This is a genomic window from Phytopseudomonas dryadis, from assembly GCF_004327355.1.
Classification (GTDB): Bacteria; Pseudomonadota; Gammaproteobacteria; order Pseudomonadales; family Pseudomonadaceae; genus Aquipseudomonas; species Aquipseudomonas dryadis.
In genome coordinates this window covers 1-57,035 of sequence record NZ_QJUM01000031.1, presented here as the reverse complement: position 1 = coordinate 57,035, position 57,035 = coordinate 1, and the positions used below count along the sequence as shown (strand labels likewise).

49 protein-coding genes and 1 pseudogene are annotated in these 57,035 nt (G+C 65.5%); 30 read left to right on the top strand and 20 right to left on the bottom strand.

Annotated elements, in window-relative coordinates:
• Positions 1-150 precede the first annotated feature (150 nt).
• From DNK34_RS21390 to DNK34_RS21345, 10 genes are all read left to right on the top strand, one after another.
• Complete coding sequence (locus tag DNK34_RS21390) at positions 151-579, top strand: hypothetical protein (RefSeq protein WP_131177207.1); 429 nt, start codon at positions 151-153, stop codon at positions 577-579.
• Positions 580-1,098: 519 nt separating this feature from the next.
• The gene (gene bcsQ, locus DNK34_RS21385; RefSeq protein WP_207390754.1) at positions 1,099-2,250 is read left to right on the top strand and encodes a cellulose biosynthesis protein BcsQ; all 1,152 of its coding nucleotides are present in this window, start codon (positions 1,099-1,101) and stop codon (positions 2,248-2,250) included.
• The gene (gene bcsA / locus DNK34_RS21380) at positions 2,247-4,433 is read left to right on the top strand and encodes a UDP-forming cellulose synthase catalytic subunit (RefSeq protein ID WP_131177206.1); all 2,187 of its coding nucleotides are present in this window, start codon (positions 2,247-2,249) and stop codon (positions 4,431-4,433) included. The genes bcsQ and bcsA overlap by 4 nt, the downstream gene beginning before the upstream one ends.
• Complete coding sequence (gene bcsB, locus DNK34_RS21375; RefSeq protein WP_131177205.1) at positions 4,430-6,712, top strand: cellulose biosynthesis cyclic di-GMP-binding regulatory protein BcsB; 2,283 nt, start codon at positions 4,430-4,432, stop codon at positions 6,710-6,712. The genes bcsA and bcsB overlap by 4 nt, the downstream gene beginning before the upstream one ends.
• Before the next feature lie 20 nt (positions 6,713-6,732).
• A complete protein-coding gene (gene bcsZ / locus DNK34_RS21370; RefSeq protein ID WP_131177222.1) occupies positions 6,733-7,953 on the top strand; it encodes a cellulose synthase complex periplasmic endoglucanase BcsZ in 1,221 nt (406 codons plus the stop codon).
• The gene (locus tag DNK34_RS21365; RefSeq protein ID WP_131177204.1) at positions 7,932-11,813 is read left to right on the top strand and encodes a cellulose synthase subunit BcsC-related outer membrane protein; all 3,882 of its coding nucleotides are present in this window, start codon (positions 7,932-7,934) and stop codon (positions 11,811-11,813) included. The genes bcsZ and DNK34_RS21365 overlap by 22 nt, the downstream gene beginning before the upstream one ends.
• 21 nt (positions 11,814-11,834) lie before the next feature.
• Positions 11,835-12,494, top strand: a complete 660-nt coding sequence (locus tag DNK34_RS21360; RefSeq protein ID WP_131177203.1) for an SGNH/GDSL hydrolase family protein — start codon at positions 11,835-11,837, stop codon at positions 12,492-12,494.
• A complete protein-coding gene (locus tag DNK34_RS21355) occupies positions 12,491-13,162 on the top strand; it encodes an alginate O-acetyltransferase AlgF (RefSeq protein ID WP_131177202.1) in 672 nt (223 codons plus the stop codon). Before DNK34_RS21360 ends, DNK34_RS21355 begins: the two co-directional genes overlap by 4 nt.
• A gap of 10 nt (positions 13,163-13,172) precedes the next feature.
• Positions 13,173-14,588: an MBOAT family O-acyltransferase gene (locus tag DNK34_RS21350; protein WP_131177201.1), complete on the top strand. Its 1,416-nt coding sequence runs from the start codon at positions 13,173-13,175 to the stop codon at positions 14,586-14,588.
• Positions 14,589-14,600: 12 nt separating this feature from the next.
• A complete protein-coding gene (locus DNK34_RS21345) occupies positions 14,601-15,749 on the top strand; it encodes an alginate O-acetyltransferase AlgX-related protein (protein ID WP_207401624.1) in 1,149 nt (382 codons plus the stop codon).
• A gap of 13 nt (positions 15,750-15,762) precedes the next feature.
• On the opposite strand, the gene DNK34_RS21340 is transcribed toward DNK34_RS21345, so the two are convergent.
• Both DNK34_RS21340 and DNK34_RS21335 read right to left on the bottom strand, forming a co-directional pair.
• The gene (locus tag DNK34_RS21340; RefSeq protein ID WP_131177200.1) at positions 15,763-16,866 is read right to left on the bottom strand and encodes an enoyl-CoA hydratase/isomerase family protein; all 1,104 of its coding nucleotides are present in this window, start codon (positions 16,864-16,866) and stop codon (positions 15,763-15,765) included.
• 82 nt (positions 16,867-16,948) lie between these two features.
• The gene (locus tag DNK34_RS21335; RefSeq protein ID WP_131177199.1) at positions 16,949-17,767 is read right to left on the bottom strand and encodes an enoyl-CoA hydratase; all 819 of its coding nucleotides are present in this window, start codon (positions 17,765-17,767) and stop codon (positions 16,949-16,951) included.
• Between the two features lie 183 nt (positions 17,768-17,950).
• Between DNK34_RS21335 and ung the strand changes: the two genes are divergently transcribed.
• Positions 17,951-18,643: a uracil-DNA glycosylase gene (gene ung, locus DNK34_RS21330; protein WP_131177198.1), complete on the top strand. Its 693-nt coding sequence runs from the start codon at positions 17,951-17,953 to the stop codon at positions 18,641-18,643.
• A gap of 186 nt (positions 18,644-18,829) precedes the next feature.
• Here ung and DNK34_RS21325 read toward each other — a convergent pair.
• The 6 genes and pseudogenes from DNK34_RS21325 to DNK34_RS21300 all read right to left on the bottom strand — a co-directional run.
• Positions 18,830-19,501: pseudogene (locus DNK34_RS21325) on the bottom strand (DUF6279 family lipoprotein); the annotation flags it as partial.
• A 130-nt stretch (positions 19,502-19,631) separates the two neighbouring features.
• The gene (locus tag DNK34_RS21320) at positions 19,632-20,672 is read right to left on the bottom strand and encodes an AbrB family transcriptional regulator (protein WP_131177197.1); all 1,041 of its coding nucleotides are present in this window, start codon (positions 20,670-20,672) and stop codon (positions 19,632-19,634) included.
• On the bottom strand, positions 20,665-22,179 hold the full coding sequence (locus DNK34_RS21315) for a tripartite tricarboxylate transporter permease (RefSeq protein WP_131177196.1): 1,515 nt from the start codon (positions 22,177-22,179) through the stop codon (positions 20,665-20,667). The genes DNK34_RS21320 and DNK34_RS21315 overlap by 8 nt, the downstream gene beginning before the upstream one ends.
• A 4-nt stretch (positions 22,180-22,183) precedes the next feature.
• Positions 22,184-22,642, bottom strand: a complete 459-nt coding sequence (locus DNK34_RS21310) for a tripartite tricarboxylate transporter TctB family protein (protein WP_131177195.1) — start codon at positions 22,640-22,642, stop codon at positions 22,184-22,186.
• Between the two features lie 94 nt (positions 22,643-22,736).
• Entirely contained in the window at positions 22,737-23,717 is a 981-nt protein-coding gene (locus DNK34_RS21305) for a Bug family tripartite tricarboxylate transporter substrate binding protein (RefSeq protein WP_131177194.1), read from the bottom strand.
• Positions 23,718-23,759: 42 nt separating this feature from the next.
• Positions 23,760-25,049 carry an OprD family porin gene (locus DNK34_RS21300; protein WP_131177193.1) on the bottom strand — a complete coding sequence of 430 codons (1,290 nt, stop codon included), beginning with the start codon at positions 25,047-25,049 and terminating at the stop codon, positions 23,760-23,762.
• A 232-nt stretch (positions 25,050-25,281) separates the two neighbouring features.
• Between DNK34_RS21300 and DNK34_RS21295 the strand changes: the two genes are divergently transcribed.
• Complete coding sequence (locus DNK34_RS21295) at positions 25,282-25,953, top strand: response regulator (protein ID WP_131177192.1); 672 nt, start codon at positions 25,282-25,284, stop codon at positions 25,951-25,953.
• A complete protein-coding gene (locus tag DNK34_RS21290; RefSeq protein ID WP_131177191.1) occupies positions 25,946-27,340 on the top strand; it encodes a sensor histidine kinase in 1,395 nt (464 codons plus the stop codon). Before DNK34_RS21295 ends, DNK34_RS21290 begins: the two co-directional genes overlap by 8 nt.
• 249 nt (positions 27,341-27,589) lie before the next feature.
• On the opposite strand, the gene DNK34_RS21285 is transcribed toward DNK34_RS21290, so the two are convergent.
• Positions 27,590-28,426 (bottom strand): HDOD domain-containing protein, encoded by an 837-nt coding sequence (locus DNK34_RS21285; RefSeq protein WP_131177190.1) that lies wholly within the window; start codon positions 28,424-28,426, stop codon positions 27,590-27,592.
• 46 nt (positions 28,427-28,472) lie between these two features.
• Positions 28,473-29,414, bottom strand: a complete 942-nt coding sequence (ygfZ, locus tag DNK34_RS21280) for a CAF17-like 4Fe-4S cluster assembly/insertion protein YgfZ (RefSeq protein ID WP_131177220.1) — start codon at positions 29,412-29,414, stop codon at positions 28,473-28,475.
• Between the two features lie 238 nt (positions 29,415-29,652).
• On the opposite strand from ygfZ, the gene DNK34_RS21275 reads away from it, so the two are divergent.
• Positions 29,653-29,907 (top strand): FAD assembly factor SdhE, encoded by a 255-nt coding sequence (locus tag DNK34_RS21275; RefSeq protein ID WP_131177189.1) that lies wholly within the window; start codon positions 29,653-29,655, stop codon positions 29,905-29,907.
• The gene (locus DNK34_RS21270; RefSeq protein ID WP_131177188.1) at positions 29,891-30,343 is read left to right on the top strand and encodes a protein YgfX; all 453 of its coding nucleotides are present in this window, start codon (positions 29,891-29,893) and stop codon (positions 30,341-30,343) included. Before DNK34_RS21275 ends, DNK34_RS21270 begins: the two co-directional genes overlap by 17 nt.
• Here the strand turns inward: DNK34_RS21270 and nadB are convergent.
• Positions 30,312-31,928: an L-aspartate oxidase gene (gene nadB, locus DNK34_RS21265; RefSeq protein ID WP_131177187.1), complete on the bottom strand. Its 1,617-nt coding sequence runs from the start codon at positions 31,926-31,928 to the stop codon at positions 30,312-30,314. The genes DNK34_RS21270 and nadB overlap by 32 nt on opposite strands.
• A 526-nt stretch (positions 31,929-32,454) precedes the next feature.
• Here nadB and rpoE point away from each other — a divergent pair.
• The 11 genes from rpoE (at position 32,455) to pdxJ (ending at position 42,667) form a co-directional block, all read left to right on the top strand.
• Positions 32,455-33,036, top strand: coding sequence for an RNA polymerase sigma factor RpoE/AlgU (rpoE, locus tag DNK34_RS21260; protein WP_013792331.1), 582 nt, complete (start codon positions 32,455-32,457; stop codon positions 33,034-33,036).
• 31 nt (positions 33,037-33,067) lie between these two features.
• Positions 33,068-33,661, top strand: a complete 594-nt coding sequence (locus tag DNK34_RS21255; RefSeq protein WP_131177186.1) for a sigma-E factor negative regulatory protein — start codon at positions 33,068-33,070, stop codon at positions 33,659-33,661.
• A gap of 8 nt (positions 33,662-33,669) precedes the next feature.
• A complete protein-coding gene (locus tag DNK34_RS21250) occupies positions 33,670-34,623 on the top strand; it encodes a MucB/RseB C-terminal domain-containing protein (protein ID WP_131177185.1) in 954 nt (317 codons plus the stop codon).
• 112 nt (positions 34,624-34,735) lie between these two features.
• A complete protein-coding gene (locus tag DNK34_RS21245; protein ID WP_131177184.1) occupies positions 34,736-36,163 on the top strand; it encodes a DegQ family serine endoprotease in 1,428 nt (475 codons plus the stop codon).
• Between the two features lie 301 nt (positions 36,164-36,464).
• Positions 36,465-38,264, top strand: a complete 1,800-nt coding sequence (lepA, locus tag DNK34_RS21240) for a translation elongation factor 4 (RefSeq protein ID WP_131177183.1) — start codon at positions 36,465-36,467, stop codon at positions 38,262-38,264.
• A gap of 5 nt (positions 38,265-38,269) precedes the next feature.
• Positions 38,270-39,124, top strand: a complete 855-nt coding sequence (gene lepB, locus DNK34_RS21235; RefSeq protein WP_131177182.1) for a signal peptidase I — start codon at positions 38,270-38,272, stop codon at positions 39,122-39,124.
• A 105-nt stretch (positions 39,125-39,229) separates the two neighbouring features.
• A complete protein-coding gene (locus DNK34_RS21230; protein WP_131177181.1) occupies positions 39,230-39,607 on the top strand; it encodes a DUF4845 domain-containing protein in 378 nt (125 codons plus the stop codon).
• Positions 39,604-40,293 (top strand): ribonuclease III, encoded by a 690-nt coding sequence (gene rnc / locus DNK34_RS21225; protein WP_131177180.1) that lies wholly within the window; start codon positions 39,604-39,606, stop codon positions 40,291-40,293. The genes DNK34_RS21230 and rnc overlap by 4 nt, the downstream gene beginning before the upstream one ends.
• Positions 40,286-41,188, top strand: coding sequence for a GTPase Era (era, locus tag DNK34_RS21220; RefSeq protein WP_131177179.1), 903 nt, complete (start codon positions 40,286-40,288; stop codon positions 41,186-41,188). Before rnc ends, era begins: the two co-directional genes overlap by 8 nt.
• Positions 41,189-41,235: 47 nt before the next feature.
• Positions 41,236-41,934 (top strand): DNA repair protein RecO, encoded by a 699-nt coding sequence (recO, locus tag DNK34_RS21215; RefSeq protein WP_131177178.1) that lies wholly within the window; start codon positions 41,236-41,238, stop codon positions 41,932-41,934.
• Positions 41,927-42,667 carry a pyridoxine 5'-phosphate synthase gene (gene pdxJ / locus DNK34_RS21210; RefSeq protein ID WP_131177177.1) on the top strand — a complete coding sequence of 247 codons (741 nt, stop codon included), beginning with the start codon at positions 41,927-41,929 and terminating at the stop codon, positions 42,665-42,667. The genes recO and pdxJ overlap by 8 nt, the downstream gene beginning before the upstream one ends.
• A 3-nt stretch (positions 42,668-42,670) precedes the next feature.
• Here the strand turns inward: pdxJ and DNK34_RS21205 are convergent, their stop codons facing one another.
• A complete protein-coding gene (locus DNK34_RS21205; protein WP_131177176.1) occupies positions 42,671-43,573 on the bottom strand; it encodes a LysR substrate-binding domain-containing protein in 903 nt (300 codons plus the stop codon).
• Positions 43,574-43,706: 133 nt separating this feature from the next.
• Between DNK34_RS21205 and DNK34_RS21200 the strand changes: the two genes are divergently transcribed.
• A complete protein-coding gene (locus tag DNK34_RS21200) occupies positions 43,707-43,976 on the top strand; it encodes a hypothetical protein (protein WP_131177175.1) in 270 nt (89 codons plus the stop codon).
• A gap of 606 nt (positions 43,977-44,582) precedes the next feature.
• On the opposite strand, the gene cmoB is transcribed toward DNK34_RS21200, so the two are convergent.
• The 5 genes from cmoB to DNK34_RS21170 all read right to left on the bottom strand — a co-directional run bounded on the left by cmoB (position 44,583) and on the right by DNK34_RS21170 (position 48,932).
• Positions 44,583-45,551 carry a tRNA 5-methoxyuridine(34)/uridine 5-oxyacetic acid(34) synthase CmoB gene (gene cmoB, locus DNK34_RS21195; protein ID WP_131177174.1) on the bottom strand — a complete coding sequence of 323 codons (969 nt, stop codon included), beginning with the start codon at positions 45,549-45,551 and terminating at the stop codon, positions 44,583-44,585.
• Complete coding sequence (gene cmoA, locus DNK34_RS21190; RefSeq protein WP_131177173.1) at positions 45,548-46,291, bottom strand: carboxy-S-adenosyl-L-methionine synthase CmoA; 744 nt, start codon at positions 46,289-46,291, stop codon at positions 45,548-45,550. The genes cmoB and cmoA overlap by 4 nt, the downstream gene beginning before the upstream one ends.
• A gap of 455 nt (positions 46,292-46,746) precedes the next feature.
• Positions 46,747-47,139 carry a protease inhibitor I42 family protein gene (locus DNK34_RS21180; RefSeq protein ID WP_131177171.1) on the bottom strand — a complete coding sequence of 131 codons (393 nt, stop codon included), beginning with the start codon at positions 47,137-47,139 and terminating at the stop codon, positions 46,747-46,749.
• A 110-nt stretch (positions 47,140-47,249) separates the two neighbouring features.
• Entirely contained in the window at positions 47,250-47,990 is a 741-nt protein-coding gene (locus DNK34_RS21175; RefSeq protein ID WP_207390753.1) for a glutathione S-transferase family protein, read from the bottom strand.
• 156 nt (positions 47,991-48,146) lie between these two features.
• A complete protein-coding gene (locus DNK34_RS21170) occupies positions 48,147-48,932 on the bottom strand; it encodes a helix-turn-helix transcriptional regulator (protein WP_131177169.1) in 786 nt (261 codons plus the stop codon).
• A 213-nt stretch (positions 48,933-49,145) separates the two neighbouring features.
• On the opposite strand from DNK34_RS21170, the gene DNK34_RS21165 reads away from it, so the two are divergent.
• Together DNK34_RS21165 and DNK34_RS21160 are read left to right on the top strand one after the other, a co-directional pair.
• Positions 49,146-49,964 carry a carbon-nitrogen hydrolase family protein gene (locus DNK34_RS21165; protein WP_131177168.1) on the top strand — a complete coding sequence of 273 codons (819 nt, stop codon included), beginning with the start codon at positions 49,146-49,148 and terminating at the stop codon, positions 49,962-49,964.
• A 236-nt stretch (positions 49,965-50,200) separates the two neighbouring features.
• On the top strand, positions 50,201-51,523 hold the full coding sequence (locus DNK34_RS21160) for an APC family permease (RefSeq protein ID WP_131177167.1): 1,323 nt from the start codon (positions 50,201-50,203) through the stop codon (positions 51,521-51,523).
• An 18-nt stretch (positions 51,524-51,541) separates the two neighbouring features.
• Here the strand turns inward: DNK34_RS21160 and metR are convergent, their stop codons facing one another.
• On the bottom strand, positions 51,542-52,462 hold the full coding sequence (gene metR, locus DNK34_RS21155) for a transcriptional regulator MetR (RefSeq protein ID WP_131177166.1): 921 nt from the start codon (positions 52,460-52,462) through the stop codon (positions 51,542-51,544).
• Positions 52,463-52,816: 354 nt separating this feature from the next.
• Between metR and DNK34_RS21150 the strand changes: the two genes are divergently transcribed.
• The gene (locus DNK34_RS21150; protein WP_242675372.1) at positions 52,817-53,767 is read left to right on the top strand and encodes an alpha/beta fold hydrolase; all 951 of its coding nucleotides are present in this window, start codon (positions 52,817-52,819) and stop codon (positions 53,765-53,767) included.
• A 2-nt stretch (positions 53,768-53,769) separates the two neighbouring features.
• On the opposite strand, the gene glpD is transcribed toward DNK34_RS21150, so the two are convergent.
• Together glpD and DNK34_RS21140 are read right to left on the bottom strand one after the other, a co-directional pair.
• Positions 53,770-55,320: a glycerol-3-phosphate dehydrogenase gene (glpD, locus tag DNK34_RS21145; protein WP_131177164.1), complete on the bottom strand. Its 1,551-nt coding sequence runs from the start codon at positions 55,318-55,320 to the stop codon at positions 53,770-53,772.
• Between the two features lie 263 nt (positions 55,321-55,583).
• A complete protein-coding gene (locus DNK34_RS21140) occupies positions 55,584-56,339 on the bottom strand; it encodes a DeoR/GlpR family transcriptional regulator (protein WP_131177163.1) in 756 nt (251 codons plus the stop codon).
• Between the last annotated feature and the right edge of the window lie 696 nt (positions 56,340-57,035).

Genomic DNA, 57,035 nt, shown 5'->3' with positions numbered 1-57,035 from the left:
TCATGCGCGCTTTCGGGGCGGTCGGAAATGATTTGTCATCGTCTCGCCGACCAGCGGAGCGCATTCGGCCAGGCGCTGTTGTCCTATGAACCGGGAGTGATCCCGCGCGCCGGCAAGGGTCGGCGCCTGACCAGCGGTCGGAGGCCGTCCATGATCCGTAAATCCATGCTCGTTGCGTTGTTGGGTTTGGCGATGACCGGTTGTGCCGTTTACGGCGACAGCTCCGGCAGCGGCTATCGCGGTTACGATCGTCAGTACTACCCCGGCGTCCAGGTGCAGCGCTATCCGCTGTACGCCGCGCCGCGCGTCTATGTCTATGAAGATCGCCGCTACCACGCGCCACCCCGGCACTACGCGCCGCCGCCGGTTCGCTATCTGCCCAAGGAACGTGGCTTCGATCCGCGTTATCACGGTCGCCACGACCGCAACAGTCGCGACTACCGTCCCGCGCCGCGGCCGGGCTGGGAAGGGCAGCGCCATCACTACCAGCAGCAACAGCGCCAGCGCGGTGCTGCCTTGCAGTGGCAGCCGCGCGAAACGCCGCAACGCTTCCAGCGAGGCTGGGAGCAGCGTCGCTGAGATGCCGCCGTGCCTGGAGCGGTTGTGCTTGCCCCAGGCCATTCATGAATGACCTATCACCCTGGACGCAGGCCTGCGCCCAGGGCTGGTTGCCTGCGCGATAAGCTCCAACGCATGGTCCGGTTGCCACGACGCTCGTCGGCAGGCGCCGCCGTGTCGGCGTTTCTTCCGGTTATCCGACATCGGCGGGTGCGATCCGGTTGTGCCTGGTTGGCCCTCGATAGGTAGTAGTGGCTATTGCCGCAGCGGCCAGTAGCGCCGGGGCGGGCAAAATACTCGTTCCCGGGGATTCCGGCGTTCTCGCCTATCCCGTCTAATTCGACGTTCATCGGCGAGACCGTGACGTACGAAGAAAGTTCGATAAAAATCCCTGCCGGGCAAGTGGAATCATATTGACATTATCTCAGCGATGCGCTGTAGAATTGACGGCATGTCAATTTGGCATACTTATTCGTTATTTTATTGACGATATAGCGTGACGTTATCTTGTCAGTGCTGTCACCACGCATCCGAGCAGATATGAGCACATCCAGCGATATATTGAGTTTGTTCAAGCAGTTTGGCGGGCGCTCTGACCAGTATCAGGAACTGACCCAGGCTGACGATAATCGCGAATCCCTCGATCGCTGGCCTGGCCTGGGCAAGGTCGAGAGGCCGGATCCCGTGGTGGCGAGCATGCCCAGGCCACTGGCTGAGGCAGACAGGGTCGAACCCGTGATCTCGACGCCTTTGCCCGAGCGCTACACGACCGAGGCCGCTCCCGTGGGGTGGGCAGGCGAGAGCCTGCAAAACCTGCTGGGCAAGCTGGCCCAGGAGTCCAGGGAACAGGCCCCCGTCGACTCGCCCAGGGCACCGGTTCGCAGCCGCCCACGGCTTGACAACATCAAGGTGATCGCCGTGGTCTCGGCCAAGGGCGGCGTGGGCAAGAGCACCCTGGCCGCCAACCTGGCGGCGGCCCTGCACCAGCAGGGGCGCATGCTGCTGACGATCGATCTCGATCCGCAGAATGCCCTGCAGCACCATTTCGCGGAGGTGGCCGGCGAAGCCCGGCCCAGGATGCTGGACGGCGTATCCGCAGCCGACACGGACTGGAAGGCGATCTGCCAGCCCAGCACCGCAGGCGTCTTCTTCCTGCCGTACGGCGTTGTCGAGGAAAAGCGCCGGCGCCTGTTCGAACAGGAGCTGGAGCGGGATCAGGACTGGCTGGCCCGGCGCTTGAGCGACCTGCACCTGGTCGATGATGCCATTGTCATCATCGACACGCCCCCGGGGCCGTCCCCTTATCTGCAGCAGGCGCTTGCGGTCGCCAACCTGGCCCTGGTCGTCACCCTCTGCGACGCCGCGTCGTACACGGCGATGCCGATGATCGACGGCTTGATCCGGACCTATACCGCCGAGCGCCCCGATTTTCTCGGCAGCGCCTACGTGATCAACCAGGTGGACAGCTCGCGTCAGCTCAGCAAGGACATCACCCAGATCATGCACAACATCCTGGGGCCGAAGATCCTGGGCATCGTGCACCGCGATCAGGCGATCAGCGAGGCCCTGGCCTACAACCGCGATGTACTGCGCTACGATCCGCACGGGCAGGGATGCCACGACATCCTCGAGTGCGCACGGGCCATTGCCGCACGACTGGTGGCCGATACGCGGCACGAGCAACGCTCATGAGTCGTGTGCAGGCCAGGCCCACCCGCTCGCAGCAGGTGGCCGAGGGAGTTTTCGGGCTGCTCTCCAGCCGCCCGGCCCGGGTGATCCTGGCGCTGCTCGCATTGGCACTGCTCCTGGTCATCGTCTCGACGCCGCTGGATCTGCAGCAGCAACTGCTGTTCGCCGCGCTGTGCCTGGGCGGCACGCTGCTTTTGCGGCGTGCCGGAGGACGCCTGGCGATCCTGGCGATGATCGTGCTTTCGGTCATCGCATCGCTGCGCTACATGTACTGGCGCCTGACCTCCTCGCTGGGTTTCGAGAGCGGGATGGACATGCTGTTCGGCTATGGGCTGGTGCTGGCCGAGGTCTATGCCCTGCTGGTACTGCTCTTCGGCTATCTGCAGACGGCCTGGCCGCTGCGCCGCAAGCCTTACCCGTTGCCGCGGGACAGCCGGCTCTGGCCCACCGTGGACGTGTTCATTCCGACCTACAACGAGTCGCTGGATATCGTGAAACTCACGGTATTCGCCGCCCAGGCCATCGACTGGCCGAAGGACAAGTTGCGCGTGCACGTGCTCGACGATGGCCGGCGTGAGGCGTTCCGCGCCTTTTGCGCGGCAGCCGGCGTCGGCTACATCGTGCGCCCCGACAACAGCCATGCCAAGGCGGGAAACCTGAACTGGGCATTGCGCTGCACATCCGGCGAGTACATCGCGATCTTCGATGCCGACCACGTGCCGACCCGCTCCTTCCTGCAGATTGGCATGGGCTGGTTCCTCAAGGATCCGCAGTTGGCGATGCTGCAGACGCCGCACTTCTTCTTCTCGCCCGATCCGTTCGAAAAGAACCTGAAGACCTTCCGCTCCGTGCCCAACGAGGGCGAGTTGTTCTATGGCCTGGTGCAGGACGGCAATGACCTGTGGAACGCGACGTTCTTCTGCGGTTCGTGCGCCATCATCAAGCGTGCGCCACTGGAGGAAGTGGGTGGGGTGGCGGTCGAAACCGTCACCGAGGACGCGCATACCGCGCTGAAGCTCAACCGCGTCGGCTACAACACGGCCTACCTGGCCATTCCCCAGGCGGCCGGGCTGGCCACCGAGAGCCTGTCGGGACACATCGGCCAGCGCATTCGCTGGGCGCGGGGCATGGCGCAGATTTTCCGTACCGATAATCCCCTGCTTGGCAAAGGCCTCAAGCTCGGCCAGCGGCTGTGCTACCTGAATGCCATGCTGCACTTCTTCTACGGCCTGCCGCGCCTGGTGTTTCTCACCGCGCCTCTGGCCTACCTGATATTTGGCGCGCAGATCTTCCAGGCGCCGGCGCTGATGATCGTGGCCTATGCGCTGCCGCACATCCTCAATGCCAACGTGACCAACTCGACCATCCAGGGGCGCTTCCGCCATTCGTTCTGGAACGAGGTCTACGAGACGGTGCTGGCCTGGTACATCATGCGCCCGGTGCTGCTGGCGCTGATCAACCCCAGGTTCGGCACGTTCAACGTGACGGCCAAGGGCGGGCTGATCGACCAGAGCTACTTCGACTGGAAGATGGCGCGCCCCTATATCGTCGTGCTGATGCTCAATCTGCTCGGCCTGCTGGTCGGTACGGCCAGGCTGGGCTTCGATGCCAATGCCGATGCCGTGATCCTGCTGATCAACCTCAGCTGGACGCTGTACAACATCATCATCTGTGCCGCGGCGGTCGCGGTGGCCAGCGAGGCGCGGCAGATCCGCGCCGAGCCCCGCGTCTACGCGCAACTGGCGGCGACCATCGGCCTGGCCAATGGCCGGACCATCGCCTGCCGGACCAACGATTTCTCCCAGAGCGGGGTCGGCATCAATCTGCCCGAGGGCGTCGCGGTGCCGCAGGGGGAGGAGGTGCAGGTATCGCTGTTTCTCAACAACGAGGAGTGCGTGTTCCCGGCCACGGTGGTGTTCAGCCGCGGTAGAACCCTGGGCCTGAACTTCGCCCAACTGGATCTCCAGCAGCAAGGGGCGTTGGCCCGGCTGACCTTTTCCCGCGCCGACACCTGGGCCTCGACCTGGGGCCAGGGTTCCCTCGATACCCCCCTGGGTGCCCTGGGCGAAGTTTCCCGCATCGGCATACGCGGCATCGCCTTGCTTTCCAAGGCCACCCTGGCCGAGCTGGTCCGTCGTGGCCGGCTTCTCTCTCCGTCGACCAAAACCTCGCAGAGGCATCCATGAGCGTTCGAGGCAAGGCAGTATCATTCGGCAAATGCAGGAAAACGCTCGTGATTTCCACGCTGCTGGCCATTTTCGGGCAGCAGGTCAGCGCCGACGAGGCGCCGGTCGTGGCACCGGAGGGCGAGAACCCGGCCGCGGAAGCGCCGGTTGCGAACTATCGCTTCACCCTCAAGCAACTGGGGGCGAGCTACCCGATGAACCTGCGCGGCATCGAGGGCAGCGACAGTGTCAATTTCGATATCCGCGCCGATCAGGTGGTCACCCAGGCGCAACTGGCGCTGGAGTACAGCTATTCGCCGGCGCTGCTGAGCGAGTTGTCGCAGATCAACGTGCTGGTCAACGAGGAAGTGGCCGCCAGCCTGGCCCTGCCGAAGGAGAACGCCGGCACCCCGCAGAAACAGGTGGTCGAGATTCCGGCGCACCTGATCACCGAGTTCAACCGCTTGAGCCTGCAACTCATCGGCCACTACACCATGCAGTGCGAGGATCCTCAACACTCCAGCCTCTGGGCCAAGATCAGCAATGCCAGCCAGTTGCAGATCCAGACCGCGCCCCTGGCCCTGGCGGACGACCTGGCCAGCCTGCCGCTGCCGTTCTTCGACAAGCGCGATGCGCAGCCCCTGGCGTTGCCTTTCGTCTTTTCCGCCAGCCCGGACAATGCCGCGCTGGAGGCCGCGGGCGCACTCTCGTCGTGGTTCGGCGCCTTGGCCAGCTACCGCGGTGCGACCTTTCCGGTCAGCCTGGAGCAGTTGCCGGAGAAGGGCAACGCCGTCGTGCTGCTCAGCGGCGGCGCGGGGATCGCCGGTCTCGACCTGCCCGAGACGAACGGGCCGAGCCTGTCCCTGGTCGGCAATCCCAACGATGCCTTCGGCAAACTGCTGATCGTCGCCGGGCGCGACAGCCAGCAACTGAAACAGGCCGCCACGGCACTGGTGCTGGGCAGCCAGGCGCTATCCGGGCAGAGGGCGGTCATCAACCGCGTCGCCGGCCTGCAGCCACGCAAGCCCTACGATGCGCCGAACTGGCTGCCGAGCGATCGCCCGGTACAGATCGGCGAACTGATCGAAGCCAAGCGGCTCGGCGTTTCCGGCTACGACCCCGGCACCATCAGCATACCGTTGCGGCTGCCGCCCGACCTGTTCAACTGGCGTGAGCAAGGCGTGCCGTTCAAGCTGAAATACCGCTACACGCCCCAGCCGGTATCGACCAACTCGTCCCTGCTGGTCAGCGTGAGCGGCAAATTCCTCAAGTCCATGGCCCTGCCTTCCCGCGAGAAGCTCGGGAGCGACGCGTCGCTGCTGGCCAGACTCGGGCAGGGCGACAGCCTGGTCCGGGAGGCGACACTGCGCCTGCCCCTGGAAAGCATGCCGTTGCAGTCCGCGCTGCAGTTGCGCTTCATGTACGACTACATCAAGCAGGGCGAATGCAGGGACATCATCATCGATAACATGCGTGGCGCGATCGAACCGGACTCGACCATCGACCTGAGCGGTTATGACCACTTCATCGCCATGCCCAACCTGGGTGTGTTCCAGGGCAGCGGTTATCCCTTCACCCGGCTCGCCGACCTGTCCGAAACCGCGGTGATCCTGCCCGATGGCGCGGGGTCGGCCGAACTGTCGGCCTTCCTCACCGTGCTCGGCCGCTTCGGCGAATCCACCGGCTATCCGGGCACGGCGGTAACCGTGGCCCAGGCGCACCAGGTGGACGAGCTGCGCGACAAGGATCTGCTGGTGTTCGCCTCGGGCGCCAATCAGCCCCTGCTCCAGGCCTGGGCGGATCGGTTGCCGGCGAGCCTCGACGGCGAGCAGCAGCGCTTCGAGCTTTCCGACCTGGCGTTCCGGGTGCGCAACTGGATCAGCTCCGACCCGCAGGCCAACCTGCGGCGCAGCCGCAGCAGCCTGTCCCTCGGTGGCGAGGGCGCGGGTACCTACCTGGCCGGTTTCGAGTCGCCGCTGAAGAGCGGCCGCAGCGTGGTGGTCATCGCTGGCAGTGAGCCCGAGAAGCTTGCCGAAGCGACCGCGGCGCTGATCGGCGGGGAAGACTACGAACAATCGATCCAGGGCAGCCTGGCCATCGTGCAGGGCACCCGGATCCATTCGCTGGTCGCCGACGAGCAGTATCACGTCGGGCGCCTGGGGTGGTTCAAATACCTGCAGTGGCTGTTCGCGCACCAGCTGTGGTGGATGCTGCTCGCCACCGCGCTGGGTGCCGCGATCGTCACCTGCCTGCTCTATGTCTCGCTGCGCGCCCGTGCCCGGCGCAGGTTGGGCGAATGAGCCGGGAACGCACGCAGGCCATGAGTCAGGAGGCGTCCGCCGCGGCTCGACCGCCACGCGGACGCCTGGCCCTGCTCGCCGCCACGGCAGTGACCGCGCTCTGGCCTGCCCTGGGCCTGGCCGACGAGGTCTGCAGTGCCGATGCCTGGCCGCACTGGCAGCGCTTCAGCGAGCGCTGGGTGCAGGATGACGGACGGGTTCTGGAATCGAGTCTGGAAGCGCACCACAGCACCTCGGAAGGGCAATCCTACGCCCTGTTCTTCGCCCTGGTCGCCAATGACCGGGCGCGCTTCGCCTCCATCTGGCGCTGGAGCCTGGAGAACCTGGCGGGCAACGACCTCGACAGCCAGTTGCCGGGCTGGTTGTGGGGCAAGGGCAAGGATGGCGTGTGGCAGATCCAGGACGCCAACTCGGCTGCCGATGCCGACCTCTGGTTCGCCTATGCCCTGCTCGAGGCGGCGCGCCTGTGGGACGAGCCGCGCTACCAGGCCGATGCGCAGCGTCTGCTGGCCACGGTCAAGGCGCGGGAAGTCGCCGACCTGCCGGGGCTGGGGCCGATGCTGATGCCGGGGCCGGTCGGTTTCGTCCAGCCCGACCACCTCTGGCGCCTGAACCCCAGCTACATGCCGCTGCCGCTGCTGCGACGTCTGGCCGGATTCGAGCCGGAGGGGCCCTGGCAGGCGATCGCCGAGAACACCGCGACCCTGATTCGCCAGGCCTCGCCCAAGGGCTTCGCCGCGGACTGGGTCGGTTATCGCGGCACCTCGCCGCAGACCGGCCTGTTCGTCGACGACCCGTTCAAGGGTGATGTCGGCAGCTATGACGCCATCCGCGTCTACCTGTGGGCCGGCATGACCGCGCCCGGCGACCCGCTGGCCAGGCCGATCCTCGACAGCCTGGGCGGCATGGCGACGGCCACCGCGTCCAGCGGTATCCCGCCGGAAAGCGTGCGGGTCGCCACGGGCAGGATCGAGGGCGGCGGACCGTTCGGCTTTTCCGCGGCGCTGGTGCCCTACTTCCAGGCCAAGGGCCAGCCCTGGCTGGCCGACATGCAGCAGCGCAAGGCCGTCGAGGGCCTGGAGAAGGCGCTCGACGGCCGCGAGGCGCAGGATCATCCGGTTTATTACGATTACATGCTCAGCCTGTTCGGTCTCGGCTGGGCGGAAAAGCGCTACCGCTTTCTCGAGGATGGCAGCGTGCAACTGTTCTGGGAGTCCGCATGTTCCGGTACCACGCGCTGACCATCGGCCTATTGGCGGCCTTGACCCATGGCGCCGGTCTTGCCGAGGCGATCGATCCGCAGAGCCTGCTGATCCAGCAGGGGCATTTCTGGCAGGCCCAGGACAGGCCCCAGCGGGCGGCCGAAGCATGGAACAAGGTCCTGCAACTCGACCCGCGGCAGCCGGAGGCGCTGTACGGGCTCGGCGTGATCGAGCTGGAGGCCAAGCGCACGCAGAAGGCCGGCGACTACCTGAGCCGGCTCAAGGCCCTGCAGCCATTACCCAGGCAGGCCCTGCAACTGGAGCAGGACATTGCCCTGGCCAGTGCCGCCAGCCAGAAGCAGCTGGAAGCGGCGCGTCTGCTGGTCGATTCCGGCGAGCGGGAAAAAGCCGCCGTGCAGTACCGGAAACTGCTGGCGGGGCGTGAGCCGCAAGGCTTGATCGCCCGCGAGTACTACAACAACCTGGCCTTTACCGAAGGCGGCTGGAGCGAGGGACGCGCCGGCCTGGAGCGCCTGGTCCGCGAGCGCCCGGACGATTCCATCGTCGCCCTGTTCCTGGCCAAGCACCTGGCCCGTCGCGAGGACACCCGCGCCGAGGGCATCAAGGCGCTTGCCGAGCTGTCCCGGCGGGTGGACATCGCCGGGGATGCCGATGAGAGCCGGCGCCTGGCCCTGACCTGGATGGGCGCGCCGAACAAGGCGCAGGCGCCGCTGTTCGAAGCCTTCCTCAAGGACCATCCGGAGGACGAGGAAATCCGCGCCTTGCTGGCCAAGGGGCGGGCGCAGGGCGGGACGACCTGGCAGCGCGATCCTGGCCTGGCGCGCGGGCTCAAGGCCCTGGAGCAGGGCGACCGGGAAACGGCCGAGCGCGAATTGTCCGCGCGGCTCAAGAACAGCCCCAACGATGCCGACGCCCTCGGCGGGCTGGGCGTGCTGCGTCAGCAGCAGAACCGTCTCGAGGATGCCGAGGTACTGCTGACCAGGGCGACCCGGCAGCAGGGCGGGGCACAATGGCAGAGCGCGCTGGACGACGTGCGCTACTGGTCGCTCCTGCAGCGGGCCCGGGCCAGCCAGGCCAAGGGCGAGCCGGGCCTGGCACGCTCCAAGATCGAGCAGGCCGTGCGCCTCAAGCCCAGGGAAACCGCCGGGCAGGCGGCGCTGGCCGACCTGCAGGCCGGGCAAGGCCAGTTCGCCGAGGCCGAAGCCGGTTACCGTCGCCTGCTGGTGCAGAGCCCGAACGACCCGGATGCGCGCCGTGGCCTGATCTCGGTATTGACCCAGGCCGGCAAGAGCGACGAGGCGTTGCGCCTGATCGAGGCCCTGCCCAAGGCGGAGCAGGCCGGGATCGGCGACCTCGGGCGCTTGCGCGCCGAGCAGGCGATGCAACGCGCCAGACTGGCGGAACAGCGGGGTGACACCGTTGGCCAGCGCGCAGCCCTGGAAGAGGCGCTGCGCAATGAACCCAACAACGCCTGGATCCGCTTCGCCCTGGCTCGCCTCTATGTCGGCATGGGCTCGGTACAGGAAGCGCGCAGCCTGGTCGACGGCCTGCTGGTGTCGCAACCGGATGACCCGGACGCGCTCTATACCAGCGCCTTGCTCTCGGTCGAACTCGGCGAATGGCCGCAGGCCCAGGCGACGCTGGCGCGTATTCCCGCTGCCGCCCGCACCAGCGAAGTGAACCGGCTGGTCGGGGACGTCGATTTCCACCTGCAGTTGCAGCAGATCAACGACCTGGCGAAAAGCGGTCGCCGCCAGGACGCCCGGGTGTTCCTGGCGCGCACCGAAGCACTCGCCGAGGGCCGGCCGGAGCGCCTGTCCGCCCTGGCTTCCGCCTACGCCGATGCCGGCGACCCGGTGCGCGCCACCGCCATGCTGCGCGACCTGCTGGCGCGCAGCCCGCGTCCCGAGCCCGGCCTGACCCTGCGCTATGCCGGCATCCTCCTGCAGACCGAGCAGGACGTGGAGGTCAGCGCCATCCTGCGCGACCTGCAGGGGCTGCCCCTGAACCCGGCCGAGCGCAAGCAGTACGACGACCTGCTGTTCCTCTACCGGGTACGCCAGGCCGAGCACTTGCGCGAGCGTAGCGATCTGGTCGCGGCCTACGACACCCTGGCGCCGGCCCTGGCCCAGCGGCCCCAGGACGGCCAGGCCGTATCGGCCCTGGCGCGCATGTATGCGGCCAGCGGCAACCCGGGCAAGGCGCTGGAACTCTACAAGCCACTGCTGCAGCGCGAACCGGACAATGCGCAGTTGCAGATCGGCGCCGCCGACATGGCGGCCCAGGTGCGCGACGGCGCTTTCGCCGAACGCGCCCTGGAGCGCGCGCTGCGCCTGGCGCCCGGCGATCCGGACGTGCTCACCACGGCGGCGCGGATCTACCAGAACCAGGGCAAGAGCGGCAAGGCCGCCGAACTGCTGCGCAAGGTGGTCGCCCAGGAGCAGCGTCAGCAGTCGGCGGCATTCGCCGCCTCGGCGCCGGCTTCCAGTGTGGCGGACAACCCCTTTGTCGGCCTGGCGGGCCAGGGCGCTCGAAGCGCCGCCGCGGGTCAGGCCTGGGGTATTGCGGATGCGCTGAACCCGGACGTACCCGGCGGCACGCCGCAGGGCGCCCCGACCTGGCAGAGTGCCCCGGCCACGGGCATGGCGGCCAATCCCTTCGCCGCCGAGCCGGCCGCTGCCGATCCCCGCGCCGGGATGAGCGTCGCCGCGCGGGCGCTCGACGATATTCTGCAAGAGCGCAGCGCCTATGTGGTTCAGGGCGTGAGCGTGCGCAGCAACGATAGCGAGTCGGGCCTGAGCAGGCTGACCGATATCCAGGCCCCCTTCGAGGTCAATTTCCCCGTGGGCGACAATCGCCTCGCCGTGCGCGTCACCCCGGTGAGTCTCAACGCCGGCAGTATCGGCAATGAAGCCGCCCAGCGCTTCGGCGGTGGTCCCGCCGCGTCGGCGGCCAACCCGGGCGCCTCGCCGGGCTCGCAAAAGGATTCCGGGGTCGGCCTGGCCCTGGCCTTCGAAGACCCGTCCGCAGGCCTCAAGGCCGACCTGGGTACGACACCGCAGGGCTTTCTCTACAGCACCCTGGCCGGTGGTGTCAGCCTGAAGCGGCCAGTCGCCTCGAACGGCGACCTGCACTGGAGCGCCAACATTTCGCGGCGCCCGGTCACCGACAGCCTGTTGTCCTTCGCCGGTGCCCGCGATGCGCGCACCGGTCAGAGCTGGGGCGGGGTGACCGCCAATGGTGGGCGAGCCGAGCTGAGCTACGACGACAGCGAGGCGGGCGTGTATGTCTATGGCGCCTGGCACCGGCTGCTCGGCAATCATGTCGAGTCCAACAGCCGGGGCGAGTTCGGCAGCGGCATCTACTGGTATCTGCAGAACGAGACCGACCAGCAGTTGACCGCCGGCCTGAGCATGACCGGCATCGCCTACGACAAGAACCTCGGCCACTACACCTATGGCCATGGCGGTTATTTCAGCCCGCAGACGTTCTTCGCCCTGGGCGTGCCGGTGTCCTGGTCGCAACGTTTCGACAAGCTGAGCTATCAGCTCAAGGGCTCGGTGGGCGTGCAGTTCATCGATCAGGACGAGGCCGACTACTTCCCTGGCGATGCCAGCTTGCAAGCCGCGGCATCCAGCGTGCTGGGCAGGCCCGCCACCTACGGCGGGGAGAGCAAGACCGGGCTCGGCTACAGCCTGTATGGCGCGGCCGAATACCAGTTCGGCCCCAATTTCTTCATGGGCGGGCACCTGGCCCTGGATAACGCCCAGGACTATCGCCAATGGAACAGCGGCATGTACCTGCGCTACATGTTCGAAGAAATGTCCCGGCCACAGATCATGCCGGTCAACCCCTACCGCTCACCCTATTCGAATTGACCCTAGCCAAGGAGTAGTCCCATGTCTTCCTCCGTCCTTGCCGGCCTGACCCTGCTCGTGCTTGGCGAAAGCCATATGAGCCTCGAGAACCACCTGACCGAGCCGCTGAACGCCGCGCTGGTCGCGAAAGGCGCGAGCGTGCATTCCATCGGCGCCTGCGGCGCCAGCGCGGGCGACTGGCTGGTGGCCAAGAAGCTGGATTGCGGCGCCGAGCTCAAGGGCACCGGCAAGCTGCTGATCAAGGGCCGCGAGGCCAGCACCACGCCGATCAAGCAACTGATCGCCCAGGAAAAGCCCGATGTGGTGGTGCTGATCATCGGCGACACCATGGCCTCCTACGACAAGCCGGCGTTTCCCAAGGCCTGGGCCTGGCAGAACGTGACCGGCCTGACCAAGGCAATCGGCGAGACCGGCACCAAATGCGTCTGGGTCGGCCCGGCCTGGGGCAAGGAAGGCGGCATGTACAAGAAGAACGATGCGCGTACCCAGCTCATGTCGAACTTCCTCGCCGCCAACGTGGCGCCGTGCAGCTATATCGACTCGCTGACCCTTTCCAAGCCCGGCCAGTGGGTCACCACCGATGGCCAGCACTTCACCGTCGCCGGCTACAAGGCCTGGGGCGCGGCCATCGCCGAGGCCATGAGCAAGCTGCCGGCCGAGAGCCTGGGAGCCAAGCGATGAAGGGCGGGCTTCTGGCAGTGGGGGCGTTGGCCTGGGCCATCGCCCAGGCGGGGCATGCCGCCGGGATTCCGCTGTACCCGACCGGCCCCAGCGAGGACGCGGCCTTCCTGCGTTTCGTCAATGCCGGCGAGGGCGCGCTGGAACTGGCCGCCGCCGGTTCGGACGCGCGCCTGCGCCTGGAGGGCGACGAGCGCGTCTCGGATTTCCTGACCGTGCCCGCCGGGCGTGCGGTCAAGGGTTCCCTCAGCCGTGGCGGGCAGCGCCATGAGCTGGACGTGACCGTCGAGCCGGGCGAGTTCACCACGGTCGTAGGCCTGCCCGGCGCCGGCGCGGCCCTGGAGCTGGCGACCGTGCGCGAGCAGCCGGACGATTTCAACGCCCTCAAGGCCTCCCTGGCCTTCTACAGCCTGGATGGCCGTTGCGCCGACGCGGGCCTGCGGGTCGCCGGCCGCTCCGTGGAGATCTTCACGGCGGTCGCCGAGGGCAGCGTGCAGCGCCGTTCGATCAACCCGGTGAACCTGTCCGTGCAACTGAGCTGCGCCGGGGCGCCGGCAGGCGAGGCGCTGGCGCTGGGCGAGCTGCGCGCGGGCGAACGCTACAGCGTCTTCCTGGTGCCCTCGTCGGAAGGCCCGCGCCTGTTCCAGGCGAAGGACAGCCTGGCCAACTGACGGGAACCCCATGGTCTTCGCCTCCCTTGAGTTCCTCACGCTGTTCCTGCCCGCGTTCATGCTGGTCTATGCGTTGGCCAGGCCAGGGGCGCGCAACCACGTCCTGCTGGTCGGCAGCTGGTTCTTCTATGGCTGGCTGAGCCCGACCTTCCTGTTGCTGCACGTGCTGCTGACCGTGCTCGGCTGGCTCGGCGGCCTGCTGGTCGAGCGCACCCGCGCCGAGTCACGCCAGCGCATCCGCCTGCTGGCCGCGCTGATCACCGTCAACGTGCTGGTGCTGTGCTGGTACAAGTATGCCAACATCCTCGCCGCGACCTACAACGAGCTGATCACCACCTACGGTGCGCTGCCGGTCGAGTGGCAGAAGGTGGCGTTGCCGGCGGGGCTGTCGTTCATCGTCCTGCAGGTCATCTCCTACCTGGTGGACGTGCACCGCAAGGTAGTGCCGGTGGAGCGCAGCTTCACCCACTTCGCCACCTACCTGGCGATGTTCGGCCACTCCATCGCCGGCCCGATCATCCGCTACGACTGGGTACGCCAGGAGCTGCAGAAGCGCTACTTCAATTGGCTGAATTTCGCCCTCGGTTCGCGCCGCTTCATGATCGGCCTGAGCATGAAGGTGCTGGTGGCCGACAGCCTGTCGCCGCTGGTGAGCGTGGCGTTCGCCGAGGATCGGCCGTCCTTCATCGATGCCTGGATCGGCTGCCTGGCCTACTCGATGCAACTGTTCTTCGACTTCGCCGGCTACAGCGCCATGGCCATCGGCCTCGGCCTGATGCTGGGTTTCCACTTTCCGGAGAACTTCAACCGGCCGTACTGGGCACGCAACATCCAGGATTTCTGGCGGCGCTGGCACATCTCGCTGTCGAGCTGGCTGCGCGACTACCTATACATCGGCCTGGGCGGCAATCGGCGCGGGGCCTGGAAGACCTACCGCAACCTGTTCCTGATCATGGCCATCGGTGGCCTGTGGCACGGCGGCGATAGCTGGAACTACGTACTCTGGGGCGCCGCCCACGGGATCGCGCTGTGCATCGATCGCGTCTGGGGGCGGGCGGGGCTGCCGGACTTGCCGGCCTGGCTGGCGCACACCGTCACGCTGCTGTTCGTGTTCTTGGCCTGGACGCTGTTCCGCGCGCCGGACTTCCATACGGCGCTGAACATGTATGCCGGCCAGTTCGGCCTGCATGACTTCGCCCTCGGCGATGCCCTGGCCGCGACCCTGCGCCCGGCCCACGGCATCGCCGCCGCGTTGGGCGTCGCGTGCCTGCTGCTGCCGCTGTACCAGCGGCGTGCCGAGGCGCGTTTCGCCGAGGTGTGGCTGTTCCGCGCCATCGGTGCGCTGTGGCCGGTGCTGGGTTTCCTGCTGTCGTTCGCCCTGATCGCCAGCCGGGAAACCGTGCCCTTCCTGTACTTCCAGTTCTAAGGGGCAGTCGCCATGTCGAAGCAAGATGCGTCCCTCGCCCCGCTGCCGCCAAGCGCCATGACGATCCGCCTGAGCCCGCTGGCCGGAGGCGTGATGTCGGTCTTCCTGGCGACCGGCCTGGCATTCTGCCTGTGGGCGATATTCGTCAGCGGCAAGGTCGACCTGCTGCCGGAGAAGGTTACCTGGAGCGATATTCGCAGTGGCGAGATCACCCATCGCATCGCCCGGGAGCTGGCCGGCGTGCCGCTCGCCAAGCGTGCCGCCGATCTGGAGCGGGCCGCCAGTTGGCTGATCATCGGCGATACCGGCGCGCGGGTGCGCCAGGGCTGCCCCGGCTGGCTGTTCCTGGCCGACGAGTTGAAGCTGCACCCGCATGCCGAGGCGAATGCCCAGGCGCGGGCGCAGAAGGTCAAGGCCGTGCACGACTGGCTGGCCGGACGCGGCATCCGTCTGCTGGTGCTGCTGGTGCCGGACAAGAGCCGGATCGCCGAAGAGCGCCTCTGCGCGATCAGCCGCTCGGCGCAACTGGCCGGGCGGGCCAGGCAATGGCAGGCGCGCATGGGGGACGCCGGTGTGCCGGTGCTGAACCTGGCCGAGGTCCTGCAGCCGCTGGGCAGCGCCGCGTTCCTGCGCACCGACACCCACTGGAGCGAGCTGGGGGCCGAGGCCGCTGCGCGCTCGGTCGCCGCCGCCATCGTCGCCAGCGGCGTGACGCCGACCCCGCACAAGGCCTGGCAGCGCAGCCAGGAGCCGGCCCGTGTCCGTCCCGGCGATCTGGTGCGCCTGGCCGGTCTGGACTGGCTGCCGGAGCGTCTGCAACCGGCGCCGGAAGCGGTTTCCGCGTCGATCTTCAGCGCCGATGAAGCGCAGGACGCGATGAGTGAGGACGATCTGTTCGGCGACAGCCAGTTGCCCAATATCGCCTTGATCGGCACCTCGTTCTCGCGCAACTCCAACTTCGTGCCCTTCCTCGAACAGGCGCTGGGCACCAGCCTCGGCAATTTCGCCAGGGATGGCGGCGAGTTTTCCGCTGCCGCCAGGGCGTATTTCGCCAGCGCGGCGTTCGGCCAGACCCCGCCACAACTGCTGGTCTGGGAAATCCCCGAGCGTGATCTGCAAACGCCGTATCAGGACGATATCGTTCTGCCCGCCGGGCCGTAGCGGTTGTTCTGGCTCACAGGTCCTGCAACGGATGTTCGCCGTCCCAGGTGGCGCTGAAGTGCGCCTCGATCACCGCCGGCGGAATGGTCGCGACATCGGGCCAGTGCCAGCGCGGCGCCTGATCCTTGTCGATCAGGCGGGCGCGCACGCCTTCGGGGAACTCCGGGTGGCGGCAGCAGTTGAGGCTCATCGCGTATTCCATGCGCAATACCTCGGCCAGGGACAGGTGACGGGCACGCTGGATCTGCTCCCAGACCAGGTGGGCGCTGAGCGGGCAGCCATTGGCCAGGGTGCTGGCGGCACGGGCGAGCAGGGCGTCCTCATCGGCCCGTAGTGCGGTCAGCGCCTGCCACGCCGCGGGCAGGTCGGCGACATCCAGCAACTCATCGATACGGGCCCGTCGCGGCAGCCACTGGGCCTCTGGCAACGCGCCGCGGGCATCCCGTTCCAGCGCCCGCAGCAGGCTGTTCAGTTGCCGCTGTGGCTGCTCCTGCCAGTTGAGCTGCTCCAGCCCCTGCAGGAGCGCCTGTTGCTGGTCGTCGCGCAGGAAGCGGTCGGCCAGGCCGAGACCCAGGGCATCGTGGGCATTGATCTGGGCCGCCGTGAGGCCGAGAAACAGGCCGAGGCGGCCGGGCAGGCGGGCGAGGAACCAGCTGCCGCCCACATCCGGGTACAGACCGATATTGATTTCCGGCATGCCCAGCCGGCTGGAGGGCGTGACGATACGTACGCTGGCGCCTTGCAGCAGGCCCATGCCGCCGCCCAGTACATGCCCGTGGCCCCAGCACAGCAGGGGTTTCGGGTAACGGTGGAGGCGGTAGTCGAGACGGTATTCGTCGGCGAAGAAGCGTCGCGCCAGTGGCGGCACTTCGCCGGGGTGTTCGCGGCACTGGCGAACCAGCTGCACCACGTCGCCACCGGCGCAGAAGGCTTTGCTGCCGTTGCCGCGCAACAGGACGCAGGCGATGCTCGGCTCGTCGGCCCACCTGCGCAACTGGGCGTCCAGGGCCTCGATCATCGGCAGACTGAGGGCGTTGAGGCTCTGCGGCGCATCCAGGCTGGCGATGGCGATACGATAACCCTGCTGGCCCGGGCGCTCTTCGAATCGTAGGTTCATGTTCATATCCATCATGGGGCGGCGCCCACGCACGCGATCCGCCTGGTCGGCGCCAGCCACGTTGCGGGGCGTGGCTTCCCGGTTACTTGTTACGCCACTGGGGCGTCCGTTTTTCCAGGAAGGCGTTGACCCCCTCGCGGGTGTCGTCGGCGTCGAACAGGTCGACGAAGCGCTCGCGCTCGGCGACCAGCCAGCCATTGGGCTGGCGTTCGCGGGCGCCCTGGATCAACGGCTTGATGCTGCGCACGGCCACCGGGCTCTGCCCGGCGACTTTCGCCGCCAGCAGCAGGGCATGGCCGCGGGATTCGCCGCTGTCGACCACCTGCTCGACCAGGCCGATGCGCAGGGCGGTTTCGGCGTCGACTCGCTCGCCGCAGAGGATCATGCGCTTGGCCCAGCCTTCGCCGACCAGCCAGGGCAGGTTCTGCGTGCCACCGGCGCAGGGCAACAGGCCCACGCTGGCTTCCGGCAGCCCCATCATGGCCTGGCGTTCGGCGATGCGGATATCGCAGGCCAGGGCGCATTCCAGGCCACCGCCCATGGCATAGCCATTGATCGCCGCGATCGATACGCCACGGAAATCGCGCAGGGCCTCGAAGGCTTCGCCGAAGCGCCGGGCCATTTCCCGAGCGCGCGCCTTGTCGCCGTCGGCGAACAGCTTCAGGTCCGCACCGGCGGAGAAGAACTTGCCGCCCTGACCGGTGATGACCAGGGCATAGATGTCATCGTCGCGGTCGAGATGCTCGACCAGTTGCCTGAGGCCGATCAGCGATTCGCGATCCCAGGTGTTGGCCGGCGGATGGTTGATGGTCAGCAGGGCGGTATGACCATGCTTCTCCACGGTGAGTTTGTGGGTCAGGTCGAAGATACCGGGTTTGTAGGGTTCGATTGCCGTACTCATGAGTGTCCTCTTCAGTGGTACATGCAGCCTTAACTGTAGCCTGAAAGAGCGGCCGCACGCTGCCAGCCGCCAGCGAGAACGTCGTGCGCGGATTGATCGCGGCCAGCCACTGGCGGGGAACCTTGACTTGCCGCGCCAGCTTCTCTAGCGTGCCGGTTCCGTTGGTCGTTCCAGGTATCAGGCATGTCTGCCGCAGATAACGTCAAGCTAGAAGCCGGTTGGAAGGAAGCGCTACGCGAGGAGTTCGACAAGCCGTACATGCGGGCGCTGGGCGATTTCCTGCGCCAGGAAAAGGCGGCCGGCAAGGCGATCTACCCGCCCGGTTCGCTGATCTTCAATGCCCTCGATTCCACGCCGCTGGATCGGGTCAAGGTGGTGATCATCGGTCAGGACCCCTACCACGGCCCGGGCCAGGCCCACGGCCTGTGCTTCTCCGTACAGCCCGGGGTCGCCACGCCACCGTCGCTGGTGAACATCTACAAAGAGCTCAAGCGCGACCTGAACATCGATGTGCCCAGCCATGGTTACCTGCAGTCCTGGGCCGAGCAGGGCGTGCTGCTGCTCAACACCTCGCTGACGGTGGAGCGTGGCAATGCCGGTTCGCATGCCGCCAAGGGCTGGCAGCCGTTCACCGACCGGGTGATCTCGGTGGTCAGCGAGCGGCGCGACCATCTGGTCTTCCTGCTCTGGGGCTCCCATGCGCAGAGCAAGGAGCGCTTGATCGACACCAGCAAGCACCTGGTGCTGCGTTCAGCGCATCCATCGCCCCTGTCGGCTCATCGCGGCTTCCTCGGCAACGGGCATTTCAGCCGCACCAACAAGTTCCTCGAGCAGCATGGCCTGAGCCCCATCGACTGGCGTTTGCCCGACCTCTGATCCGCCGCTCGAACAGACCTGCGCCTGCAAATCGCGGCGCAGGGTCTCGAAGCGTTTGTTCAGGCGTTCGCGCTGGCCGCTGTCGGCCGCGCCCAGCAGGTCGCTGAACAGCTCGGCCATGGCTTGCCGGGAACGCTGATAGGCCAGCGCCGCCTGCTCGTCGTGGGCGCCGCGGCGGTTCTCCAGTACCAGGGTCATGCGTTCGGCGAACTGCGGACTCTCGCGTTGGTCGAGGGCGCTACGGAATGCGCTCTGCCAGCGGCTGCGGTTTTCCAGCCAGAGCCGATTCTGCTCGCGGCGTTCGCTGGCCCATTGCTGCACCCGCGCACGCTGCACCTCATTGAGCCCGCCCAGCCAGGGCCGCAGGCGCTTCTCCAGGCGCTCGGCCCGTTCGGCGATCTGCGTCGACAGCGCTGGCCGCAGGTATTTCTGGCGATCTTCGCGGTTGTCCTTTTCCATGGCCGCATACAGGCCGGCGACCTGTTCGGCACTGAGTTGCTGCAGGAGTTCGAGCGCCGTGGGGTTGATCTGCCGCACGATGTTCTGCACGGCGCTTTCGGCCTCGACGAGCTGGGCATCCAGTTGGCGCGCATCGGGGTGTGGCGATTGCAGCAGGCCTTGGGTGCGCTGCAGCCAGTCCAGGTAGCGTGGCAGCTCGCTGCTGCAGTGCCAGGCCAGGTGGCTTTGCAGGCGCGGCTTGAGCCAGGCCTTCTGCCGCGAATCGAGATCCAGGTACTGGTTCAGGCGCCAGGGAATCAGCCAGTCGAGGTTGCGATAGGCCAGGCTCACCTGGCTGCAGGCGCCAAGCAGCAGGACGAGCACCAGCAACGGTGGCAGGCGTTTCAGGTAGGGCGGCATGCGGGCGTCTCTTCACGGGCATTCGTGAACCACGAGAGTACGCCAGTGCTGCCGACGGCGGGCGCTCTGACATATCCGCTAAAAAAGAGCCCGGCATGCTGGCCGGGCGCAGAAGTGGACGAGCGCTCCGTTACAGGCGCTGGCGTGTCCATAGCCGATAGAGCGGTTCGGCCAGGAACATCACCATGAACAGGCGCAGGGCCTGCAGAGCTGTCACCAGGGCCACCGAGAGATGCAGGGCTTCGGCGGTCAGGCACAGTTCGGTGATGCCGCCGGGCATCATGCCGAGCATCAGCGACACCGCTTCGATACCCGCCAGCCAGCCAAGCGCGCTGCCGAGCACGGCGGTGCCAATCATGGCCAGCAGGGTGAACAGCAGCACCCGCAGCAGAAAGCCCGGCGCGCTGCGGAAGAACGCCCGGTCGAAATGGCAGCCCAGGGCGCAGCCGATCAGCCATTGGCCGAGTTGACCGAGCCATGCCGGCGTGCCGATATGCAGATCGAACGTCACACTGGCTGCAGCGCACAGCGTCAACGGGCCGAGCATCCACGGGTTGGGTTGGCCGAGGCGGCGCCAGAGCACGGCCAGCAGGGCGCCGGCGGGGAGCAGAAGCGCCAGCCAGAACCAGTCCACCGTCACCGCGGGCGGCGGTTCCATGGCGGGCAGGCCCCAGGTGAACAAGGCTGGAATCAGCAGGATCACCAGCAGCAGGCGCATGCTGTGGGCGGCGGCGATGCGTGCCGGTTGGGCACCATGGCGCAGCGACAGATTGACCATTTCACTGGCCCCGCCCGGCATGCTGGCGAAGAAGGCCGTGGCGCGGTCGACACCCGAGCGGCGCAGCCCGGCGATACCAATGACGCTGAGGGCCAGGGTGGCGAGCACGCCAACGACGATGACCGCCAGGTTGCCCAGCACCTGTTCCAGCACCTCGCTGGTGAAGTGCAGGCCGATACCCGCCGCGATCAGCCATTGACCGACTTGTCGCCCACCGGGCATTTCCCGGCTGAGGACGCCACTGCAGCGCAAGGCGATGACCGCCAGCAACGAGCCGATGACCCAGGGCAAAGGCCAGCCGATGAGGCTGGCCAGGTAACCACCGAGTGCGCCAACCAGTGGCGTTGGCCACCAGTTGCGCAGGTGCTTCGGGTTGTCGACGCTGTCAGGCATTGGCGGCTGCGGCCTTGCGCTGGCTGCGTTTGCGCCAGGTACGCCAGACGGGCAGGGCGATCATCAGCGCTATCAGTGTCCAGACCCCCCAGGTGATCGGGCTGGAGAAGAGGATGCCCAGTTCGCCGTTGGAGATCGACAGCGCCCGGCGCAGGTTCTGCTCCATCAGCCCGCCGAGAATGAAGCCGAGCAGGATCGCCGACAGCGGGAAGTCCATCTTGCGCAGGATGTAGCCGGCGACCCCGATACCGATCATCAGGAACAGGTCGAACGCGGTGGCGTGCACGGCGTAGACGCCGATCGAGGTGATGATGGCGATGGCCGGTACCAGCGCCCAGTAGGGGACGGCGAGGATCTTGGTGAAGATCTTGATCATCGGCACGTTCATCACGATCAGCATCAGGTTGGCGACGAACAGCGAGGCGATCAGGCCCCAGACGATGTCCGGCTGGTCGCGGAACAGCAGCGGGCCCGGGGTGATGTTGTACAGGGTCAGGGCGCCGAGCATCACCGCGGTGGTGCCCGAGCCGGGCACGCCGAGGGTCAGCATCGGCACCATGGAACCGCAGGCCGAGGCGCTGTTGGCGGTTTCCGGAGCGGCCAGGCCGCGCAGGTCGCCATCGCCGAACTTGTTGTCCTTGGTGGCCAGGCGTTTTTCGCTCATGTAGGCCACGGCGCTGGCCAGGGTCGCGCCGGCGCCCGGCAGGATGCCCAAGCCGAAGCCGACGGCGCCGCTGCGCAGGTTGGTGGCCAGTACCGACAGGCCTTCCTTGAGGTTGAACAGCATGCGGCCCTTGGCTTCGATGGCCTTCTGCCCGTGATGGGTGCGCTCGAGCAGCACCAGGATCTCGCTGACCGAGAACAGGCCGAGCACCAGCACCACGAACTGGATGCCATCGGCCAGGCCGAGGCTGCCGAAGGTGAAGCGGTACACGCCACTGTTGGAGTCGATGCCGATGCACGACAGCAGCAGGCCGATCAGCGCGGCGATGGCGGTCTTCATCGGTTTGTTGCCGGCCATGCCCGCCAGACAGACGATGGCGAACACCATCAGCACGAAGTATTCGGCGGGGCCGAAGGCGACCGCCCACTTGGCCAGCAGCGGGGCGAAGATGACCACGCCGCAGGTGGCCATCAGGCCGCCGACGAAGGAGCTCCAGGCGGAAATCGACAGGGCGATGCCGGCCTTGCCCTGGCGCGCCAGCGGGTAGCCGTCGAGAGTGGTCATCACCGCCGAGGCTTCGCCGGGGATGTTCAGCAGGATCGAGGAAATACGCCCGCCGTATTCGCAGCCCAGGTACACGGCGGCGAGCAGGATCAGCGCGGTTTCCGGCGGCAGGCCGAGGGCGAAGGCGATCGGGATCAGCAGCGCCACGCCGTTGATCGGGCCCAGGCCCGGGAGCAGGCCGACGATGGTGCCGATCAGGGTGCCGCACAGCGCGGTGAACAGGTTGTAGGGGCTGAGGGCGACGCCGAAGCCCTGCCCCAGGTAGCTAAAGGTATCCATCGAATCAGATCTCCAGGGCGGAAAGGATGCCGAGCGGCAGGGGAACGTCGAGGGCCTTGTCGAACAACAGGTACAGACCCACGGCCATCACCAGACCGGAAATCACGCTGGCGGCCCAGGTGCCGTCATACAGGCGGACCATGGCGATGCCGAAGATGAGGCTCGCCGGGACGAAGCCCAGGGGTTCGAACAGGGCGGCGTAGAGGGTGAAAATCACCACGCAGCCGACCACCTTGCGCAGGATGTGCCGGTCCAGTGGCGGCTCATCGGCATGCGCCGTGCTGGCGCTGGCCGGCTTGACCAGCAGGTAGATCGCCCCAAGTCCCAGCAGAATCAGCAGCAACAGCGGATAGGCGCGGGGGCCGACCGGCTCGTAGGAAAACGGAGCGTGATAGCCCCAGGCAACGATGCTCAGACCCACGCAGGCGCAGAGCAGCACCAGGCCGAATATACGTTGAGACATGAGGGTTTCCTCGTGTGTGAGCATGGCAAAAGCATCCCCGGGAGCCTTCCAGGGGATGATCGAGTCGTCGTGTGCAGGCGCGTAGCGCCGGGGATTACTGGATCAGGCCGAATTCCTGGGCCAGTTCCTTGTACTGGGCGACCTGTTTCTTCACATAGGCGTCCAGTTCGTCGCCGGTCATGGCGAAGGGATACAGCTCGCGCTGTTCACGCAGCTTGGCGAAATCTTCCGAGGCCAGCAGCTGATCGAACGCGTTCTTCCACCAGGCGTAGGCGTCGTCGCTGACCTTCGGGCCGAGGTAGAAACCGCGGATGACCGGCCAGACCACGTCGTAACCCTGTTCCTTGGCGGTGGGGATCTGTGCGACCACCTCGCCCGGCAGGCGCTCTTCGGAGAACACCGCGAGGATGCGCATGTCGCCGCTTTCGATGTGCGGTACGGAGTCGGAGATGTCGGTACTGGCGACCTGGATATGGCCACCGAGCAGCGCCGTGGCCAACTCGCCACCCCCTTCCATGGCCACGTAACGCAGTTCACGCGGGTTGATGCCGGAAGCGCGGGCGATCAGCGCGGTCTGCATCCAGTCCTGGCTGCCGACGGTGCCGCCGGAGCCGATGACGACCTTGCCCGGGTTTTCCTTGAGCGCCTTGACCAGGTCGTCGAGGGTCTTGAACGGCGAGTCCTGGCGCACGGCCAGCGCACCGTAGCTGGTGCCCACGCCAGCGAGCCATTTCACCGCGCTCTCGTCGAAGCGGCCGAACTTGCCCTGGGCCAGGTTGAGCAGCGAACCGCTGGAGAACGCGGTGATGGTGCCGGCATCGGCCGGACGCTGGGCGACCACGGCGTTATAGGCCACCGCGCCGACACCGCCGGGCATGTAGGTCACGCGCATCGGCGATTTCAGCAGCTTGCTTTCCACCAGGGCGCTCTGCGCCAGTTTGCAGGTCAGGTCGAAACCGCCGCCCGGCGCTGCCGGGGCGATACATTCGGGACGACGCGGTTCGTCGGCCAGTACCTGACCGCCTACCAGCAGGCAGGTGGCGGTCAGCAGGATGGTGCGCATTGGGTTTTTCATCGGATCTTTCTCCTGTGGAGTCTTTTATTGTTTGGCCTGCACTCACCAGATGGGGAGGGCATAGCTGACGATCAGGCGAACCTCGTCAGCATCGCGCATGCGCGAGTCATTGGCCGGTCGGTCGAGGCTGGAGCGGTAGCTGGCATGACGCAGGCGTACGCCGACATCCTTGAGCGCACCGCTCTGCACCACATACTTCAATTCGATGTTGCGTTCCCATTCCTTGGCGTCGCCACTCACACCTGTCAGCTCGGCATTGTCGCCGCGGATGTAGCGCGTCATGAAGCTCAGACCGGGAACGCCGAGCGCCTTGAAGTCGTAGTCGTAACGCGCCTGCCACGAGCGTTCGCCGGCGTCGGCGAAGTCGTTGATCTGCACGAAGTTGACCAGGAACGGGTCGCTGCCATCGATGTAGGGAAATGCCGTGTCGCCGCTCATGTGCTGGTAGGCGGCGGTGAACTTGTGGCCGTTCTGGGCGTAGCTGAGGCTGCCGTTCCAGGCGCGGTTGTCGATCTTGCCCGCTCTGGCCGCACCCTGGTCGTCGCTGATCGACACGCGCAGGTCGGCGCTCAAGGTGCCCGCGCCCAGGGGCTGGCTGGCCAGCAGACCGAAGAAGTGCTGGCGGTAGACGTCATCGAGCTGGGCGTAGTGGTAGCGGCCGGTGAGCCTGTCCGTCAGGCGGTAGTCGAAGCCGGCCATGTCGAAATGGTCGGCGCTGACCGTGCCGCCGAAACGGCTGTTCTTGTTGTTCAGGGCCAGGTCTTCGGCGTCGGTGGAGGCGCGGTCGATGGCTTTCTTCAGGCGCCCGACGGTGACGTCCAGGCCATCGATTTCGCCCGAGGTGAGCAGGCCGCCCTCGAAGGTCTGCGGCAGGATGCGACCGTCGTTGGGGTTGAGGGTGGGCAGCTCCGGGATCAGGTTGCCGACGCGCAGCTCGGTCTGCGAGATGCGCATTTTGGCGGTCAGGCCGAGTTTCGAGTATTCGTCCGCCGCACGCCCGTCGTCGTGGGTGGGCAGCAGGCCGCTGCCGGTGCGGTCGGGGCTGGAGTCCAGTTTCACGCCGAGCATGCCCAGGGCGTCGAGGCCGAAGCCTAGGGTGCCTTCGGTAAAGCCGGATTGCAGATCGAGGATGAAACCTTGCGCCCATTCGTCGCGCTTGGACTGTTGCGGGCCTTCGCGGAAATCGCGGTTGAAGTAGACGTTGCGCGTCTCCAGCCTGGCCGAGCTGTCTTCGAGGAAGGCGGCGTGAGCCATGGGCGCGAGCAGCGAGGAGGGCAGAGCGAGGCCAAGCAGACTCAGGGGTGATATGGCATGGCGCGGGGCAGTCAGCATGCGTGGTTCTCCATTGTTATTTTTGTCACGGCCGCACACCACCGCGCGTACCGTTCTATGGGCGGATCGAGCCACCCGACGCTGATCCTAGGGCGGCAACCTTTCAACAACCTTTCAGTGTTGAAAGTTGTAGGCCGCGGCAGCGGCATCGTCAGCCCCCCAATCCCGGCTGCTGGCTGTAAACTCCTGTCACATTTGTGTGGGTAACCCTGTTTCGGCGTGTGAGGTGGCGATGCGAATTCTGCTGGTCGAGGATCATCCGCAACTGGCGGCGAGTGTGACGCAGGCATTGAAAGCCGCCGGCTGGACGGTGGATGTGCTGCATGACGGCGTGGCGGCGGATCTGGCCCTGAGCAGCGAGGACTATGCCCTGGCGATCCTCGATATCGGCCTGCCGCGCATGGATGGTTTCGAGGTACTGGCGCGCCTGCGCGGGCGTGGCAAGACCCTGCCGGTACTCATGTTGACCGCCCGGGGCGAGGTCAAGGACCGCGTGCACGGCCTCAACCTGGGGGCGGACGACTACCTGGCCAAACCCTTCGAGCTCAGCGAGCTGGAGGCGCGGGTCAAGGCCCTGCTGCGCCGCAGCATGCTCGGCGGCGAGCAGCAGTTGCGCTGCGGCGATCTGGTCTACGACCTGGCGACCCGGCGCTTCACCCTGCTCGATGAAAGCCTCAACCTGACGTCCCGCGAGCAGGCGGTGCTGGAGGCCATGATTGCCCGCCCCGGGCGGGTCATGAGCAAGGAGCAACTGGCCGCCCAGGTCTTCGGTCTGGACGAGGAAGCCAGCGCCGATGCCATCGAGATCTATGTCCACCGGCTGCGCAAGAAACTCGAAGGGGGGTCGGTGCGTATCGTCACCTTCCGTGGCCTGGGCTACCTGCTGGAGGCGGTCGGTGGATAGTCCTGGCAGCCTGCGTGGCCGGTTGCTCAGGCGCCTGGCGCTGTTGCTGGCGGTGATCCTGCTGGTCAGCAGCATGAGCGCCTACTGGAGTGCCCGTCACGCGGCCGATACCGCCTACGACCGTACCCTGCTGGCGTCGGCGCGGGCCATCTCCGATGGGCTGCATGCCGTCGAGGACGCGCTGACGGCCAATGTGCCCTATATCGCGCTGGATACCTTCGCCTATGACAGCGCCGGGCGTATCTATTACCAGGTGCTGGGCCCCAAGGGCGAGCTGGTGTCCGGCTACGAGGATCTGCCCGCGCCGCCGCCCGGCACGCCGCGTACCAACGATTATCCGGCGCTGGCCAAGTTCTACGATGGCGTATACCGCAGCCAGGGGGTGCGCGTGGTCAGCTTTCTGCAGCCGGTGAGCGAGCCCGGTTTCAACGGGGTGGCGGAAGTTCGCGTGGCGGAAACCCAGGGCGCCCGTGAACGCATGACCCGTGAACTGCTGCTCGGTACGCTGTGGCGCATGGGGCTGCTGTCGCTCAGTGCGCTGGTGCTGGTATGGCTGGCGGTAAGCGCCGGGCTGCGCCCGCTGGAAAGCCTGCGCCGCGCGGTGGCTGAGCGTGGCAGCGATGATCTGCGGCCATTGCCCGATGGTGACATGCCCCGCGAGCTGCGCCCGTTGGTCAACGCGCTGAATCAGTTCAACGATCGCCTGCGGGGTCTGTTCGAGCGTCAGTCGCAGTTCATCGCCGATGCCGCCCATGAACTGCGCACGCCGCTGGCAGCGCTCAAGGCGCGCGTCGAGCTCGGCTTGCGCGATCGCGATCCTCAGGTCTGGTACGGCACCCTGGAGGATGCGGCGCTCAATACCGATCGGCTCACCCACCTGGCCAATCAACTGCTGTCGCTGGCGCGGATCGAAAGCGGGGCGCGCGCGATCGCCGAAGGCGGCGCCCAGCGTCTGGACCTCAGCCAGTTGGCCCGGGAGCTGGGCCTGGCCCTGGCGCCGCTGGCCCATGCCCGCGGCGTGGCCCTGGCGCTGGAGGCCGAGCAGCCGGTGTGGATGCGTGGCGAACCGACCCTGCTCAATGAGTTGCTGTGCAATCTGCTCGATAACGCCATGGCCTATACCGAGCCGGGTGGCAACGTGATCCTGCGTGTGCTGGAGTCGGGTGTGCTGGAGGTCGAGGATGATGGGCCGGGTATCCCCGAGCGGGATCGGGAGAAGGTCTTCGAGCGTTTCTACCGTCGCCAGGCGCAGGGGGCGGGCGCGGGGCTGGGCCTGGCCATCGTCGGCGAGATCTGTCGCGCCCACCGCGCCTCGATCAGCCTGCATCAGGTCATGCCCCATGGCCTGCTGGTTCGCGTGGTGTTCCAGGCCGAGAGCGGCGATTAGCTACAAGCTGCAAGCCTCAAGCTGCAAGTAAAAGCTTAAGCATTTGGCCCGTAAAACGGCGGCTTGCCCTGGCTTTGTAGGAGCCGCGACCCCGCGGCGAAACGTGGCCATACCGCGTTTTGCGGCATGGCTACCATCGCATCGCGCCGAGGTCGACGCTCCTACACGGGCGGCGTGAAAGAGTCGAGATCACCGCCAGGAACCCGACTTCGGGCGATACGCTTGCAGCTTGCAGCTTAAGGCTGCTCTTTACTGCAGCATATGCATGGCGGCGTCCATGGCGGCCGACAGGTCTTCGTCGCCATGCATGTCCATGTCCGCCGACAGGCCGAGCTTCTCGAAAGCCGGCACCTGGCTCCAGTCGAGCTGCGTATAGGGGTGGGTACTGCCCAGGTAACTCTGCAGTGTCGCCACCTGAACGATGTCGATGTAGTCGACCTTGGCGCTGTCGCGGCTGAAGTCCAGGTACTGGCTTGGCACGCTGGCGATCAGCTCGGGGAATTCCCAGGTGCGCAGGATCTTGTCGCCGATGATCGGGTGGATCTGCTCGATGACGTGGTTGAGGCTGATCGAATCGGCCAGCAGTTCGCTGTGTTCTTCGGCATAGGTGAGAATCGGCAGGACGCCGATCTGGTGCACCAGGCCGGCGAGGGTGGCCTGATCCGGCATCAGTCGGGTGTAGTGGCGGCACAGTACGTGGCAGATGCCGGCGATTTCCGTGCTCTTGTTCCACACTTCGCGCATCTTGCGGTCGACCACGTCGGTGGTTGCCTGGAACATCTGTTCCATGGCCAGGCCGGTGGCCAGGTTGCAGGTGTAGTTGATGCCCAGGCGCCCGACCGCCATCTGCAGGTCGGTGATCTCCTTGCTGGTGCGCAGCAGAGGGCTGTTGACCACCTTGATGATGCGCGCGGTAAGCGCTGCATCGTTGCCGATGACCTTGCTCAGTTCCGGGATGCCGATATTGGGATCTTCCGCGGCCTCGCGCACTTTCAGGGCGACCTCCGGCAGGGTCGGCAGCACCAGCTCATCGTTGTCGATGGCCCTGATCAGTTCCTGCTGGACTTTCTCGGCAAGTTTGCTCATGGAGTTCTCTTGATGAATCTGTGGTGGCGGACGCCCGCAGTGTAAATCAGCGCTGGATTTCCCGGTCGGAATCCAGGGTATACGGCAACTCGAGCAGGCTCAGCGGCAGGCCCTCCAGGGAGGCGAGGTGAATGCGCCCGTCGTTGACCGCATCCTCCTGCAGGACCGCGAGCAGTTCGATGCCGCTTTCACCGGTCGCAGCCAGCACCACCTCGCCGACCGCGCTGCGGTGCACGGGGGAAAACAGCTCGCAGCCCGGCTCCGGGAGCTGCGTGCCGGCCAGCCCCAGGCGATACAGGCGGCGCTTGAGTTTGCCCAGGTACTGCATGCGCGCGACGATTTCCTGGCCGGTGTAGCAGCCTTTCTTGAAACTCACGCCGCCCAGCGCCTGCAGGTTGATCATCTGCGGAATGAACAACTCGCGGGTGGCGCCCATGACCTGGCCGATGCCGGCCCGCACCTGGGCCAGCAGCCAGTCGTTCAGCGCTGCCTGCGGCAGGTGTTCGCTCAACAGCTGCTGCACCCTCTGCGCCTGGGCCGCCGGAGCCCAGAGTTCGGCGCGGCCATCGCTCAGGCGCACTGCCAGAAGATCCTGGCTGTGGGCCACGCTGTCGCCCAGGGCGTCGAGTTGCAGGCCCAGGGCCTGCAGCGCCGCTTCGCCGCCGCTCAGGCCGAAGCGTGCCCAGTCCGCGCTTTCGTCGGTCAGTCTGGATTTGGAAAATACCGCGTATTTCTGCAGGTCGGTGAGCTGGGGTTCGACCAGCTCCCGGGCCATGGCCAGCACGAAACCATCCGCCACGGCGACAATGCGGAAGCTGGAGAGCATGCGTCCCTTCGGGGTGCAGCGCGCGCCCAGGCTGGAGCCGTTGGCGCCCAGGTAGTTGAGGTTGCAGGTGAGCTGGCCCTGGAGGAATTTGCCGGCATCGGGGCCACGCACGGCGAGGATGCCTTCATGGTTGAGGGGGCAAAAGAAAGCGCTGTCGGCCATGGTCATGGAGAATCGCAGGCGAGGGATGAGGGGCTCATGATAAGAGCAGTGGCAAGCTGCAAGCTACAAGCTTCAAGAGAAAAGCGGCTGCGGGCAGGGCGGGGCGAAGAAGCTTGACAGGCATTGAGCCCGAGCCCTCATGCTTTCCAGCTTCCAGCTTCCAGCTTCCAGCTTCCAGCTTCCAGCTTCCAGCTTCCAGCTCTTGTTATACTGCCGGCCTATTTCAAGGAGCAGTCCCATGGTCGATGCCACTGAACTCAATCGCCTTTTCTGGCACAGCCGACGTGGCATGCTGGAGCTGGATGTGCTGCTGGTGCCTTTCGTGAAAGAAGTGTACCCGACGCTGGACGAGGACGATCGCGCGCGCTACCGCAAATTGCTGGCGTGCGAGGATCAGGACATGTTCGGCTGGTTCATGCAGCGCGGCGAGCCGGACGATGCCGATCTGCGGCGCATGGTGCGCATGATCCTGGCCCGTGTCCAACCCCAGTAAACAGTTCGAATGCCGCTGGCAGCCGTCGCGACGGCTGCTGGAGGTCTACCTCTGCGTGCAGGCGCTGGCACTGCTCACCCTGTTCCTCGTCGACCTGCCCGCCTGGCTGTTGCTGCTGGCCCTGAGCGCTTGCGCGGCGCATGCCGGCTGGGTCTTGCCGCGGCATATCCTGCTGCGCTCGCCGCGGGCCTGGCGGGGCCTGCGCTGCGATGCCGAGGGGTGGCAGATCCTGCGCGATGACGCGGGCTGGCAATCCGTCAGCCTGCAGCCCGACAGCATGGCGCTGCCCTGGCTGGTCGTGCTGCGCTTTCGTCTCCCGGGGCGGCGCTGGACACACAGCGTGTGCGTTCCCGCCGATGCCATGCCGCGTGACCTGCACCGGCGCCTGCGGGTGCGATTGAAGTTCAGTCGCCAGCGCTGGGCGGTTGCAGAATAGTGTCGCGCGGCTGCGGTAGCAGCCCGGGGTAGTCCAGGGTGTAGTGCAGGCCCCGGGATTCCTTGCGCTCCATCGCCGAGCGGATCATCAGCTCGGCCACCTGCGCCAGGTTCCTCAGCTCGATCAGGTCGCGGCTGACCTTGTAGTTGCTGTAGAACTCGTCGATCTCGTCGAGCAGCAGGCGCACCCGGTGCTGGGCGCGCTGCAGGCGCTTGTTGGTACGCACGATGCCCACGTAGTCCCACATGAAGCGCCGCAACTCGTCCCAGTTGTGGGCGATGATCACGTCCTCGTCGGAGTCGGTGACCTGACTGGCATCCCAGGAGGGCAGTGCGCTGGGCATTGGCACCTGCTCCAGTTGGGCGACGATGTCGGCGGCGGCCGAGCGGGCATAGACGAAACATTCGAGCAGGGAGTTGCTGGCCATGCGATTGGCGCCGTGCAGGCCGGTGAAGCTGGTTTCGCCGATGGCATAGAGGCCGGGGATATCGGTGCGGCCGGCCTGATCGACCACGACGCCGCCGCAGGTGTAGTGCGCGGCCGGCACCACCGGGATGGCTTGGCGGGTGATGTCGATGCCGAAATCCAGGCAGCGTTCGTAGACGGTCGGGAAATGGCTTTTCACGAAGTCCGCTGGTTTATGGCTGATATCCAGGTAGACGCAGTCGATACCCAGGCGCTTCATTTCATGGTCGATGGCGCGGGCGACGATGTCGCGCGGGGCCAGCTCCTCGCGCGGGTCGAAGCGTGGCATGAAGCGTTCGCCATTGGGCAGTTTGAGCAGCGCGCCTTCGCCGCGCAGGGCTTCGGTGACCAGGAAGCTCTTGGCCTGGGGGTGATACAGGCAGGTCGGGTGGAACTGGTTGAACTCGAGGTTGCCGACCCGACAGCCGGCGCGCCAGGCCATGGCGATGCCATCGCCGCAGGCGCCGTCCGGGTTGCTGGTATAGAGGTAGACCTTGGCTGCACCGCCGGTGGCGAGAATGACGAAGCGCGCATGGTGGGTGTCCACCTCGCCGCTTTGCCGATCCAGCACGTAGGCTCCCAGGCAGCGCTGGCCGGGCAGGCCCAGCTTGCGTTCGGTGATCAGGTCCACCGCGACGCGCTGCTCCAGCAGCTCGACATTGCGCCGCTGGCGGGTCTGTTGCAGCAGGGTGTTGAAGATCGCCGCGCCCGTGGCATCCGCGGCGTGAATGATGCGGCGGTGGCTGTGGCCGCCTTCGCGGGTCAGGTGGAACTCGAAGCCGCCGTCTTCGTGATCATGTTCGTCATCGCGGGTGAAGGGCACGCCTTGTTCGATCAGCCACTGGATCGCTTCGCGGCTGTGCTCCACGGTGAAGCGCACGGCGTCCTCGCGACACAGGCCGCCACCGGCGTTGAGCGTATCCGCCACGTGGGAGTCGACGGTGTCGGTGTCGTCGAGTACCGCGGCGACGCCGCCCTGGGCCCAGTAAGTCGAGCCATTGGCCAGTTCACCCTTGCTCAACACGGCGATACGCAAGTGTTCGGGCAGGGTCAGGGCCAGCGTCAGTCCGGCGGCGCCGCTGCCGATGATCAGAACGTCGTGTTGGAAGTGTTGGCTCATCGTTCGAGTATTCCGCAGAGTGACGACCCCAGGGTCTGTTGCCGTTCAGCGCAGACCGCAGGATTCGGCGCGGGAACAGGCCGGCCCCTCTAGTATATAGAGGGGGGCGACGGCACAATAGCCGGCTTGGTAGTCGGCCATGGGCAAGAATGTGTATCGTGCGGGATGGCGATGTGCCTTCTTTGCTGGCAGTCTGCTGTGGCGTGGAGCTGTTATGCCTGCCTATAGCTCGTGGGAACTTTCTTAGTAGCCCAGGTTCTATAGGCGGTCACCCGGAGAGGGGCTGTGTCTGGAGGTCGAATAGGTTGAGAGCCACGTCAGTGGGTTTCGTTTCGGCAGGCCAGGCGATCTAAGACTATTCGCGCAGCAGGGATAGAAGCTCTGGTGCGCTGTTCCGTGCGAAACCGAAAGGGTTTTGCAGGAAGCTTGTTCGGAGGGGAGAACTTTTGCGCAAGGCTCGAGTCTATTTTGGCAGATCGATCCTCTGGCATACGCTGTCCTCCTGCGGACTCAACGAGGAGTGTTCATGCTAACCCAGGAAGAGGATCAGCAGCTGGTCGAGCGCGTTCAGCGTGGCGACAAGCGAGCGTTTGATCTGTTGGTGCTGAAGTATCAGCACAAGATTCTCGGGTTGATCGTGCGTTTCGTGCACGACACCCATGAAGCTCAGGATGTGGCGCAGGAAGCCTTCGTGAAGGCTTATCGGGCGCTGGGAAACTTTCGCGGTGATAGTGCGTTCTATACGTGGCTGTACCGGATCGCCATCAACACGGCGAAGAACCACCTGGTGTCGCGTGGTCGGCGACCGCCGGATAACGATGTAAGCGCTGAAGACGCGGAGTTCTACGATGGCGATCACGCCCTCAAGGACATCGAGTCGCCTGAGCGAGCATTGTTGCGGGATGAGATCGAAGCCACCGTGCATCGCAGCATCCAGCAATTGCCAGAAGATTTGCGTACCGCGCTAACGTTACGTGAATTCGATGGTCTGAGTTACGAAGACATTGCGAGCGTCATGCAGTGTCCGGTTGGCACCGTGCGTTCGCGAATCTTTCGGGCGCGTGAAGCCATCGACAAATCCCTGCAACCCTTGTTGCAGGAAGCCTGAGACAGCGGCGTCAGCCAAGAGAGGAACCGCTATGAGTCGTGAAGCCCTGCAGGAATCGCTGTCCGCGGTGATGGATAACGAAGCGGATGAACTGGAACTGCGGCGTGTGCTCGGTGCGAGCAATGACGTCGAATTTCGTGCTACCTGGTCGCGTTACCAGGTCGCTCGCGCGGCGATGCACAAGGATCTGCTCGAACCGCGTCTGGACATCGCAGCTGCCGTCTCCGCGGCCCTGGAAAACGATGCCGCCCCCGTTGCCGACAAGGTCGTTCGCGGCCCATGGCGCAACCTGGGTCGCATGGCCGTAGCGGCCACGGTCACCGTTGCCGTGCTGGCGGGTGTGCGTCTGTACAACCAGGACGACGTGGCTGGCGCGCAACTGGCTCAACAGCAGCAGAACCAGCCATCCATCGCCCTGCCGCAAATGCAGGGGCCGGCCATGTTGGCAGGTTTCAATACCTCTACCGATCAGCCCGAAGTGGAAACCGTTTCCGCCGAAGGCGAGCAGGGCTGGCATGAGCAGCGTCTGCCGGAGTACCTGCGCCAGCATGCCCAGCAGTCCGCGCCCGGTGCGGCAGAGAATGCGCTGCCATTCGCCCGCTCTGCGAGTCTGGAAGATCGTTAAGGACGCGTATGCGCTTCATACCCGTCACATCCCTGGTGCTCGGCAGCTGTCTGGCCTTTCCGGCCATGGCTGCCGATGCTCAGGCCTGGTTGCAGCGACTCGGCAACGCCGAGCGTAACCAGAGTTTTCAAGGCACCTTCGTCTACGAACGCAACGGCAACTTCTCTACACACAGCATCTGGCGCCAGGTGGAGCCGAGCGGCGGTGTGCGCGAGCGCCTGTTGCAACTCGATGGGGCGCCCCAGGAAATCCTCAGGGTCGACGGTCAGGCGCAGTGTGTCAGTGGCTCGCTGTCGGAACAGGTTGCCGATACCCAGGCCTGGCCGGCCCATGAACTGAACGCCCAGCAATTGGCCGAATGGTACGAGTTGCGTGTCATCGGCGAATCGCGGGTGGCAGGGCGTTCCGCGGTCGTGCTGGGGCTCTCGCCCCGTGACCAGCATCGCTATGGCGTCGAGCTGCATCTGGATCGCGATACCGGCCTGCCGCTAAAGTCGCTGCTGGTCAACGACAAGGGCGTGCTGCTCGAGCGTTTTCAGTTCACTCAACTGGATACCACCCAGGCTCCGTCCGCTGCGGTTTTGCAGCCCACGGCCGATTGCAACCCGATTCGCCTGGTGAAATCCGAACGCGCCCAGCCCGAACCGTGGCGATCCGACTGGATTCCGCCGGGCTTCACCCTGAGCGCCGTCACCCAGCGCCGTAGTCCAGCCTCTGCCGATACGGTCGACTGTCTGATCTACGACGATGGGCTGGCGCGTTTTTCCGTTTTCCTCGAACCCCTGCATGACGCTGCCGTTGCCGATGCGCGCAGCCAGTTGGGGCCGACTGTCGCGGTATCCCGGCGTCTGTCGACCGCCGAGGGCGACGTGATGGTGACCGTGGTTGGAGAGATACCGCTGGGCACGGCGGAACGCGTCGCCTTGTCGATGCGTACGGACGAAGTGCATGCAACGCCATAAGGATCGACGATAACGATCAAGGTCGATGGGTGCCGCTGTATCGTCATATGCTGTTTTCGCTGATAGTTCAGCGGAGCTTTGGTTCGTTCTGGATGGGGAAAGCTGTATGTCGATGCCTAGCCTGAAATCGTATGCCGCTGCGATATTCGCAGTGTTCCTGTTGGGGCAGTCGCTTGCCGCGCATGCGCAACTGCCTGACTTCACGCCGCTGGTCGAGGCGGCCTCGCCGGCCGTCGTCAATATCAGTACCCGACAGAAAGTGCCGGATGCGGTAGCGGGCGGCGGTCTGGCTGTGCCGGATCTGGAAGGCCTGCCGCCGATGTTCCGCGAGTTCTTCGAGCGCAACATTCCCCAGGTGCCGCGTTCGCCCGGTGGCGGTGGTCGCCAGCGCGAGGCCCAGTCCCTGGGCTCGGGCTTCATCATCTCCAAGGATGGCTACATCCTCACCAACAACCATGTGGTGGCGGATGCCGACGAGATCATCGTGCGTCTTTCCGACCGCAGCGAGCTGGAAGCCAAGCTGGTCGGTACCGACCCGCGCAGCGATGTGGCGCTGCTCAAGGTCGAGGGCGACAATCTGCCGACCGTCAAGCTGGGCAACTCCGATAACCTGAAAGTCGGCGAATGGGTGCTGGCCATCGGTTCGCCGTTCGGTTTCGATCACTCGGTGACCGCCGGTATCGTCAGCGCCAAGGGGCGTAGCCTGCCCAACGAGAGCTATGTGCCGTTCATCCAGACCGACGTGGCGATCAACCCGGGCAACTCCGGCGGTCCGCTGTTCAATCTGGACGGCGAGGTGGTGGGGATCAACTCGCAGATCTTCACCCGCTCCGGTGGCTTCATGGGGCTGTCGTTCGCCATTCCGATGAGTGTGGCGATGGATGTCGCCGATCAGCTGAAAGAGGGTGGCAAGGTCAACCGTGGCTGGCTCGGGGTGGTGATCCAGGAAGTGAACAAGGATCTGGCCGAGTCGTTCGGGCTGGACAAGCCGGCTGGCGCCCTGGTCGCCCAGGTGCTCGAGGATGGCCCGGCAGCCAGGGGTGGCCTGCAGGTCGGTGACGTGATCCTCAGCCTGGATGGCAAGCCGATCATCATGTCCGCGGATCTGCCCCATCTGGTCGGTGGCTTGAAGCCGGGCACCCAGGCTGAGCTGGTCATCGTGCGCGAGGGCTCGCGCAAGACCCTGAAACTGGCCGTCGGCGCCATGCCGGAAGAGGGCGATACCGCCACGGAAACCGCTACGCCGGGTGTCGAGCGCAGCAGTAATCGCCTGGGCGTGAAGGTCATCGAGTTGACCGCCGAGCAGAAGAAGAACCTCGACCTGAAAGGTGGCGTGGTCATCCGCGAGGTTCAGGATGGACCGGCGGCGCTGATCGGTCTGCGTCCGGGTGACGTGATCACGCACCTGAACAACCAGGCGATCAGTTCGGCGAAGAACTTCACCGAAGTCGCCCAGGCACTGCCGAAGAACCGTTCGGTATCCATGCGCGTTCTGCGTCAGGGGCGTGCCAGCTTCATCACCTTCAAGCTGGCTGAGTAGGCTTGGCCGAGTAACGGTCCGGGTGTAAAAAGGGGCGATGAGATCGCCCCTTTTTTAATGTCGCGCCATCTGGGTGCGCTGCCGATCAACCGTCAAAAAACTGCCCTATCCCCAAGGGCGAGGGGTGAACAGCGATAGCCTTTGTTTCGGCCCGGGCATTTTTTTGTTTCCGTGCATGGCAAGGGTGGCTAAATAGCGAATCCCGACGTCGGCCTCGACGTGACGTAGAGGGCGCCACTCGGTTAAACTTCGCGGCTATTTTCGGCGGGCAGTCGCCTGCGGCCTTTTCGAGTGTTGTCCTGTGAGTGACCTGAGTCATATCCGCAATTTTTCCATCATTGCCCACATTGACCACGGCAAGTCGACGCTGGCTGACCGTTTCATTCAGATGTGCGGCGGCCTGGCCGCTCGTGAGATGGAGGCCCAGGTTCTCGACTCCATGGACCTGGAGCGTGAGCGTGGCATCACCATCAAGGCCCACAGCGTCACCCTGTACTACAAGGCGCAGGATGGCATCACCTACCAGCTGAATTTCATCGACACGCCGGGCCACGTCGACTTCACCTACGAAGTCAGCCGCTCCCTGGCCGCTTGCGAGGGCGCGCTGCTGGTGGTCGATGCCGGTCAGGGCGTCGAGGCGCAGTCGGTCGCCAACTGCTACACCGCCATCGAGCAGGGCCTCGAGGTCATGCCGGTGCTGAACAAGATGGATCTGCCCCAGGCCGATCCGGACCGGGTCAAGGACGAGATCGAGAAGATCATCGGCATCGATGCCACCGACGCCGTGGCCTGCAGCGCCAAGAGCGGCATGGGCGTCGATGAGGTGCTCGAGCGCCTGGTGCAGACCATTCCGGCGCCAACCGGCGAGATCGACGCGCCGCTGCAGGCGCTGATCATCGATTCCTGGTTCGACAACTACCTGGGCGTCGTCTCCCTGGTGCGCGTGCGTCACGGGCGGGTGAAGAAGGGCGACAAGATCCTGGTCAAGTCCACCGGCAAGGTGCACCTGGTCGACAGCGTCGGCGTGTTCAACCCCAAGCATACCGCCACCGCCGATCTGAAGGCCGGTGAGGTGGGCTTCATCATCGCCAGCATCAAGGACATCCACGGCGCGCCGGTGGGCGACACCCTGACCCTGAACTCCACGCCCGACGTGGAAATGCTGCCCGGTTTCAAGCGTATCCAGCCGCAGGTGTATGCCGGTCTGTTCCCGGTCAGCTCCGATGATTTCGAGGATTTCCGCGATGCCCTGCAGAAGCTGACCCTCAACGATTCGTCGCTGCAATATCTGCCGGAAAGCTCCGATGCCCTGGGCTTCGGCTTCCGCTGCGGCTTCCTCGGCATGCTGCACATGGAAATCATCCAGGAGCGCCTGGAGCGCGAGTACGACCTGGATCTGATCACCACCGCGCCGAGCGTGATTTTCGAGGTGGTGCTCAAGAACGGCGAGACGATCTACGTCGACAACCCGTCCAAGCTGCCGGATGTCTCTTCGGTCGAGGACTTCCGCGAGCCGATCGTGCAGGCCACCATCCTGGTGCCCCAGGAGCACCTGGGCAACGTCATCACCCTGTGCATCGAGAAGCGTGGCGTGCAGCGCGACATGCAATTCCTCGGGACCCAGGTTCAGGTACGTTACGACCTGCCGATGAACGAAGTGGTACTCGACTTCTTCGATCGCCTGAAGTCCACCAGCCGTGGCTACGCCTCCCTGGATTACCATTTCGATCGCTACCAGTCGGCCAATCTGGTCAAGCTGGACGTGCTGATCAACGGCGACAAGGTTGATGCCCTGGCCCTGATCGTGCATAAGGATAATGCCCACTACAAAGGTCGGGCGTTGACCGAGAAGATGAAAGAGTTGATTCCTCGGCAGATGTTCGATGTCGCGATCCAGGCCGCCATTGGCGGGCAGATCGTCGCACGCACCACTGTCAAGGCGCTGAGAAAGAACGTTCTGGCCAAATGCTACGGCGGTGACGTAAGCCGCAAGCGCAAGCTGTTGGAAAAGCAGAAGGCCGGTAAGAAACGCATGAAGCAAGTGGGTAACGTGGAGATTCCACAGGAAGCCTTCCTTGCCGTACTCAGGTTGGATAGCTAGGTCTTATGTCATTTAATTTTCCGTTGTTGCTGGTCATCGCCGTCGCCGTGTGCGGCGCGCTGGCCCTGTTCGATCTGGTATTTCTGGCTCCACGCCGTCGTGCGGCGATTGCCAGCTATCAGGGCCAGGTCGGCGAAGCCGACGACGCCGTGGTCGAGAAACTGAACAAGGAACCCTTGCTGGTCGAGTACGGCAAGTCGTTCTTTCCGGTGCTGGCCATCGTGCTGGTGCTGCGTTCCTTTCTGGTCGAGCCGTTCCAGATCCCGTCCGGCTCGATGATCCCGACCCTGGAAGTGGGCGATTTCATCCTGGTCAACAAGTTCGCCTATGGCATCCGCCTGCCGGTGCTGGATACCAAGGTGATCGAGGTCGGTGATCCGCAGCGTGGCGATGTCATGGTGTTCCGCTACCCCAGCGATCCGAACATCAACTACATCAAGCGGGTCATCGGCCTGCCGGGCGACCATGTGCGCTACAGCAGCGACAAGCGCCTGTTCGTCAACGAGCAGCCGGTGGCCGAGCAACTGATCGGCGAGGAACCCGGCAGCCTGGGCAGCGCCACGCTGTACAGCGAGCGCCTGGGCGAGGTGGAGCACCGCATCCGCAAGGAAATGAACCGCTACCGCGCCGAGCCCGGCAAGGAGTGGACGATTCCGCAGGGCCATTACTTCATGATGGGCGACAACCGCGACAACTCCAACGACAGCCGCTACTGGAACGACCCGAGCATTCCCAAGGATGTGCTGGGCATGGTTCCCGACCGCAATATCGTCGGCAAGGCGTTCGCCATCTGGATGAGCTGGCCGGACCCGAAGTTGAGCAACCTGCCGAACTTCTCGCGCGTCGGTCTCATTCACTGACCGATGAAGATTTTGCGGTGCCGTTCAATACGGCGCCGTTCGCTATCTATAGTCTTGTCTTGAGCCCTGGGCTCATACCTGGACAATCGAACGATGGGGAAGAACATGACATTCGCACGCTCGCAGAAGGGCTTGTCGATTCTGAGTTGGCTGGTGGTACTGGCCGTGGTGGCGTTCTTCGCCAGTACGGCGTTCAAGGTGATCCCGCACTACCTCGATTACCTGTCGATGGAGAAGATCATCACCTCGGTGGGAACCGACAAGAGTCAGGACATCCGTACCGTGGGCGATTTCTACAGCCATGTCAGCAAGGGCATGACGGTCAACAGCATTCGTGACCTGAACCTGCAGGAGGCGCTGAAAGTGACCATCGAGAACAACGAGTTCCTGGCCCACCTGAAGTATGAAAAACGTGAAGCCCTGATCGAGAACCTCGATCTGGTGGTGCATTTCGACAAAGAATTCCGTGTGCGTAGGCCGTGAGTGTTTCGTTGACCCGTCTCGAGCGTCAGCTCGGTCATAGTTTCAAGGATCAGGATCTGATGATCCTGGCCCTGACCCACCGCAGTTTCGCCGGGCGCAACAACGAGCGCCTGGAGTTTCTCGGTGACGCCATTCTCAACTTCGTCGCCGGCGAAGCCCTGTACGAGCGCTTTCCCCAGGCCCGCGAGGGGCAGCTTTCGCGTCTGCGGGCACGCCTGGTCAAGGGCGAGACGCTGGCCGTGCTGGCGCGTGGCTTCGACCTGGGCGAATACTTGCGTCTGGGTTCCGGCGAGCTGAAAAGCGGCGGCTTTCGTCGCGACTCGATCCTGGCCGATGCCCTCGAGGCGCTGATCGGGGCGATCTACCTGGATGCCGGCATCGACGTCGCCCGTCAGCGCGTGCTGGCCTGGCTGACCAATGAGCTGGACGGCCTGACCCTGGTCGATACCAACAAGGACCCCAAGACCCGCCTGCAGGAGTTTCTGCAGTCGCGTGCCTGCGAGCTGCCGCGTTACGACGTGGTGGATATCCAGGGCGAGCCGCATTGCCGGACATTCGTCGTCGAGTGTCAGGTCAACCTACTGACTGACAAGACCCTGGGCCAGGGCGCCAGCCGCCGCATCGCCGAGCAGGTGGCCGCGGCGGCTGCCCTGATTGCCCTGGGTGTGGAGAATGGGCATGACTGATTCACCTGCAACACGCTGTGGCTATGTCGCCATCGTCGGCCGGCCCAACGTGGGCAAGTCGACGCTGCTCAACCACATCCTCGGGCAGAAGCTGGCGATCACCTCGCGCAAGCCACAGACCACCCGCCACAACATGCTCGGGATCAAGACCGAAGGCGAGGTGCAGGCGATCTACGTCGATACCCCCGGCTTGCACAAGAACGGCGAGAAAGCGCTCAACCGCTACATGAACAAGAATGCCTCGGCGGCCCTCAAGGACGTCGACGTGGTGATCTTCGTGGTCGACCGTACCCGCTGGACCGATGAGGACCAGATGGTGCTCGAGCGCGTGCAGTACGTGCAGGGCCCGGTGATCCTGGCGATCAACAAGACCGATCGCCTGGAGGACAAGGCCGAGCTGATGCCGCACCTGGAGTGGCTGGCCACGCAACTGCCCAATGCCGAGATCGTGCCGGTCTCGGCGCAGCAGGGGCACAACCTCGACACCCTGGAGAAGCTGGTCGGCGAGCGCCTGCCCGAGGGTGTGCATTTCTTCCCCGAGGATCAGGTGACCGACCGCTCCAGCCGCTTCTTCGCCGCCGAACTGGTGCGCGAGAAGATCATGCGCCAGCTCGGCGCCGAGCTGCCGTACCAGATCACCGTGGAGATCGAGGAGTTCAAGCGCGACGGACGCATCCTGCACATCCATGCGCTGATCCTGGTCGAGCGCGACGGACAGAAGAAGATCATCATCGGCGAGAAGGGCGAGCGCATCAAACGCATCGGCCAGGATGCGCGCAAGGACATGGAGGTGATGTTCGACTCCAAGGTCATGCTCAACCTCTGGGTCAAGGTCAAAGGCGGCTGGTCCGATGACGAGCGCGCCCTGCGCTCGCTGGGCTACGACGATATCTGAGGGCTTCGGCCCCGAGGCCGTGGCCTCATCATCACGGGTAACCGAGCATGCTACCGGCCAGCCAGCCCGCTTATGTCCTGCACAGCCGTGCCTACCGGGAAAGCAGCGCGCTGGTGGATTTCCTCACCCCGCAAGGGCGTTTGCGCGCGGTGTTGCGCGGCGCCCGCGGCAAGGCCGGCAGCCTGGCCCGGCCGTTCATTCCTCTGGAACTGGAAACCCGCGGGCGTGGCGAGCTGAAGAACGTCGCCCGGCTCGACGCCGCCGGTATTCCCAACCTGCTCGGCGGTGAAGCGTTGTTCAGCGGCCTGTACCTGAACGAGCTGCTGATTCGCCTGCTGCCGGCCGAAGACCCCCATCCCGCCGTGTTCGAGCATTACGCCATGACCGTTGCCGCCCTGGCCCAGGGCCGAGCGCTGGAGCCCTTGCTGCGCGCCTTCGAATGGCGTCTGCTGGACGAGCTGGGCTATGGTTTCGCCCTCGACTGCGATCTGCAGGGCACGCCGGTGGTGGCCGAAGGACTGTACCGCCTGCAGGCCGACAGCGGTCTGCAGCCCATCGGTCATTGGCAGCCCGGCGCCTTCCTCGGTACCGAGTTGCTGGCCATGGCCGAAGCGGACTGGACGGCGCCCGGCGCCCTGGCTGCCGCCAAGCGCCTGATGCGTCAGGCGCTCGCTCCTCATCTGGGCGGCCGACCGCTGGTCAGCCGCGAATTGTTCATGACGCTCAAGGAGCCGACCCGTGACTGAAGCCAAGCGTGTTTTGCTGGGCGTGAATATCGACCATGTGGCGACCCTGCGCCAGGCCCGGGGCACCCGTTATCCCGACCCGGTGAAGGCGGCGCTGGACGCCGAAGAGGCGGGTGCCGACGGCATCACCGTGCACCTGCGCGAAGACCGCCGGCATATCCAGGAGCGCGACGTACGCCTGCTCAAGGAGGTGCTGCAGACGCGCATGAACTTCGAGATGGGCGTGACCGACTTCATGCTCGATTTCGCCGAAGAGATCCGTCCCGAGCATGTCTGCCTGGTGCCGGAAACCCGCCAGGAGCTGACCACCGAAGGCGGCCTGGACGTGGCCGGGCAGGAAGCGCGCATCGCTGCCGCCGTGCAGCGCCTGGCCGCCATCGGCTGCGAGGTGTCGCTGTTCATCGACGCCGATCCACGGCAGATCGAGGCCAGCAAGCGGGCCGGCGCCCCTGCCATCGAGCTGCATACCGGACGCTATGCCGATGCGCACAGCGCGCAGGACGCCGCGCTGGAGCTGCAACGTATCCGCGAGGGCGTGGCGCTGGGCCTCGAGCTGGGGCTGATCGTCAACGCCGGGCATGGCCTGCATTACCACAACGTCGAGGCGGTGGCGGCGATTCCCGGGATCAACGAGCTGAACATCGGCCACGCCCTGGTCGCTCATGCCCTGTTCGTGGGTTTCAAGGACGCCGTGCGGGAAATGCGGCAACTGATCCAGGGCGCTGCGCGGTAACGCTCAACGGTGGTTGCGGTAGGCCATCGATACCAGCGCTGCCAATGCCTCTGCCGCCGCGCCGCGGTTACTGCCGCACAGCAGCTTGATGTGGTAATCGCCCAGCGGGGGCAGCCCGTGTTCCTGCTGCGTGAGGCGGCGCAGCGGCGCCTTGACCAGGCTGGTGGGCAGCGCCGCGATGGCCAGGTCGGCGAGCAGGGCGGCCTCCTGGCCGGCGCATTGCTCGCTGGAGTAGGCGATGCGGTAGCTGCGTCCGATGCGATCGAGCGCGTCCATGGCCGCTCGTCGCCAGGCACAGCCGTTGCTCGCCAGTGCCAGGGGCAGGGGCTTGCGCTTGATCGCCAGACCGCCGTCGCGCCCGGCCCAGACCAGGGCTTCGCTGTAGACGATCTCGCCACGGGAGTCGTCCATGTCGGCGTTGCCGGCATTGAGCAGGGTCAGGTCGAGTTCGCCCGCGTCCAGGCGTTCGATCAGCTCGTAGCTGCGGCCTACGGATACCTCGACCAGAACCCCCGGATGGCTGAGGGCGAATTGCGAGAGCAGATCCGGCAGCGCCCCGACACCGATGTCGAACGGTGTACCGAGGCGCACCGTACCCGCCAGGTTCGGAACCAGGAACCGGGAAACCGCTTCTTCGTTGAGCTTGAGCAGGCGCCGCGCGTAGCCAAGCAGGATTTCGCCGTCCGTGGTCAGGCGCACACGGCGGTTCTCGCGCACGAACAGGTTACGCCCCAGGGTGTCTTCCAGGCGCTTGATCTGCTGGCTGACGGCTGCCGTGGTGCGGAACACCTGGGCCGCGGTACGGGTGAAACTGCCGCTTTCGGCAATGCCGACGAAGGTTTTCAGCACGTCGCTTTCCAGCAGGGGAAGGGCGGCGGGCAGTTCCGGGAGCGTGGCTGTGGTCATGGTTTTAGTTAAGTTTTTCTTAATCGGTGGTTAGGTATTAGTCGTTTGTCTTAACGATAGGCGCAACGCACTCTGTCGGCAAGTCACCGCCGATAACCGGCCGATGGCTGTTTTGGCCAAGGAGGAAGTGCCCATGCCTACATGCAAACACTCTGCCGCGAGCGATGACCGGGATACCCGCCCAGCGTTGCCGGCCATGCCGCCCTTGGGGCTGCTGCAATGGCTGGGAGACTGGTATTTCGCCTGGCGCTGGCGGCGCCAGATGCGCCGCCTGCTGATGCTGGAAAGCCGCGGCCTGGTCCGCCTGGGCAGCGCCCGGGAGCGGGTACGCACGGGGGCCGGCATGACGCTGCGGATGATCGCCGCGCGGCACGCCGGATGGCGCCGCAAAAGCGAAGGGTAACAGGTCGGAGGATGGTGCTCTGCGCAGGGTGGAACCCGCTTCACCGTTCCACCCGGGATGTCCCGGTCTCAGCGCGTCTGCGGATGAACACGAACCCACGTAGCCCGGGTCGAGCCTGCGACACCCGGGAGCGGGGTTCCCGGGTATCGCTCCGCTCGACCCGGGCTACGGTCTGGCGTTCGTAGGGTGAAACCCGCGTGACCGTTCCACCCGGGATGTCCCGGTCTCAGCGCGCCTGCGGATGAACACAAACCCATGTAGCCCGGGTCGAGCCTGCGACACCCGGGAGAGGGTTTCCCGGGTATCGCTCCGCTCGACCCGGGCTACGGTCTGGCGTTCGTAGGGTGAAACCCGCTTCGCCGTTCCATCATGGATGTCCCGCTCTCACCGCGTCTGCGGATGAACACAAACCCACGTAGCCCGGGTTGAGCCTGCGATACCCGGGAGCGGGTGCCCCGGGTATCGCTGCGCTCAACCCAGGCTACGGTGATGGAGGTTTTTGATACCAGAAAATCCGGGTTGTGGGTATACGGCGGTTCGCTAATACACCAGCCTTTGCTTGCAGCTTGCAGCTTGCAGCTTGCAGCTTGCAGCTTGCAGCTGCTCCTAGGGCTTGCGTGCGATCAGCACGGCGCGGCGTGGCGCTGGCAGGCCTTCGCGGGTGCGGCGGTGGTCATCGGGGTCGAGGAATTCGGGGAGCGACTGGAAGCGCATCCACTCAGTGGCCCGCTGTTCCTCGACCGAGGTGATGCTGACGTCCACGCAGCGCACGTCGACGAAGCCGGCGCGGCGCAGCCACAGCTCCAGCGCCGGCACCGAGGGCAGGAACCAGACGTTGCGCATCTGCGCATAGCGGTCTTCGGGTACCAGCACCTGTCCGGCATCGCCTTCCACCACCAGGGTTTCCAGCACCAGTTCGCCGTCCCTGACCAGGCAGTCCTTGAGGTCGAGCAGGTGGTCGATGGGCGAGCGGCGGTGATACAGCACGCCCATGGAAAACACCGTGTCGAAGCCCTGCAGCTTGCCCGGCAGCTCTTCGAAGGCCAGGGGCAGGTGCCAGGCGGGTAGCTCCGGCAGGTAGTGCTTCATCGCCAGGAACTGGCAGAGAAACAGCCAGTTGGGATCGATGCCGACCACGCTGTCGGCGCCGGCGCCGAGCATGCGCCACATGTAGTAGCCGTTGCCGCAGCCGACATCCAGCACGCGCTTGCCGGCCAGCTCCAGGTACGGCGCCACCCGCTGCCATTTCCAGTCCGAACGCCATTCGCTGTCGACGTGCACACCGAACAGGTGGAAAGGGCCTTTGCGCCACGGGATCAGGCCGCGCAGGGCGCTGTCCAGGGCGCTACGGGTGGTTTCGTCGCAGCGGCCATCGAGCTTGAAATCGCGGAGCAGGTCGATCTGCTCGGCCTCCAGTGGCGGCAGCGCTTCGACGGCCGCGTACCAGCGCTGCAGGTCGCCATGACCGATGGCCAGTTTGCCGTCGATCTGCGCCGGCAGGTCGGCGCTCCATTCCTGTAAAGGCGTGCCGGCCAGTTGCGCCTGCAAGGCGTCGAGGTCGAAGCGGCGCATCATGGCAGGGCCACCAGCGAGGCGAAATTGAGGCACTGGAACCACGGCACCACCTTGCTGAAGCCGGCGGCCAGCAGGCGTTCGCGGTGCTGCTCGAGGCTGTCGGGCAGCATGACCTTTTCGATGGCGCTGCGTTTCTGCGCGATTTCCAGTTCGCTGTAGCCGTTGGCGCGCTTGAAGGCGATGTGCAGGTCGCCGAGCAGTTCATGCTGCTGGTCGTCCTCGAAGCGCAGTTTTTCCGAAAGGATCAGCGCGCCGCCGGGCAGCAATGCCTGGCGGATACGGGCGAGCAGCAGCTGGCGCTGGGCCGGTTCGATGAACTGCAGGGTGAAGTTCAGCGCCACCAGCGAGGTCGGCAGGAAGTCCATGGCGAGGATGTCGGCCTCGATCACCTCGACCGCGAGCAGTTCCTGGAACATCGCGTCCTGGGCATGCAGGTACTCACGGCAGCGCTCGACCATGGCCTGGGAGTTGTCCACGGCGATCACCCGGCAGTCTTGCAATTGCACGTGACGGCGCAGGGCCTGGGTCACGGCGCCCAGCGAGCTGCCCAGGTCGTAGAGCACGCTGTGCGGCTGGGCGAACTGGCCGGCGAGCACGCCGATGTTCTCGACGATGGTCGGGTAACCGGGCACCGAGCGTTTGATCATGTCCGGGAACACCCGCACCACGTCCTCGTTGAAGACGAAGTCCGGGACCTGGGCCAGAGGCTGGGCGAAGAGTCGGTCGGGCTGTTTGTTCACGGCGGTTCCGCGCGGGGGACTGGAAAGCCGCGCATTTTAGCCAAGTCCGGCGATTAGCCAAACCTTGTTCGTCCGGCGTAGGAGCCCGCTTGCGGGCGAGGGAGTCCCGCCAGCGGCATTTACGCGATGGCGGTCATTCGCCGCGGCGCCTCGACACAGGCTCTTCGACCGCTGGAACGTCAACAGACCCTAGGGTCTGTTGACGTTTCACGCACGGCCGCGCCGGAGCCCGTTTTGCCGCGAGGCAAGGCACGAGCCGCGAAGTTTAGTGGGCTAAATGAGTCGGCGAGAAACGCTGCATCGCGGCAAAACGGGCCCGGCCCTGCGGGTTGCGCGGGAAATCTCGCCATGCTTCGTTGGAGGACTTGAAAATGGAACGCCATTCCCTGCGTCCTCCGCCTCGCCTGGCGAGATTTCTCGCTGCAACGCGGCTCGCGTTGAAACGGCAACAGACCCTAGCGAACACGAATCCGGCAGTCGAAGGTCTCGGCCGGTTCGGCGCTGGCATCCCAGGGCTGCGCATAAGTCAGTAGCAGCCGCGCCTCACCGCTTTCGGTCGCCTGGAAGCGCCAGGTGGAATGGCCAGCGCCGCCTACCAGGTCGGAATTTTCGGCCGCGCTGTAGACTTCCGGGCCGAGGCTCTTGAGCACCTTGGCGGCATCGTCGCGCACCGCCCAGCGATAACCGGTCGTGGGGTTGCTCGGCAGGCTGAGGATCACCTGCTGGCCCGCGTGCAGGTTGAGCGGGCATTGCGTTTGCTCCTGCACGGTGACGCTTCTGGACGGGCTCGCGCAGGCGCTCAACAAGGCTATTGCCGCGACGAGCGACAGGCTGTGGGAGGTGGTCATCAGTGGCTCCGGTGTCTGGAAAACGCTCGTCAGCATAGCCGCTGCAGGGCGGCCTGTAACCCGGGCATGGGGTCGAACGGCCGGCGGCCGATGCCGAAAGCTGTAGCGAGTCAGGGGTGTGGGTTGCGGTCTTCGTCGTAGCGGCGCATGACCCATTGGCCGGCGGGACGCTCATGCAGGTGCGCGACGAACTCGGCGCTAGCGTCGTCGTATCCGCAGACGCCGGCCCAGGGCGTGCCCGCCGGGGTGAACAGTGGCGCGAGCAGGGCCGCGGCGCTGACGTCGGCCAGGCTCAGGCGGTCGCCGACCAGGTAGCGACCGGGGTCGTTGTCGATCCGTGCTTCGATCAGCGCCAGGCAGTCGAGCAGTTCGGCCTGGGATCTGGCGACCCGTGGCGGTGTGACCCCGTAGAGGCGCTTGAGTGTGCCGATCAGCAGCGGCTTGCTCAGGTCGCGCAGGCCAAGTAGGGGAGGGTAGACGTGGAGCATGGCGTGCATCAGCGAATCCCACTGGCGTATCTGCCCGTACAGCCAGCGCCGTACGTGAACGCCGAGACGGTCGAAACGTTCTTCCAGTTCGAGCACTTCGGCGCGTTGCCGGGCATCAGCCGGTAGCAAGGGGCGCTGTGGATAGTGCTCCTCCAGATACAGGGCGATGCGGGTCGAGTCGCCGATCACCCTGTCCGCGTCGCGCAGGACCGGCAGGGTGTCGATCCCGGCGATGCGCCGGGTGGTCAGGCGGTGCAGGCCGGGGAACAGGTTGTCGACCTGGTACGCCAGGCCCTTGTGATCCAGATGCCAGCGGGTCTTTTCGCAGTAATGGGAGATCGGGAACTGGTAGAGGGTACGCATGTTCGGCCTGGTCGGTGGCAAGGGGAGGGGCATGCTGTGCGTGCCCGGCAATCGTCGGCGCCAAGGGCGTTGTTTCTGGCCCTCGGCATGGCGCCGAGCGTAGCCGTTTTCAGGCACGCTGTCAGGCGACTGGCGGGGCGTCGTTGACGAGGGTCGTCAGTCCTGCTGCGCCTGGAGGAACAGGGCGAACAGTTCGGACTGTGAGTTGATCCCCAGCTTGCCGTAGATGTGTTTGCGATGCACTTTCACCGTCTCCGTCGAAATGGCCAGTTTGCGTGCGATCTCCTTGCCCGAGCAGCCGCTGAGCATCAGCCGGGCGACGTCCAGCTCTCGCGCGGTGAGGGTGTTTTCCAGCCGGTGTCCGGCACTGCCGGGCGTTTGTGGTTGAGCCGGGCCGGGTGCCGTGCCGCGTAGCAGATCCTGCTCGAAGGCCAGACGCTGACGCATCAGGCCGCTGACCCAGGGTTGAATCAAGCCGAGCAAGGCGAGGCTCTCGGGGCTGAACAGGTGGCGTGCGCCGAGCGACAGGCAGAGGGTGTGACCGGCCTGCAGCGGTACATTGAATTGCACTTCGTCGACTACCACGTTGAGCCGGAAGTAGCGCTGGTAGTAGTCGGTTCGTTCGAAGCGCTCCGGGGCCACGTCCGCCAGATGCAGCAGTCCGCCCACGGCGCGCTCGCGACTGTCGATGTAGAAGGGATCGAGCTGATAGAGGCCCTTGAGGTAGTCCAGAAACAGGGTGTCGGGGCCGCCGTCGAGCCCTGGGCACTCGGCGAGCACCTGGGGGCGCGTGTCACTGAAGATCAGCACCACCCAACTGTCGAACGCCACGTATTGTTCCAGTATGCGTACCAGCGCCGTCCAGAAGCCGGGACGATCCAGTGCTTCGATCAGCTTGCCGACCGACTGGTGCCAGGCGATCTCCTGCAATGAAAGTCCCATGTCTACCCCCAATGGGTTAACCCACCTGCGTGATTACCGACCGCGATCCTTGTCGCCATACTCGGCACATGCCATTGCCGGCCAGCCTGGCCGAAGGATCGCGTGAGCCGATTCTGACGCCTTTACCGCCCGCTGCCCAAAAAATTGCCGGGAGCCATTTTCAGCGTCGCGCAGCGACGGCCCGAAGGGTGGGCCGCCACAACAGGAATCGTGATGAAGATCGAACTCGTACAACTGCGCGGTCGCGACGGCGATACCGCGTACAACCTGGCCAGTGCGCTACAGGCCATTGCCAATTGCGCGCCCGGCACCGACCTACTGGTGTTCCCGGAAACCCATCTGATGGGCTTCCCCACGTCCCAGACCGTCGCCGAGCTGGCCGAACCGCTGGACGGGCCGACGGTTCGGGCGGTGCAGCAGGCGGTCAGCGAGCGCAATGTCTCGGTGGCCATCGGCATGGCGGAAAACGAGGGTGGCGTCTTCTACAACACCACCTTGCTGATCACACCGGCCGGGATCGCCATGCGCTACCGCAAGACCCACCTGTGGTCATCCGACCGTGGCATTTTCACGCCGGGCGACCGTTACGTCACGGTGCCCTGGCAGGGTATCCGGGTCGGCATCCTGATCTGCTTCGATATCGAGTTCCCGGAGAGCGCCCGCGCCCTGGCACAGCTCGGCGTGGACCTGATCATTGTCACCAACGGCAACATGGACCCCTACGGCCCGACCCACCGCACGGCGATCATGGCCCGGGCCATGGAAAACCAGGCATTCGCGGTAATGGTCAACCGCGTGGGCAGTGGTGACGGTGATCTGCTCTTCGCCGGTGGCAGCTGCGCGGTCGATCCCTTCGGGCGGCTGTTGTATGAAGCCGGACGCGAGGAGTGCCGGCAGGTCGTCGAGCTCGACCTCGATCAATTACAGGCTGCCTGTAGCGATTACCGCTATCTCGAAGAGCGGCGCCTGGTGCTGCCCGGTGAGCGAATCGACTACCCGGACGGTCGCCGCGAGCTTTTGATTCCGCGTTGAGACGGAGGCCATAAAGACAAGCCGCAAGTGGAAAGCTGGGGCGCGGCGACACCCCTGTGGCCGTCAGCGACCCCGTAGGAGACCGCCCTCGGGGCGATGCGATACGGGGCCAGATTCTTTCACGCCAAGACGGAGGTCTACCTCCGCATCGATACCGGCGGTCCCCGCATCGGGGGCGTCGTTGTGTTCGCCGACTTCGGCTCTGCCATAACAATCACAACCCCGGAGTAGCCGTAATGGCCAATCTCAAACGTACACTTTCGCTAGGTTCGGTGGTGCTGTTCGGCATCGCCTACATGACCCCGATCATCGTGCTCGGCACCTTCGGCATTCTGGCCGAGGTGACCGAGGGGCGGGTGCCAGCAGCCTATGTGGCCGCCACCCTGGCCATGCTGTTCACGGCGCTGAGCTACGCGAAAATGGCCGCAGCCTTTCCCGTGGCCGGTTCCGCCTATACCTACGTGCGCAAGTCGGTCAGCCCGAAACTGGGCTTTATCGCCGGCTGGGCGGTACTGCTCGATTACCTGTTCCTGCCCATGGCCATCTGGTTGATCGGTGCGGCCTACCTGGGCTCGGCGTTTCCCGCGGTGCCGCAGGCGATCTGGATACTGGGATTCATCGTGGTGACCTCGCTGATCAACGTGGTCGGCCTGCAACTGGCCAAGACGGTCAACGGGCTGCTGATGCTGGTGCAACTGCTGGTGCTGATCGCCTTCGTCGCCCTGTGCGTGCACTACGTGGCGGGGGATGCGAGCAAGCCGCTGTGGAGCCTGGAACCCTTCTTCGACGGCAGCTTCAGCCTGCCCCTGGTGATGGGCGGCGCCGCCATCGCCTGCTATTCGTTCCTCGGTTTCGACGCGGTCAGCACCCTGACCGAGGAAACCCGCGATGCGCAGAAAACCATCCCCAGGGCGATTCTGTTGATCACCCTGATTGGCGGTCTGCTCTTCATCGTCACTTCCTACTTCGTGCAGCTCGCCCATCCCGGCGCCGTGTTCGCCAACGCCGACTCGGCGGCCTACGAGATCGCCCGCAATATCGGCGGTGATCTGTTCGTGTCGATATTCCTGATCGGCCTGATCGTCGGCCAGTTCACCTCGGGGCTGTCGGCCCAGGCCAGTGCTTCGCGCCTGCTGTTCGCCATGGGCCGTGACGGCGTGCTGCCCAGGCGCCTGTTCGGTACCCTGAGCAAGCGCTTCGGCACGCCACTGGGAAGCATCCTGCTGTGTGCCGTGGTGGCCCTGCTGGCGCTGAAGCTGGATGTGACCACCTCGACCTCGTTCATCAACTTCGGGGCATTCCTGGCGTTCTCGCTGGTCAACCTGTCGGTCATCTTCCATTACTGGATCGGCAGCCGTCGGCGCGGCGCGCGTGAGCTGATGCTGCATCTGGCGTTCCCGCTGTTCGGCATGCTGGCGACCCTGTGGCTGATGCTGAGCCTGGATCACCTGGCGATCACCCTCGGTATGTGCTGGCTGGCGCTGGGCGTGATCTACCTGGGCTGGCTGACCGCGGGCTTCCGTCGCCAGCCGCCGGAGATGCAGTTCGACGCAGCCTGAACGCCAGCGCCTCGCCCGTCACTGCCGGGCGACGCTGACGCCTTCCAGGTTGGCGAAGGAGGTGTCCTTGGCGGTGAGCAGGAAGTCGCGCATGAAGGGCGCGTCGAGCATGTCGGTGCGGATGCCGGCGTAGAGCGTGGCGAACAGCCCCTTGTCGCCCAGGCGCTTGGCGGTCACGTAGTGGCGTGAGCTGTATTCGTGCAGCGCCCAGTTGGGCAGGCCGCAGACGCCGCGACCGCTGGCCACCAGTTGCATCATCATCACCGTCAGTTCGGAGGTGCGGACCTGGGCCGGCTCGACATCGGCGGGCTCGAGGAAGCGGGTGAAGATATCCAGGCGGTCGCGTTCCACCGGGTAGGTGATCAGGGTTTCCCTGGCCAGGTCTTGCGGCAGCACGCAGGGCTTGGCGGCCAGCGGGTGCTGATTGGCCACGGCGAGCATGGCCTCGTAGGTGAACAGCGGCACATAGGTGATGCCGGCCAGTTCCAGCGGGTCGGAGGTGACCACCAGATCCAGGTCGCCACGGGCCAGGGCCGGCAGCGGCGCGAAGGAGAACCCCGAGGCCAGATCCAGCTCCACTTCCGGCCAGGCATCGCGGAACTGGTCGATGGTCGGCATCAGCCACTGGAAGCAGCTGTGGCATTCGATGGCCATGTGCAGCCGGCCCGCCGTGCCGCCGGCCAGACGCGAGAGGTCGCGCTCGGCGCCGCGCAGCAGCGGCAGCACGCTGTCGCACAGTTGCAGCAGGCGCAACCCGGCACTGGTGAAGCGCACCGGCTTGGTCTTGCGCACGAACAGCTGCATGCCCAGGCGTTCCTCCAGTTCCTTGAACTGGTGCGACAGGGCCGACTGGGTCAGGTGCAGGCGTTCCGCCGCCTCGACCAGGCTGTCGGTCTCGCGTAGCGCATGAAGGGTTTTCAAGTGGCGTATTTCGAGCATCGGGAGTCTCTGCACGGGTGGGGTTGCCCTCGTCGGGGCATAGGCGCTGAAAGATGAGCGCCTCTCATGATGCTGCAGTTTGTCCCAGCCGCTTGCCGCTGTCGAGCCGCCTGGCGGCGCCGCCAATCGATCCGTCCAGCCGATTTCATCAAACTGTCACGCTCGTGTGGCAGCGCGGCCGGGTCGATCGCTGCCACACTGGGCGCTTGGTTGGTTCATGGGTATTGGAATCGGGTTATGCGTGTCGTGTTTTTTTGTGGTCTGCCATCCCTGGCGGCCACCCTCCGGGCCGTCGCTGCGCGACGTCAAAAATGGCTCCCGGCCATTGTTTTCGTCGCACTGTCGCTGTGCGGCATGTCGTCATGGGCGACGCAGCCTTGTGACGTGGAAGGCGGCACGCAAAGCGTGCGGGTCGGCGAGGTCAGCCTGGCCTATCAGAGCATCGGGCGTGACAGCGATCCGGCGTTGCTGTTGATCATGGGCCTGGGCGGGCAGCTGATCCACTGGCCGGATGACGTGGTCACGCGCCTGTGCGAGCAGGGCTTTCGCGTCATCCGCTTCGATAACCGCGATGTCGGCCTGAGCCAGTGGGCCGATGAGCCGCCCGTGGCGAACCTGGCCTACGAGGCGCTGCGTTATCGGCTGGGGCTGTCGGTCTCGGCGCCCTATGGCCTGCGCGACATGGCCGGCGATGCGCTGGGGCTGATGGATGCCCTGGGTGTGCAGCAGTTCCATGTGCTGGGCGCCAGCATGGGCGGGATGATCGCCCAGCACGTCGCCGACATGGCGCCGCAACGGGTGCGCAGCCTGACCCTGGTGATGACCAGTTCCAGCGCCCAGGGGCTGCCGGCGCCGAGCCAGGCCCTGCTGCACCTGCTGGCCAGGCGCGAGGCGCCGAGCCGCGCAGTGGCCCTGGAGCAGCAGGCCGACCTGCTGGCCGCCCTGGGCAGCCCGACGGTGGTCGATGACCGGGCGCTGTTGCTGCGCCAGGCCGAGGTCGCTTACGATCGGGCTTTCAACCCGGCAGGCGTGGAGCGGCAGTTGCTGGCCATCCTGGCCGAGCCCAGCCGGGTCGACCTGCTCAATCGCCTGCAGGTGCCGACCCTGGTGGTGCACGGTACCGCCGACCCACTGTTGCCGGCGATGCACGGCGTGCATGTGGCCGCGCATATCCGCGGCAGCGAGCTGCGTCTGATCCCGGGGTTGGCCCATCGCCTCCAGGAGGTGTTCAAGGAGCCCTTGCTGGCCGCGGTGCTGCCCCATCTGCAGGCTCATCGCCAGGACGCGCAACTGGTGCAACTGTAGTTTCAGGCGCTGTGCGCCTGCTGCGTCTGCGGGCTGCCCGAGGTGCCGGCTTGCAGGTAGCGCTGCAGGCGGGCCTGCTGTACCGGCGAGAGGAACAGGCCGAGCTTGCTGCGGCGCCAGAGTATGTCGTCGACGCTGAGCGCCCATTCCTGTTGACGCAGATACTCCACCTCACGGGCGTACAGACCGTTGCCGAAGTGTTCGCCCAGGTCGCTCAGGCCGTCGACCCCCTCGAGCAGTTGCCAGGCACGGCTGCCATAGCAACTGGCCCAGCGTCGGGCCATGTTGCCGGGCAGCCAGCCGTGGCGAGCGCTCAGGGCTTCGACCAGGGCCTGCTGGCCCGGCATGTTCTCGCCGCCGGGCAGGGGCGCGCTGGCCGTCCAGCGCGGGCCCATGTGCTCGAAGAAGGGCGCCAACTGGCCCAGCGCCGACTCCGCCAGCTTGCGGTAGGTGGTCAGCTTGCCGCCGAACACCGACAGCAGTGGCGCGTCCTCGCCGCTGGCGGACAGTGCCAGGGTGTAGTCCCGGGTGACGGCCGAGGGCTCGTCCGATTCGTCGTCGCACAGCGGACGCACGCCGGCGAAGCTGTGCAGGATATCCGCGCGGCTGATGCTGTTGCGAAAGTGCGCGTTGACCACGTTCAGCAGGTAGTCGGTTTCCGCGTCGCTGATGCTGACTGCCGCCGGGTCGCCCTGGTACTCGCGATCCGTGGTGCCGATCAGGGTGAAACGTTCCAGGTAGGGGATGGCGAAGACGATGCGCCGGTCCTCGTTCTGCAGGATGTAGGCCTGCTCGCCATCGAACAGCCTGGGCACGATGATGTGGCTGCCCTGGATCAGGCGGATGCCATAGGGCGAGGTCTGTTTCAGGTCATCGCGGATGAAGCGCGCCACCCAGGGCCCGGCGGCGTTGACCAGCGCCCGTGCGCGGACGGAGAACAGGCTGCCGTCTTCACGTTCCAGGTGGATGTGCCACAGCCCCTTGCTGCGCCTGGCGCTGACGCAGCGGGTACGGGTATGCACGTGGGCGCCCTGTTCGCGGGCGGCCATGGCGTTGAGCACGACCAGGCGCGCATCGTCCACCCAGCAATCGGAATACTCGAAGCCGCGAGCGATTTCGGCCTTGAGCGGGCTGCCCGCGCCGAAGCGCAGCCCGCGTGAGGCCGGCAGGGTTTCGCGCTTGCCCAGGTGATCGTAGAGGAACAGACCGGCGCGGATCATCCAGGCCGGGCGCAGGTGCGGGCGGTGCGGCAGGATGAAACGCAGCGGCTTGACGATGTGCGGCGCCTTGGCCAGTAGCACTTCACGCTCGGCGAGGGCTTCGCGTACCAGACGAAATTCGTGGTGCTCCAGGTAGCGCAGGCCGCCATGGATCAGTTTGCTGCTGGCCGACGAGGTGTGCTGGGCGAGGTCGTCCTTTTCGCAAAGGAAAACGCTCAGCCCGCGTCCCGCCGCATCGCAGGCGATGCCGACCCCATTGATGCCGCCACCGACGACGGCGATATCGTAGACCTCGGCAAGAGGGTTCGCGGGCAAGGTAGTGGAACTCGGCATCGGCAGGCCTCGTATCGCTTGGATATTTGGAAACGAACATTAATGTTCGTATTTGAAAATACTAGCGCATAAGGAACGGCCTATCCAGTGCGCTTCGATTGAAAAAACTGATCGAAGCGCGCTGAAAGGAAGGTGCATGCCGAGGGATAACCCGGGCTGCTACCGGTGCGAATCGCGTCCGGGCGATCGTCCGGGATGGCCGCACGATGAAACCTGGCGCTTTCTCGTTCGAACGCGCCCGATCCAGGGCGAGGGAGAAGGGCTCAGACCACTTCGAGGCGGATCTTGTGCTGGTCGAGCAGTTGGCTCAGGGCCGGTACCGGTTGCTGGTCGGTCACCAGGCAGTCGATCAGGCTGATGGGGCCGAGGCGGATCATGGCGTTACGCCCGAACTTGCTGGAGTCGGCGGCCAGGATGACCTGCCGGGCATTGGCGATGATCGCCTGGGACACGCGCACTTCCTGATAGTCGAAGTCCAGCAGGCTGCCGTCTTCGTCGATGCCGCTGATACCGACCAGGGCGAAGTCCACCTTGAACTGGTTGATGAAGTCGACACTGGCCTGGCCCACCACGCCGCCATCGCGGCGGACGTTGCCGCCGGTGAGCAGCACGTCGAAATCGTCCTTGGCGCTGAGCATCGAGGCCACGTGCAGGTTGTTGGTGATGATCTTCAGGTGACTGTGGTTGAGCAGGGCGCGGGCAATGGATTCGGTGGTGGTGCCGATGTTGATGAACAGCGAGGCGTGGTCGGGGATCTGCGCGGCGACGGCTTCGCCGATGCGTTGTTTTTCATAGCGCATCTGGTCGGCGCGCATGGCGTAGGCGGTGTTTTCCACGCTGGAGTCATAGGCCGCGCCGCCGTGGTAGCGGCGCAGCAGGTTGGCTTCCGCCAGCTGGTTGATATCGCGGCGGATGGTTTGCGGGGTAACGGCGAACAGCTTGGCCAGTTCCTCGATGCTGACATAGCCGCGTTCACGAACCAGATCGAGGATTTGCTGCTGACGGGGAGGCAGATTCATGGGGCTTCCTTCGGGCTGCCGTGCAGAATCCGCCCATGATGCCGCACCGATCCGCTCCCTGCCAGTTGCCGACGGAACGAGCCCTTGTGCCGCGACACAGTCGGTCGCACGGTATCGACACGGGATTCAGCAATAAGCGCGCAGCATTGCCACATTCGCGTAGGAGCCACGACCTAGCGGCGAATCGTGGCCATAGCGCGTTCTTGCAGCATGGCCGCCCTCGCATCGCGGCGGGGTCGACGCTCCTACGCGGACGGTAGGCTTGCCGCTTTTCCGTAGGAGCCGCGACCTCGCGGCGAATCGTGGCCATAGCGCGTTCTTGCAGCATGGCCGCCCTCGCATCGCGCCGGGGTCGACGCTCCTACGTGGACGGTAGGCTTGCCGCTTTTCCGTAGGAGTCGCGACCTCGCGGCGAATCGTGGCCACACCGCGGTTTTGCAGCATGGCCGCCAGCGCATCGCGGCGGGGGCGACGCTCCTACGCGGACGGTAGGCTTGCCGCTTTTCTGTAGGAGCCGCGCCCTCGCGGCGAATCGTGGCCACACCGCGGTTTTGCAGCATGGCCGCCAGCGCATCGCGCCGGGGGCGACGCTCCTTGTATGTTGAGCTTGTCTGTCAACAACCATGACGGAAGCAGTTACCGGGGAGGCCGTTCGCTCCTGGAGGCACCTTGCGTGACCTCGTCTGTAGAGTGGCC

Coding starts and splice junctions, on each gene's coding strand:
- DNK34_RS21315 (WP_131177196.1), bottom strand. CDS start 22,179: ATGGATACCTTTAGCTACCTGGGGCAGGGCTTCGGCGTCGCCCTCAGC.
- glpD (WP_131177164.1), bottom strand. CDS start 55,320: ATGCCGAGTTCCACTACCTTGCCCGCGAACCCTCTTGCCGAGGTCTAC.
- DNK34_RS21300 (WP_131177193.1), bottom strand. CDS start 25,049: ATGCTGACTGCCCCGCGCCATGCCATATCACCCCTGAGTCTGCTTGGC.
- DNK34_RS21150 (WP_242675372.1), top strand. CDS start 52,817: ATGTCGTCATGGGCGACGCAGCCTTGTGACGTGGAAGGCGGCACGCAA.
- DNK34_RS21345 (WP_207401624.1), top strand. CDS start 14,601: ATGTCGAAGCAAGATGCGTCCCTCGCCCCGCTGCCGCCAAGCGCCATG.
- DNK34_RS21160 (WP_131177167.1), top strand. CDS start 50,201: ATGGCCAATCTCAAACGTACACTTTCGCTAGGTTCGGTGGTGCTGTTC.
- DNK34_RS21200 (WP_131177175.1), top strand. CDS start 43,707: ATGCCTACATGCAAACACTCTGCCGCGAGCGATGACCGGGATACCCGC.
- bcsQ (WP_207390754.1), top strand. CDS start 1,099: ATGAGCACATCCAGCGATATATTGAGTTTGTTCAAGCAGTTTGGCGGG.
- DNK34_RS21205 (WP_131177176.1), bottom strand. CDS start 43,573: ATGACCACAGCCACGCTCCCGGAACTGCCCGCCGCCCTTCCCCTGCTG.
- rpoE (WP_013792331.1), top strand. CDS start 32,455: ATGCTAACCCAGGAAGAGGATCAGCAGCTGGTCGAGCGCGTTCAGCGT.
- DNK34_RS21250 (WP_131177185.1), top strand. CDS start 33,670: ATGCGCTTCATACCCGTCACATCCCTGGTGCTCGGCAGCTGTCTGGCC.
- DNK34_RS21255 (WP_131177186.1), top strand. CDS start 33,068: ATGAGTCGTGAAGCCCTGCAGGAATCGCTGTCCGCGGTGATGGATAAC.
- DNK34_RS21320 (WP_131177197.1), bottom strand. CDS start 20,672: ATGCCTGACAGCGTCGACAACCCGAAGCACCTGCGCAACTGGTGGCCA.
- DNK34_RS21285 (WP_131177190.1), bottom strand. CDS start 28,426: ATGAGCAAACTTGCCGAGAAAGTCCAGCAGGAACTGATCAGGGCCATC.
- DNK34_RS21230 (WP_131177181.1), top strand. CDS start 39,230: ATGACATTCGCACGCTCGCAGAAGGGCTTGTCGATTCTGAGTTGGCTG.
- DNK34_RS21310 (WP_131177195.1), bottom strand. CDS start 22,642: ATGTCTCAACGTATATTCGGCCTGGTGCTGCTCTGCGCCTGCGTGGGT.
- DNK34_RS21305 (WP_131177194.1), bottom strand. CDS start 23,717: ATGAAAAACCCAATGCGCACCATCCTGCTGACCGCCACCTGCCTGCTG.
- bcsZ (WP_131177222.1), top strand. CDS start 6,733: ATGAGTCAGGAGGCGTCCGCCGCGGCTCGACCGCCACGCGGACGCCTG.
- ung (WP_131177198.1), top strand. CDS start 17,951: ATGTCTGCCGCAGATAACGTCAAGCTAGAAGCCGGTTGGAAGGAAGCG.
- DNK34_RS21275 (WP_131177189.1), top strand. CDS start 29,653: ATGGTCGATGCCACTGAACTCAATCGCCTTTTCTGGCACAGCCGACGT.
- cmoB (WP_131177174.1), bottom strand. CDS start 45,551: ATGATGCGCCGCTTCGACCTCGACGCCTTGCAGGCGCAACTGGCCGGC.
- DNK34_RS21170 (WP_131177169.1), bottom strand. CDS start 48,932: ATGGGACTTTCATTGCAGGAGATCGCCTGGCACCAGTCGGTCGGCAAG.
- DNK34_RS21390 (WP_131177207.1), top strand. CDS start 151: ATGATCCGTAAATCCATGCTCGTTGCGTTGTTGGGTTTGGCGATGACC.
- metR (WP_131177166.1), bottom strand. CDS start 52,462: ATGCTCGAAATACGCCACTTGAAAACCCTTCATGCGCTACGCGAGACC.
- DNK34_RS21175 (WP_207390753.1), bottom strand. CDS start 47,990: ATGCGTACCCTCTACCAGTTCCCGATCTCCCATTACTGCGAAAAGACC.
- DNK34_RS21340 (WP_131177200.1), bottom strand. CDS start 16,866: ATGAACCTACGATTCGAAGAGCGCCCGGGCCAGCAGGGTTATCGTATC.
- DNK34_RS21355 (WP_131177202.1), top strand. CDS start 12,491: ATGAAGGGCGGGCTTCTGGCAGTGGGGGCGTTGGCCTGGGCCATCGCC.
- DNK34_RS21180 (WP_131177171.1), bottom strand. CDS start 47,139: ATGACCACCTCCCACAGCCTGTCGCTCGTCGCGGCAATAGCCTTGTTG.
- lepB (WP_131177182.1), top strand. CDS start 38,270: ATGTCATTTAATTTTCCGTTGTTGCTGGTCATCGCCGTCGCCGTGTGC.
- bcsA (WP_131177206.1), top strand. CDS start 2,247: ATGAGTCGTGTGCAGGCCAGGCCCACCCGCTCGCAGCAGGTGGCCGAG.
- DNK34_RS21295 (WP_131177192.1), top strand. CDS start 25,282: ATGCGAATTCTGCTGGTCGAGGATCATCCGCAACTGGCGGCGAGTGTG.
- era (WP_131177179.1), top strand. CDS start 40,286: ATGACTGATTCACCTGCAACACGCTGTGGCTATGTCGCCATCGTCGGC.
- DNK34_RS21245 (WP_131177184.1), top strand. CDS start 34,736: ATGCCTAGCCTGAAATCGTATGCCGCTGCGATATTCGCAGTGTTCCTG.
- nadB (WP_131177187.1), bottom strand. CDS start 31,928: ATGAGCCAACACTTCCAACACGACGTTCTGATCATCGGCAGCGGCGCC.
- DNK34_RS21350 (WP_131177201.1), top strand. CDS start 13,173: ATGGTCTTCGCCTCCCTTGAGTTCCTCACGCTGTTCCTGCCCGCGTTC.
- DNK34_RS21335 (WP_131177199.1), bottom strand. CDS start 17,767: ATGAGTACGGCAATCGAACCCTACAAACCCGGTATCTTCGACCTGACC.
- DNK34_RS21365 (WP_131177204.1), top strand. CDS start 7,932: ATGTTCCGGTACCACGCGCTGACCATCGGCCTATTGGCGGCCTTGACC.
- recO (WP_131177178.1), top strand. CDS start 41,236: ATGCTACCGGCCAGCCAGCCCGCTTATGTCCTGCACAGCCGTGCCTAC.
- bcsB (WP_131177205.1), top strand. CDS start 4,430: ATGAGCGTTCGAGGCAAGGCAGTATCATTCGGCAAATGCAGGAAAACG.
- ygfZ (WP_131177220.1), bottom strand. CDS start 29,414: ATGGCCGACAGCGCTTTCTTTTGCCCCCTCAACCATGAAGGCATCCTC.
- DNK34_RS21360 (WP_131177203.1), top strand. CDS start 11,835: ATGTCTTCCTCCGTCCTTGCCGGCCTGACCCTGCTCGTGCTTGGCGAA.
- DNK34_RS21165 (WP_131177168.1), top strand. CDS start 49,146: ATGAAGATCGAACTCGTACAACTGCGCGGTCGCGACGGCGATACCGCG.
- DNK34_RS21140 (WP_131177163.1), bottom strand. CDS start 56,339: ATGAATCTGCCTCCCCGTCAGCAGCAAATCCTCGATCTGGTTCGTGAA.